We start from the raw sequence: 57,671 nt of genomic DNA, 5'->3' as shown, positions 1-57,671 counted from the left end.
CAGGAATAAGGATCGTCAGATCGATGAGCTGAAACGTTCGTTGCAGGAACTGAGCAATAAGGTGAAAGGCTAGCGAATAAACAAGCCGGCGCTGAGGCCGGCTTGTTATTACGCGGCGTTCACTTTTCCACGCGCAAGACTGCGAAACCGTCCCAGCCTTTCTCGCCAACCGTCTGAAATGCGGTGCCGCTTAATGCCGGCATATTTTGCACCGCCTCCAGCGCCTGGCGGATGCCTTCGGCATGAACATCGCGCCGAGCCGCGACGATAGCTCCCCCGCGCACCACATTATCCATGATGATTACGCTGCCCGTGCGGCTCAGCTTGATCGCCCACTGCAGGTACAGCAGGCTATTTTGTTTATCGGCGTCGATAAACGTCAGATCGAACGGCGGCTGTGACTGCAGCGTCGGCAGCGTCTGCGCCGCGGCGCCCACCACAATCGACACCCGATCCAGCAAGCCGGCGCGCTGAAGATTTTCCTGCGCCACCGCCGCATTGGCCGGCTCTTTTTCCAGCGTCACCACGCGCCCGTCCTCCGGCAGCGCGCGGGCAAGATATTGCGTGCTAAAACCACCCAGCGTACCAATTTCCAATACCCGGCGCGCCCCGCTGATTTGCGCCATCAGCGTCAGAAACTGTCCCTGCAGCGGTGAGACATCAAACGCCGGCAGACCACGCTCGGCATTCAACGCCAAGGTTTGCGTCAAATTATCATCCTGACACGCCAAACAGCGTTCCAGATATTCATCTACCTCCTGCCACGCATGCTGCATATCCGCCCCCTCAACGTTGCACCGCCTTGAGTATAGTTCAGCGATTTTTTGCCATAAAAAATCCGGTGCACCATTTCACACGGTGCACCGGATTAATCAGCAAAAAAGCGACGGTTTTACTCGACGGTTACCGACTTCGCCAGGTTGCGCGGCTGGTCCACGTCGGTGCCTTTAATCAGCGCCACGTGGTAAGACAGCAGTTGCAGCGGCACGGTGTAGAAGATCGGCGCGACGATCTCTTCCACGTGCGGCAGCGGGATAATGGTCATCCCTTCGCTGCTGACAAAACCGGCGTCCTGATCGGCAAACACGTACAGCTGGCCGCCACGCGCGCGCACCTCTTCGATGTTGGATTTCAGTTTTTCCAACAGCTCGTTGTTCGGCGCCACCACGATCACCGGCATATCGGCGTCAATCAGCGCCAGCGGGCCGTGCTTCAGCTCGCCGGCCGCGTAGGCCTCGGCGTGAATATAGGAGATCTCCTTCAGCTTCAGCGCCCCTTCCATGGCGATCGGATACTGATCGCCGCGGCCGAGGAACAGCGCATGATGCTTATCGGAGAAGCCTTCCGCCAGCGCCTCGATGTTTTTATCCAGCGACAGCATCTGTTCAATGCGCGCAGGCAGCGCCTGCAGGCCGTGCACGATATCGTGTTCGACGCTTTCCGCCATGCCTTTCAGGCGGCCCAGACGCGCCACCAGCATCAACAGCACGGTTAACTGGGTGGTGAAGGCTTTGGTGGACGCTACGCCGATTTCGGTGCCGGCCTTGGTCATCAGCGCCATATCGGATTCACGCACCAGCGACGAGCCGGCCACGTTGCACACCGCCAGCGACGCCAGGTAGCCCAGCTGTTTGGACAGACGCAGCGCCGCCAGGGTATCTGCGGTTTCGCCGGACTGCGACAGGGTGATGATCAGGCTGCCCGGACGCACCGCCGATTTGCGGTAACGGAATTCGGAGGCGATCTCAACGTCGCACGGTACGCCGGCCAGCGCCTCAAACCAGTAACGCGCCACCATCCCGGAGTGATAGGAGGTGCCGCAGGCGATGATCTGCACGTGCTGCACCTGCGCCAGCAGGGCATCGGCCTGCGGACCCAGCTCGCTCAGGTTGATCTGGCCGTTGCTGAAGCGCCCTTCCAGGGTATTTTTCAGCGCCAGCGGCTGTTCGAAGATCTCTTTTTGCATGTAGTGGCGGTAAGCGCCTTTATCACCGGCGTCGTACTGCACCTGCGACTCGATCTCCTCACGCTCGACCGGGTTGCCCTGCTGGTCAAAAATGGCCACGGTACGGCGGGTGACTTCCACCACGTCGCCCTCTTCCAGGAAGATAAAGCGGCGGGTCACCGGCAGCAGCGCCAGCTGGTCGGAGGCAATAAAGTTTTCGCCGACGCCGCGGCCAATCACCAGCGGGCTGCCGGAACGGGCAGCCACCAGCACGCTCGGGTCGCGGCTGTCCATCACTACGGTGCCGTAAGCGCCGCGCAGCTGTGGGATCACGCGCTTGACCACTTCCAGCAGCGTACCGCCCTGCTGCTGTTCCCAATGCACCAGGTGCGCGATCACTTCGGTATCGGTTTCGGACGCAAAGCGGTAGCCGCGTTCAATCAGCAGCTCGCGCAGCGGCTCGTGGTTTTCAATGATGCCGTTATGCACCACGGAAATGTAATCAGAAACGTGCGGGTGAGCGTTAGCTTCGGTCGGCTCACCGTGGGTCGCCCAACGGGTGTGCGCGATGCCGGTGCCGCCGTGCAAAGGTTGCTGCTCTACCGCTTCCGCCAGCGCGTTGACCTTGCCGACGCGACGTACGCGGTTTAGGTTGCCCTCGGCGTCAACGACCGCCAGACCGGCCGAGTCATAGCCACGGTATTCAAGACGGCGTAAGCCTTCCAACAGGATCTCTGCAATATCACGTTGCGCTACTGCGCCTACAATTCCACACATGGATTTTATTCCTAATTAAGCGTCTTTCAGGACGCTTCGATGCCTGACCTGATTTTTTTGCCGGTGATTACCGTGCGCCCCGAGCCTTGTAGAGGGTGGGGATGATCCTCTGAAGAGGACTTATATGTTTTGCATTGCCTTCTGCCATGAAAAGACAGTGCAAAACAGGATGGCCGCATAACGGCCATCCTGATCATTACTTCTTGGCTTTGGTCGGACGCTGCCAGCCCTGGATGTGCACCTGCTTCACCCGGCTCAGCACCAGCTCGTCTTCAGCGATATTGCGCGTAACCGTAGTGCCGGCGGCAATCGTCGCACCCTTGGCCACCGTGACCGGCGCCACCAGCTGCGTATCGGAGCCGACAAACACGCCGTCGCCGATAACGGTCTTATGCTTGTTGGCGCCGTCGTAGTTGCAGGTAATGGTGCCGGCGCCGATATTCACGTCGTCGCCAATCTCGGCGTCGCCCAGATAGCTAAGGTGTCCCGCCTTGGAACCCACGCCCAGACGCGCCTTTTTCATTTCGACAAAGTTGCCGACGTGCGCGCCCTGCGCCAACTCCGCGCCGGGGCGCAGACGGGCAAACGGACCAACGGTGCAATCCGCCGCCAATACCGCGTCTTCTACTACGCTGTAAGGGCTGATTTCGCAGTCATCGCCGATCACGCAGTTTTTCAACACGCAGCCGGCGCCAATTTTCACCCGGTTGCCCAGCTGTACGTTCCCTTCAACGATCACGTTGGCGTCAATCAGCACGTCGCGGCCGTGCGTCAGCGCGCCGCGCAGGTCGAAACGCGCCGGATCCAGCAGCATAACGCCGGCCAGCAGCAGTTTTTCCGCCTGTTCGGCCTGATAGATGCGTTCAAGCGTCGCCAGCTGCAGGCGGTTGTTCACGCCTTCAACTTCGCTCAGGCGCTCAGGGTGCACCGCTTCAATTTTCTTACCGTCGGCATGGGCCAGCGCAATGATATCCGTGATGTAGTATTCACCCTGCGCGTTATCGTTGTTCAGCATGCCCAGCCAGCGTTTCAGATCGCGGCCGTTGGCCACCAGAATGCCGGTATTGATTTCGTTAATCTGACGCTGCTGTTCGCTGGCGTCCTTATGTTCGACGATGCCGACCACCTCGCCGTTTTCACGCACGATGCGGCCATAGCCGGTCGGGTCGTCCAGTTTTACGGTCAGCAGGCCGATGCCGCCCTGCGGCTTGGCCGCCAGCAGGCGCGTCAGCGTATCGACGGAGATCAGCGGCACGTCGCCGTACAACATCAGTACGTCTTCATCATCGGCAAAGTGCGGCGCCGCCTGCTGCATCGCATGGCCGGTGCCCAGTTGTTCAGCCTGCAGCACCCAGTTCAACGCTGCGTTATCGAGCGTATTCTTCAGCAGTTCGCCGCCATGGCCATAAACCAGGTGGACGTTCTGCGCCCCCAGCTTCATCGCGGCATCGATAACGTGCTGCACCATCGGTTTGCCCGCCAGCGGATGCAAAACCTTGGGCAGGTCGGAATACATACGCGTTCCCTTGCCCGCGGCGAGGATCACTACACTCATTGCGCTGTTCGACATAAGCAACCTGACAACTCCAATTTTAATAGACGAAAGTAAAACCGTTTCACGCCGAAATTACTACATATTTCTCAACGCAAAACCGAGCTAAGCCGCGTGGCTCTAGGCGCGCCGTCATCTGGCGCAATCCGATTCCACCGCCGGTAAACTGTCGGCGTTCGGAGACACATTCCCCCTGTCGTCATCACGAATACACCGCAACGATTGGCAAGGTCAAACGCTTATTTTAATGCAAAAAAAAAGCGACCGCATTGGGTCGCTTTCTTATTTCGGTATTGCTTACATCGCTTTTCTGGTGAGTTCGATAACGCGCAGTTTCGCGATCGCCTTCGCCAGCTCAGCGGATGCCTGAGCATAGTCGACATCACCATGAGAGCTACGGATATGCTCTTCAGCCTTGCGCTTGGCTTCCAGCGCTCTGGCTTCATCGAGGTCCGTTCCACGGATGGCAGTGTCCGCCAGCACGGTCACCACGCTTGGCTGTACCTCAAGGATACCGCCAGACAGGTAGATGAACTCTTCTTCACCGTGCTGTTTAACAATACGCACCATGCCAGGCTTGATGGCAGTCAGCAGCGGCGCATGCCCTGGGAAAATACCCAGTTCGCCTTCGCTGCCTGTCACCTGGATCTTCTGCACCAGGCCGGAAAACATCTGTTTTTCCGCGCTGACAACATCCAGATGGTAAGTCATAGCCATATCACCCTCCTCTCAAGGCGTTACAGTTTCTTGGCTTTTTCCACTGCTTCTTCAATGGTGCCAACCATGTAGAACGCCTGCTCCGGCAGGTGGTCGTAGTCGCCGTCCATAATGCCTTTGAAACCACGGATGGTGTCTTTCAGCGATACGAACTTGCCCGGCGCGCCGGTGAAGACTTCGGCCACGAAGAACGGCTGAGACAGGAAGCGCTGGATTTTACGCGCACGGGATACGACCAGTTTGTCTTCTTCAGACAGTTCGTCCATACCCAGAATCGCGATGATGTCCTTCAGTTCCTGGTAGCGCTGCAGAATAGACTGCACGCCACGCGCAACGTCGTAGTGTTCCTGACCCACAACCAGCGGATCCAGCTGACGGCTGGTGGAATCCAGCGGGTCAACGGCCGGGTAGATACCCAGGGAAGCGATGTTACGGCTCAGTACCACGGTTGCGTCCAAGTGCGCAAAGGTGGTGGCTGGAGACGGGTCAGTCAAGTCATCCGCAGGGACGTAAACGGCCTGTACGGAGGTGATTGAACCGGTCTTGGTCGAGGTGATACGTTCTTGCAGAACGCCCATCTCTTCCGCCAGCGTTGGCTGATAACCTACCGCAGATGGCATACGGCCGAGCAGTGCGGACACTTCGGTACCGGCCAGGGTGTAACGGTAGATGTTATCCACGAACAGCAGAACGTCGCGGCCTTCATCACGGAATTTTTCCGCCATGGTCAGGCCGGTCAGTGCAACGCGCAGACGGTTACCCGGCGGCTCGTTCATCTGGCCGTAAACCAGGGATACTTTGTCCAGTACGTTGGAGTCGGTCATTTCGTGGTAGAAGTCGTTACCCTCACGAGTACGCTCACCCACGCCCGCAAACACAGAGTAACCGGAGTGCTCGATCGCGATGTTACGGATCAGCTCCATCATGTTTACGGTTTTACCTACGCCCGCACCACCGAACAGACCAACTTTACCACCCTTGGCGAACGGGCAGATCAGGTCCATTACCTTGATACCGGTTTCCAGCAGCTCTTGGGAGCTGGACAGCTCTTCGTAGCTTGGCGCCGCGCGGTGAATCGCCCAACGCTCTTCTTCGCCGATGTCGCCTTTCATGTCGATTGGCTGACCCAATACGTTCATGATACGACCCAGCGTTGCTTTACCAACTGGCACTTCGATTGGGTGCTCGAGGTCGTTAACTTTCAGACCGCGACGCAGACCGTCGGAAGTACCCATGGCGATACAGCGTACAACGCCGCCGCCCAGCTGCTGCTGAACTTCCAGCACCAGTTTTTCGTTACCGTTCTCTACCTCAAGGGCATCGTACACTTTTGGTACGGCATCCTGAGGGAACTCGACGTCCACTACGGCGCCGATTACCTGGATAATCTTTCCAGTAGCCATCTTGAATCCTCTACGTAATTCGTTTACCCGTCGTATTTCAAACTGCAGATGCGTTGACGGCTTTCTTTTCCCCCAGTTGCCTACTCAAGTAAGCGCCTGGGGACTCGCTCAGTTGCGCCTTTCTGCAATCTGAACTACTTGGGGTAATAACCTGGTTAAACCGCGGAGGCTCCCGAAACGATTTCGGTGAGTTCCTGAGTGATGCTGGCCTGACGTGCCTTGTTGTATACCAACTGCAGCTCTTTGATCAGGCTACCGCCGTTATCGGTTGCGGCTTTCATCGCTACCATTCGCGCGGCCTGCTCGCTGGCCAGGTTTTCCACGACGCCCTGATAAACTTGCGATTCCACATAGCGGCGCAGCAAGGTATCAAGCAGCACTTTTGGATCGGGTTCATACAGGTAATCCCAAGCTGTCTTCTTCAGCTCACCCTCATCAGAAGGCGGCAGAGGCAGCAGCTGAAGAACCTGCGGCTCCTGGGACATCGTATTGACAAATTTGTTGCTGACAATGTACAGCTTGTCCAAACGACCTTCGTCGTAAGCCTGCAGCATCACTTTCACCGGCCCGATCAGATCCGACAGGGAAGGGTTATCCCCCATGCCGGTCACCTGGGCAACCACGTTGCCGCCCACGGAGCCAAAGAAAGAGACGGCTTTAGAGCCAATCAGCGCCAAATCAGTTTCAACGCCTTTTTCGGACCAGCCTTTCATCTCCGCCAGCAGCTTTTTGAACAGGTTAATGTTCAAGCCGCCGCAGAGACCACGGTCAGTCGACACCACCAGATACCCGACGCGTTTAACATCACGCTCATCCAGGTACGGGTGTTTATATTCCAGATTCCCTAACGCAAGGTGACCAATCACTTTGCGCATGGTCTCTGCATAAGGACGGCTGGCCGCCATGCGATCCTGCGATTTACGCATTTTGGAGGCGGCGACCATCTCCATCGCTTTAGTGATCTTCTGCGTGTTTTGCACGCTGCCGATCTTACTACGTATCTCTTTTGCGCCGGCCATCTCTGCTTCTCCTCATTGCCAGCGGCCTGCCGTCTTTCAACTGCAGGCCGCTGCGCGTTACCAGGACTGGGTTTTCTTGAAGGTCTCGAGGACGTTTTTCAGCTTGCCCTCGATCTCATCGTTGAAATTACCAGTTTGGTTGATGTGGTTCAGCAGTTCGGCGTGTTCGCGATCCGCGTAAGCAACCAGCGCAGCTTCGAAGCTCACTACCTTGGCGACTTCAACATCTTCCAGGTAGCCGCGTTCTGCCGCGTACAGCACCAGAGACTGTTGTGCGACGGACATCGGCGCGTACTGTTTCTGCTTCAGCAGTTCAGTCACTTTCTGGCCGTGGTTCAGCTGCTTGCGGGTTGCATCATCCAGATCGGAAGCGAACTGGGAGAATGCCGCCAGTTCACGATACTGCGCCAGCGCGGTACGGATGCCGCCGGACAGTTTCTTCATGATCTTGGTCTGCGCAGCGCCACCAACACGGGATACGGAGATACCCGGGTTAACTGCCGGACGAATACCGGAGTTGAACAGGTTGGATTCCAGGAAGATCTGACCATCGGTAATCGAGATTACGTTGGTCGGAACGAACGCGGAAACGTCACCCGCCTGAGTTTCGATGATCGGCAGCGCGGTCAGAGAACCGGTCTGGCCTTTCACTTCACCCTTGGTGAAAGCTTCAACATAGTCAGCGTTAACGCGCGCTGCACGCTCCAGCAGACGGGAGTGCAGGTAGAATACGTCACCAGGGTAAGCTTCACGGCCCGGCGGACGACGCAGCAGCAGGGAGATCTGACGGTAAGCAACGGCCTGTTTGGACAGGTCATCGTACACGATCAGCGCATCTTCGCCGCGGTCGCGGAAGTATTCGCCCATTGCGCAACCGGCGTATGGCGCCAGGTATTGCAGTGCTGCGGATTCAGAAGCGGTAGCCACCACAACGATGGTGTTAGCCAGCGCGCCGTGCTCTTCCAGTTTGCGCACCACGTTAGCAATGGTAGACGCTTTCTGGCCGATAGCCACGTAGACGCACTTGATGCCGGAATCGCGCTGGTTGATGATGGCATCGATCGCCAGTGCGGTTTTACCGGTCTGACGGTCGCCGATCACCAGCTCACGCTGACCACGGCCGATTGGAATCATGGCATCAACGGATTTATAACCGGTCTGTACCGGCTGGTCGACCGACTGGCGGTCGATAACGCCCGGTGCGATAGTCTCAACCGGGGAGAAACCGTCGTGCTCAACCGGGCCCTTGCCGTCGATAGGCGCGCCCAGGGTGTTAACCACGCGGCCCAGCAGGCCGCGGCCGACTGGAACTTCCAGGATACGGCCGGTGCATTTTACCTTCATGCCTTCAGCCAGATCCGCGTACGGACCCATGACTACGGCACCAACAGAGTCGCGCTCCAGGTTCAATGCGATTGCGTAACGGTTGCCAGGCAGCGCGATCATTTCGCCCTGCATTACATCGGCCAGGCCGTGTACGCGGATGATTCCGTCGCTGACGGAAACGATAGTACCTTCATTGTGAGCTTCGCTCACTACATTGAACTGAGCAATGCGCTGCTTGATCAGTTCGCTGATTTCGGTGGAATTCAGTTGCATGCTCCAGTCCCCTTAAGACTGCAAGACGTCTGCCAGGCGTTCAAGACGGCCGCGTACGCTGCCATCGATCACCATGTCGCCTGCGCGGATAACCACGCCGGCCAGTACAGACTTGTCAATTTTGCAATTCAGCTTAACTTTGCGTGACAGACGTTTTTCCATCGCAGCGGCAATTTTGGCCTGCTGTTCGTCGTTCAGTGCGCTTGAAGAGAGCACGTCGACTTCGACGGTGGATTCCAGCGCAGCGCGCAGTTCAATGAACTGCTGCAAAACGTCAGGAAGCGCCAGTAAACGTCCATTTTCGGCCATAACGCGAATAAGGTTTTGGCCATTTTCGTCGAGTTGATCGCCACAAACCGCGGTGAACGTATTCGACAGCGTTTCCGGTGCGACAGCGCCGGACAGCAGTTCGGAAATCTGTTCGTTGCGAGTGACTTCAGCGGCAAACGCCAGCATCTGCTGCCAGCGTTCTACGCTTTGGTGCTCAACGGCAAAGTCAAAAGCTGCTTTGGCGTAGGGGCGAGCTACAGTAACAAATTCAGACATCAGCCCCTCCCTCCTTACAGTTCAGCGACCAGTTTATCAACGATGTCGCTGTTAGCAGCTTCATCCACGGAACGTTCGATGATCTTCTCGGCGCCGGCGATAGCCAGCATCGCGACTTGCTTACGCAACTCTTCACGAGCGCGTTTACGTTCGGCTTCGATCTCAGCCTGAGCCTGCGCCACGATTTTGTTACGTTCCTGCTCGGCTTCGGCTTTCGCTTCATCCATGATCTGAGCTTTGCGTTTGTTCGCTTGCTCAATGATCACCTGAGCTTCTGCTTTAGCAGTTTTCAGCTGGTCGCTCGCATTGGCTTGCGCCAAGTCCAAATCTTTCTTGGCACGCTCTGCAGAAGCGAGACCGTCAGCAATTTCTTTCTGACGCTTCTCGATGGCAGCCATAATTGGCGGCCATACATACTTCATGCAGAACCAGACAAACAGGACGAACGCGATGGCCTGGCCGAGGATTGTTGCGTTAAGATTCACAGCACAATGCCTCTTTTAAAGTTAATGAGTGTGGGTAAGTCGGCAGAGAGTTTCTCTGCTTACGCGACGGCGAACATCACGTACAGACCCAGACCAACAGCGATCATCGGGATGGCGTCAACCAGACCCATAACGATAAAGAACTGTGTACGCAGCAGAGGAATCAGGTCAGGCTGACGCGCTGCGCCTTCCAAGAATTTACCACCCAGGATGCCGATACCGATCGCAGCACCGATTGCCGCTAAGCCCATCATCACAGCGGCAGCCATGTACAGCAGATCCATACTCAGGTTTTCCATGACAGTCTCCAGTTTGTTTCAGTTATAAATGTAAGTGTTTTAAGAAAAATCAGTGCTCTTCAGACGCCATCGACAGATAGACGATCGTCAGAACCATGAAAATAAAGGCTTGAAGCGTAATGATCAGGATGTGGAAGATAGCCCAAGGCAAGCTCAGGACCCACTGTGACCACCACGGCAACAGGCCGGCAATCAGGATGAAGATCAACTCACCCGCATACATGTTGCCGAACAGTCGCAGGCCCAGTGATACAGGCTTGGACAGCAGGCTGACACCTTCAAGAATCAGGTTAATCGGAATGAATACAGGGTGGTTGAACGGCTGCATGGTCAACTCTTTAACGAACCCACCAACGCCTTTCATTTTGATGCTGTAGAACAGAATCAGGATAAACACGCCCAGCGCCATAGACAGCGTCACGTTGACATCGGCGGTAGGCACTACGCGCAGCGCAGGCAGGCCGAGAACGTGTTCGCCGATATACGGCAGGAAATCAATAGGCAGCAAATCCATCAGGTTCATCAGGAAGACCCAGACGAATACGGTCAACGCCAGCGGAGCAATCACCTTGCTCTTGCCGTGATACATATCGCGCACGCTGCTGTCGACGAACCCAACCACCAGTTCCACTGCGGTTTGCAGTTTACCCGGCACGCCGCTGGTGGCGTTTTTGGCCACTTTACGGAAGATCACCAGGAAGAGCGCCCCGAGGACGACGGAGAAAAACATCGAGTCGATGTTGATCGACCAGAACCCCGTCCCGACCTGAAGCTGCGTCAGGTGGTGACCGATATACTCCTGTGGAGTCAAGACTTCTCCTGCAGACATGATGCCTCTTACCCTTTTAGTTAAGTTCGGTAACTGTTAATCACGGCTGGTGCCACTATCTGCACCACTAACACCGCTAAATAGGTCAGGCCAAGCGGTATAAACTCCGCTTTGAACACCCCAAGCGCCACGATCAGCAAAAAGATGGTGATCACGACCTTAAGCCCCTCGCCAATGGCGAACGACCAGGCAACCCGACCGGGCGCCGGCGTCTGCGCCTGGTGACGCAAGGCAAACAGCATAAACATGACGCTCGGCAGCCAGGCGGCAAGTCCGCCCGCCAACGCCGAAGCGCCCCACGCCAGCCCCTTGAAACTGCAGGCGGCGCTGATCAGAACAAAAGTCATAAACTGCAGAAACAGCAGTTTGCGTGCGACTTTCCCACTGTAAAGGGACACAGACATGACGTTTGTTCTCTCCGTACCCCTGAGGGGGTATGCTGAGTGACGTATGACACTGTCTTCGCTGCGCAGAGTCAACAGCAAAAAACGAGCAAATTATACGGGTCACTTCAACGAATTCAATCGATAAGTAGCGAAAAGGTGAACAATTATTTAAATTCACCAAATTCGGACTATTTTCGCAAGAAAATAGGCGGAATAATACCTCGATTTTATTGTCCGATTATTCCACTGTTGCACACTAAAACGTGCAATCGATCACAACAACACGGCTAACGTTCGATTTATAACCCACGTGCGCATAAAACGTCTTTAGCGATTAGAGCGATAAAAATCTTTTATAAATCAAAATGGTATAATTTAACCGTTCGAAAACAATCCTTATACCCGCGAAAAACCTTTCGTTGACATCCACAGAAAGAATATTGTTATTACGCGTTAACAACGATAGCAAAAGGCGATCTTATTCACATAATTGCTAACGTGACAATTGCTACACGTAATTAGGCTATTTTCGCTAATTAACTGCTGCTTTTGTGTTAATAAAAAGTAAATTAACTAAAAAAAGCGGCCAGTTAATTAGTCTGCTTATTTTTACATCCGTAGCAAGCCTCAATCTGACGCTTGCTTGATCAAAAACAAACTCAGTTTGCCTTAAGTACCACCAGATGACGCTCGCCTTCCAGTTCCGGCACCTGTAAACGTACGACCTCTTCAAGCTCAATGCCGTCAGGCAGGGCGGCCAGCTCCTCATCAGGACGGACGCCCTTCAACGCATAAAAGCGCCCCTGCCCTTGCGCCGGCAGATGACGGCACCAGCTCAGCATATCCTGCAGCGAGGCGAATGCGCGGCTGATCACGCCGTCGAACGGCGGCTCGGCCGGAAACTCTTCCACCCGGCTCTGTACCGGCTCGATATTGGTCAGCCCCAGCTCGTGCTGCACCTGCCGCAGAAAGCGTACCCGCTTGCCCAGGCTGTCCAGCAGTGTGAAATGCGCGTCCGGACGCACGATGGCCAGCGGAATGCCCGGCAGGCCAGGTCCGGTGCCGACGTCGATAAAGCGTGAGCCGACCAGATGCGGATTAACCACGATGCTGTCGAGGATATGGCGCACCAGCATTTGCTGCGGATCGCGCACGGAGGTCAGGTTGTACGCCTTGTTCCACTTATCCAGCATGCCGACATAACCCAGCAGCTGCTGTTTTTGACGATCGGGAAGCGAAATACCAGCTGCTGCCAGCAGCGAGTCTAACTTTTTATCCACAATGGAATCCTCTGACCAACGCGAGATCCGCCGGAAATGGCGAAGCGGCTATGATAATGCAGGCTGAAAGTGATGTCAGCGGCCGATTGCCTATCCATTGGGCAATCGGCCGCTAAAAATGCAGATTTATGCGCTGCGGCGCAGCAGACCTTGCTTCTTCAACCACACCAACAGAATGGAAATCGCCGCCGGGGTAATCCCCGAAATGCGCGATGCCTGTCCGATAGAGGTAGGTTTATGGTCGTTGAGCTTGGCGATAACTTCGTTCGACAGCCCGGAAACCTGCTGGTAGTCCAGGTCGAGCGGCAGCAAGGTGTTCTCGTTGCGCTGCTGGCGTTCGATCTCTTCCTGCTGACGGGCGATATACCCTTCGTACTTCACCTGAATCTCCACCTGCTCGGCGGCCTGGGTATCGGCCAGCGGCGGCTGGAAAGCATCGATGGAGGTCAGCAGCGCGTAATCCATTTCCGGACGGCGCAGCAGCTCTTCGCCGTTGGCTTCGCGCGACAGCGGCGTTTTCAGCAGGGTGTTCACCTGCTCGACGTTTTCTGAATGCGGGTGTAGCCATACGTCGCGCAGACGCTGACGTTCACGTTCGATCTGTTCCAGCTTGTCGTTATAGCGCGCCCAGCGGACATCATCCACCAGGCCCAACTCGCGGCCTTTTTCCGTCAGGCGCAGATCGGCGTTGTCTTCACGCAGCATCAGGCGGTATTCCGCCCGGGAGGTGAACATGCGGTACGGTTCTTTGGTGCCCAGCGTGCACAGGTCGTCCACCAGCACGCCGAGGTAGGCCTGATCGCGACGCGGCGCCCAGCCTTCGTCTTCGCTGGCGTAGCGGCCGGCGTTCAGACCGGCCAGCAGACCCTGCGCACCGGCTTCTTCGTAACCGGTGGTGCCGTTAATCTGGCCGGCGAAGAACAGGCCCTGAATAAATTTGCTTTCCAGCGTCGGTTTCAAATCACGCGGGTCGAAGAAATCATACTCGATGGCGTAACCCGGACGAATAATACGGGCATTCTGCATCCCTTCCATTGAGCGGACGATCTGCATCTGCACGTCGAACGGCAGACTGGTGGAGATGCCGTTCGGATAGATTTCGTTGCTGGTCAGCCCTTCCGGCTCGAGGAAGATCTGGTGTGCGTTGCGATCGGCAAAGCGCATCACCTTGTCTTCGATCGACGGGCAGTAACGCGGTCCGATCCCTTCAATAATCCCGGCATACATCGGGCTGCGATCGAGGTTATTGCGGATCACGTCATGGGTTTTTTCATTGGTATGAGTGATATAGCACGGCACCTGGCGCGGATGCTGATCGGCATTGCCCATAAACGAGAATACCGGAGTCGGCGTATCGCCATGCTGTTCGGCCAGAACGCTGAAATCGATGGTACGTGCGTCAATGCGCGGCGGAGTACCGGTTTTCAGACGGTCAACCCGCAGCGGCAGTTCACGCAGACGCTGTGACAGTGAAATGGCTGGCGGATCGCCGGCACGTCCACCGCTGTAGTTTTCCAGGCCGATATGAATTTTGCCGTCGAGGAACGTCCCCACGGTGAGCACCACCGCTTTGGCACGGAATTTCAGTCCCATCTGCGTAACGGCGCCGACCACCCGATCGTTCTCAACCATAAGATCCTCAACCGGCTGTTGGAAGATCATCAGATTGGGCTGGTTCTCCAGCGCGGTGCGTACGGCTTGACGATAGAGCACGCGGTCAGCCTGGGCGCGGGTGGCGCGTACCGCAGGGCCTTTGCTGGCGTTTAGTATCCTAAACTGAATGCCGGCATGGTCGATCGCCGTTGCCATCAGGCCGCCCAGCGCATCAATTTCCTTAACCAGATGCCCTTTACCAATACCGCCGATCGCCGGGTTGCAAGACATTTGCCCCAGCGTATCAATATTGTGCGTCAGTAATAAGGTTTGACGCCCCATTCTTGCCGCGGCCATCGCCGCTTCGGTGCCGGCATGGCCGCCGCCGATGATAATGACGTCAAATTGCTCTGGATAAAACATGGAACTGCACCTCGCCGTATTGCGAACGATCGTTGTTTGCCCTGGGGTGGGGGATTCTACTCAAGTTTAGACGATCGACCAAGCGGTACGGATCGTCGGGTAATTAAAAGAAGATCTTTTTTATTTAAAGATCTCTTTATTAGATCTCTTATTAGGATCGCGATCCTCGGTGGATAACTGAGGATTCACGATAGAGATCAGAAAATTAGGAAGGATCGTTTACTGTGAATGATCGGTGATCCTGACGCTGATAAGCTGGGATCTAAATAGTGACTTATGCACAGGACAAAAAGCATACGGCAGTTGTTATTTGGATAACTACCGCTTTTACCCTGCTTTTAAGCTTAGTTATACACAATAGTTCGCACGATCTTTGAACGAATCAGAGTAAATTAATCCAACTTTTCAGCCATTCTTCCGCCGGATCTTCCGGAATATCGTGTTGCGTCACGTCGATCTCCAGCCGATCGCCGATCCTTTTCGCACCGCGAGCCTGTAACAGATCGTCGATCTGCACGATCGCGCCGCAGAAGGTATCGTACTCCGAACTGCCCAGACCGACGGCGCCGAACTGCACCTGAGATAAATCAGGCTGACGTTCACTGATCTCGTCCCACAGCGGCTGCAGATTATCCGGCAGTTCGCCGGCGCCGTGGGTGGAGGTGACCACCAGCCAGCGTCCGGACGGCGTCAGTTCATCCAGTTCAGGCCCGTGCAGCATCTCGGTGGAAAAACCGGCGTCTTCCAGTTTTTCGGCCAGATGTTCCGCCACATATTCAGCACTGCCAAGCGTACTGCCGCTGATCAGAGTAATGTCTGCCATGAATGAATGATCTCAACCTGCTGCAAAGAGGCAGCATTGTACGCTGTGAATCGCCGGGGATCTACCTGTGGATAATATGGGTATAGTAAAAATCCGTTATGGGACGATGGTGCGCATAATGGGGTTCTGCAGCGAGATCAGCGTTTCCGTCGACTGAATTTCATCAATCGTCTGGATCTTGTTGATAAGTACCTGTTGCAGCGCATCGATCGAGCGGCACATCACCTTGATAAACACGCTGTAATGGCCGGTGGTGTAGTAGGCTTCGACCACTTCTTCCAGACTTTCCAGCTTGCTCAGCGCCGAAGGGTAGTCTTTGGCGCTCTTTAATATAATGCCGATAAAGCAGCAGACGTCGTAACCCAGCTGCTTGGGGTTCACATCGACCCGGGCGCCGGTAATGATGCCCGCCTGCTTCATCTTCTCGACGCGCACGTGGATGGTTCCCGGACTGACGGCAAAGGTTTTCGCCAGTTCGGCATAAGGCGTACGCGCGTTGGCCATCAGCGCGTTGAGAATGCCGCGATCGAGATTATCGATCTGATAAATTTCCGCCATTTTATCCCCCATAAATTATGGTTTATTGAATTATCACCGCTTAAAAATGAACGATTAAAAGTCAAAGCGCAATATTGTTTGATGGATATTGAATTGTGGCGCCGTTGTGTTGCTTAATCATCAGCAACAGAGACAGGGTATTAAGAGATACGGCAATGAAAAAACAGTTTATCCAAAAACAACAACAAATCAGCTTCGTGAAATCGTTCTTCTCCCGCCAGCTGGAACAGCAGCTGGGCCTGATTGAAGTTCAGGCGCCGATCCTCAGCCGCCTGGGCGACGGCACGCAGGATAACCTGTCCGGCAGCGAGAAAGCGGTGCAGGTCAAAGTGAAAACTCTGCCGGATGCGACCTTTGAAGTGGTGCATTCGCTGGCCAAGTGGAAACGCAAAACCCTGGGCGCCCATGACTTCAGCGCCGGCGAGGGCCTGTATACCCATATGAAGGCGCTGCGTCCGGATGAAGATCGCCTGAGCGCCATTCACTCGGTGTACGTCGACCAGTGGGACTGGGAGCGGGTGATGGGCGATGGCGAACGCAATCTGGAACACCTGAAAAGCACCGTGCGCAGCCTGTATAGCGCGATTAAGGAAACCGAAGCGGCGGTAAGCCGTGAATATGGTCTGGCACCGTTCCTGCCGGAGCAGATTCACTTTGTGCACAGCGAAGCGCTGCTGCAGCGTTTCCCGGAGCTGGACGCCAAAGGCCGTGAGCGGGCGATTGCCAAAGAGCTGGGCGCGGTATTCCTGATCGGCATCGGCGGCAAGCTGTCGCACGGCCGCTCGCACGATGTGCGCGCGCCGGATTATGATGACTGGAGCACCGTCTGCCCGGATGGACTGTCCGGCCTCAACGGCGATATTCTGGTGTGGAACCCGGTGCTGGAAGACGCCTTCGAGATCTCTTCAATGGGGATCCGCGTTGACGCCGACGCACTGCAGCGTCAGCTGGCCCTGACGGAAGATGAAGATCGCCTGCAGCTGGAGTGGCACCAGTCGCTGCTGAAGGGGGAAATGCCGCAGACCATCGGCGGCGGTATCGGCCAGTCGCGTCTGGTGATGCTGTTGCTGCAGCTGCAGCATATCGGTCAGGTGCAGTGCGGCGTGTGGTCGCCGGAAGTGCGCGCCAGCGTGGAAGGCCTGCTGTAACGCGTGCCTAGCGCCGCCAGCGGCGCATTAAGCGGCTTTTTAACCCGGTATCAAAGCGCCAGATATGATCGAAGATGCGCATAATGCCGGGTTTGCCGTAGGCGGACATCGCCACCGCATGAAAACGCTGCTGGTGGCTTTGCTGCTGCTGTTTCACCTTTTTGATCACCTCGTCCGGCAGCCGCTGGGCGATAAAGTCGGAAATAATCACCGCGTCGGCATCAAACCAGCCGCTCTCCGCCATTTTTCCCACCGTTGCGCTCAGGCAGGCCGCCAGATCGGTGCCGCCGCGAAAATGCTGACCGAGAAAGCGCACCGCCTGTTCGATACCGCTGGCGGCGGTCAGTTCGTAATGAACAATCTGGTTGGCGAACAGCATGATGTAGCAGCGGCGGTTATCCGCCAGCGCAATGCGCAGCAGCGCCAGACAAAACGCCTTGGCGCACTGTTCGTTGAAGCCGCCCATTGAGCCGGAGGTATCGACGCAGACGATAAACGGACCGCGCGGCTGCTGATCCTGCTGTTGATAAGTCACCTGACGGATCATCAGCTTCTCCTGCCAGGCGTCTCCCTGCAGGCGGTAGCTCAGCAGCTGTTTTTCCAGCAGGCGGCGGTAAAACTCCAGTTCCAGCTCCTCAATGCCGAGCGTCGCCAGCTCCGGCGGCAGCAGGCGTAAGATATCATCGCTCTGATGCACGCCGTTCACCTCTTCCGGCAGCGTGGCGGGCACCCGCACCATAACGTGGTACGGCTCCGGCTGCGCATCCTGCTGCTGAATGGCTTTCGCCTCGTAGCTGCGTCCCAGCTGCTGGGCCAGCTTTTTCAGCTCGGGCTGGGTTTGCAGAAAGTTGCCGTATTCCACCAGCCGCTGATAGTCGCCGCGCTGCAGCTGCCCTTTGCTCATATCCCACAGCCTGCCGGCGGCGGTATCGTTTTCCGCCAGCACCGGCTCCAGCGCGCCGCTCAGCGTCAGCCGTTCCTGCAGCTCCGCCATCAGCTGTTCGCGTTCCTGTTCCAGCAGCTGGTGGTGCAGCATGGTGGCCTGCAGCGTCAGGCTGATGCGCCACCGCTGCAGAAACAGGGTCTGGAAGCTGTCGTCCGGCGGATGGTTGGGCAGATCGGCCGCGTCCACCAGCTTGCGCGCCTGTTCATAGAAGGGGGAAACCAGCTGGCGCAACAGCTCCAGGGTGTCGTTGAGGTTTTGATAAAACTGCGCGTTGCTTTCTAGCTGGCACTGCTGGTAACGATAGAACTCCTGCGCCAGCGCCGGCGGCACCATCGCCTCCTGGATCCGCTGTTTTAACTGCAGTTTCCAGCGCGGCAGGTCGCGATCCAGCGCGCGGCGCAGCGCCGGAAATTTCCTGAAGAACGCAGACAGATGCGGAGCGGCCAGCATGGCGACGATCATATCCTCGATCAGTTCGCCTTCGGTAATGGCCAGCAGCAGGTTGAGCGTTTCCAGGTTCAGCATGGTTACTGGCCCAGCATTTGCTGTTGTTGCTGTTTTATTTGCTCCGCCACCTGCAGCAGGCTGGCTTCTATCCTGGCCAGGCCGGCGGCCGGGGTGAACAGGCAGGGCTGATGCTGACTAAACAGCCGGCGCTGCTCCGCCAGCCGCTGCATCAGGGTATCCAGCTCCTCCAGCAGCTCCGGCGGCGTGGCGCTGGTCTGTTTGCCCGGCAGCGCCAGCAGCGACGGTTGACGGCTGACGTCCAGCACCGTCAGGTGCAGCTGCTCATCCACGTCCAAATCAATCTGCTGGGCGAAACCGATGCCGTTGAGCTTGGCGCGTACGTCGCCGCCTTTTTGCAGCCAGTTTTCCAGCGCGCTGCTGTCGATGCTTAAATGGTTTACCTGAATATCGTGCAGCTGCAGCGGTTTTTGCAGCAGCAGCGTCAGCGTGCCGCTGCCGAGCGTCTCGCCCAGCGCATACTGTGGCTTGCGGCTGAACATGCCGCCTTTTTTCACCAGGCTGATGGCCCGGCGATCGCTTTGCTGCTGCTGATGCTGCATCCAGCGGGTATGTAACTGCTGCAGCTGGATCAGCAGCGGCTGCTGCTGATAGGCCTGCTCGCTCAGCAGCTGGTCAATCTGCTGCTGCATCAGCTTCATGGAGGCCAGATCGTGCCACAGGCAGTCTTTCAGCAGCATCAGGTCGAGCGGGGCAATGGACTCGCGGCCGCTGAAAAAGGCGCAGGCCTGCAGTAAACGCAGCGCTTTTTTCCAGCGCCGGTCGGAAACATAGGGCGCCTGCTCCAGCGCATCCAGCCGCTGGCGCAGCAGGAAGATCAGCTCAAAGCAGTTTTCCGGCAGCTGAACCTTATCGATCTGCGCCTGCCACTGATGGAACTCTTCATCGCTGACGCTCAGCGCTTCCGGCACCGGGTTCTGGTTTTCACTCTGCCGGTTGGTCAGCAGCGAGCGGAAGTTCTGTTTATCCTGCACCTTGTCCAGCCACAGGCGGATCAGCATGCGGTCATACAGCGCCTCCAGGCTGTTGTCGGCCTCCGGCAGTTCGTTTGAGGCGGTGACCAGCAGGCGCAGCGGTATCGGCGCTTCGCTGTTGCCGTTGCGGAAGCGGCGTTCGTTAATCGCGGTCAGCAGGGTGTTGAGAATGGCGGGGCCGGCCTTCCAGATTTCATCGAGGAACACGATCTCCGCTTCCGGCAGGTAGCCGTCGGTCAGGCGCTGGTAGCGGCCTTCGTCTTTGAGCGCCTGAATGGAGAGCGGGCCGAAGACCTCTTCCGGGGTGGAGAAGCGGGTCATCAGGTATTCGAAGGAGCGGGCATGGCGGAAGGCGAATTTGAGGCGGCGGGCGATCAGACTTTTTGCAATGCCCGGCGGACCGAGCAGAAACACGCTCTCGCCGCTTAACGCCGCCAGCAGGCAGAGCCGGATGGCTTCCTGACGTTCATAAAGGCCGCTCTCAAGCGCGCTGCTGAGCCGGGAAATTCGTTCTGCCAGTAGTGATGAAGACGCCATAAGATTTTTCGCGTTGTCCGAGATAAATTAGCCAATCTTGTCCGAATGGGCGATGATAAACCACCATCATTTTTAATGGTATAGCTGGTTGATTAGCCAAAACTTTCTATTATCAAATGTATTGTTTGCTCACACTTTGTCGTTTTTCTTAGACATTTTATAGAGTAGGCAACCTAAGGTATTCGTGCATACTGTGCGGTTTTTAGTGGACGTAACGGATCTTGGAGCCCGTACTGGCGGATACAGCGCCGACGGTAGTTCTAATCAAGAAAGCGAATTATGAGCACAGAACGTAAGCAGTCCCTGGCGGCGGTAACCCTGGCGGCTATCGGCGTGGTGTATGGCGATATCGGCACCAGCCCGCTTTATACCCTGAGAGAGTGTTTTTCAGGTCATTATGGTTTTGATGTCCGGCCCGACGTGGTGTTTGGCTTCCTGTCGCTGATTTTCTGGATGCTGGTCATTATTGTCTCGCTGAAATACCTCACCTATGTGATGCGGGCGGACAACGCCGGCGAAGGCGGTATTTTAACGCTGATGTCACTGGCCGGCCGTAATACCTCGGCGCGCGCGACCGCGGTGCTGGTGATACTCGGCCTGATAGGCGGCAGCTTCTTTTACGGCGAGGTGGTGATCACCCCGGCGATCTCGGTGATGTCAGCCATCGAAGGTCTGGAAATCGCCGCGCCGGCGCTGGATCCCTACATTATACCGCTGGCGATCCTGGTGCTGACGCTGCTGTTTGTCATCCAGAAGCACGGCACCGGCAGCGTGGGTAAACTGTTTGCTCCGGTGATGCTGATCTGGTTCCTGACGCTGGCGCTGCTTGGCGCGCGCAGCATTATCGACAATCCGGAAGTGCTGCAGGCGCTGAATCCGAAATGGGCTCTGCACTTCTTTATCGAATATAAGAAAGTGTCGTTCTTTGCCCTGGGAGCGGTGGTGCTGTCGATCACCGGCGTTGAGGCGCTGTACGCCGATATGGGCCACTTCGGTAAATTCCCGATTCGTCTGGCCTGGTTCACCGTGGTGCTGCCGTCGCTGGTGCTGAACTACTTCGGCCAGGGCGCGCTGCTGTTAAAGAACCCGGCTGCGATCAAGAACCCGTTCTTTCTGCTGGCGCCGGACTGGGCGCTGATTCCTCTGCTGATTCTGGCCACGCTGGCGACGGTGATCGCCTCGCAGGCGGTGATCTCCGGCGTTTTCTCCCTGACCCGCCAGGCGGTGCGTCTGGGCTATCTGCCGCCGATGCGCATTATCCATACCTCGGAAATGGAGTCCGGCCAGATCTATATTCCGGTGATTAACTGGCTGCTGTATATCTCGGTGGTGTTGGTGATCGTCAGCTTTGAACACTCGAGCAATCTGGCGGCGGCCTACGGCATTGCGGTAACCGGCACCATGGTGCTGACCAGCATTCTGGTAACCTCGGTGGCGATTAAAAACTGGCACCTGAACCGCTTCCTGGCGGTGGGAATATTGACCATTTTGCTGCTGATCGATGTGCCGATGTTCTCCGCCAACGCGCTGAAGCTGTTTTCCGGCGGCTGGCTGCCGCTGACCATCGGCCTGATGATGTTTATTGTCATGACCACCTGGAAGAGCGAACGTTTTCGCCTGCTGCGCCGCATGCATGAGCACGGCAACTCCCTTGAGGCGCTGATCGCCTCGTTGGAGAAGTCGCCGCCGGTGCGGGTGCCGGGCACCGCGGTGTTTATGTCGCGCGCCACCAACGTCATTCCGTTTGCGCTGCTGCACAATCTCAAACATAACAAAGTGCTGCACGAGCGCGTAGTGCTGTTGACGCTGCGCACCGAAGACGCGCCGTACGTCCATAACGTCAGACGGGTCACCATCGAGCAGCTGTCGCCGACCTTCTGGCGCGTGGTGGCCAGCTACGGCTGGCGTGAAACGCCGAACGTTGAAGAGGTGTTCCACCGCTGTGGCCTGGAAGGCCTGCCGTGCCGCATGATGGAGACCTCGTTCTTTATGTCGCATGAGTCGCTGCTGTTGAGCAAACGGCCGTGGTATCTGTTCCTGCGCGGTAAACTGTTTATTGCGCTCAGCCGCAATGCGCTGCGGGCGCCGGATCAGTTTGAAATTCCGCCGAACCGGGTTATCGAGCTGGGAACGCAGGTTGAAATATAAGGTTTCGTTATCTCTTCTCTCGGGGGCGTCGCATGCGGCGCCCCTTTCTTTTTACCGGCATTGGCGCGTCAATATCGAAACGTTTCGATAGCGATCACATTTCCACACCGTGGCAGTTGCCTTCCTTTGTTGATTTTTTACACTCCACGACAAGCGAAACGTTTCGCTGGTAAAGAATAAGTGGAGCGAAAGAAATGAAAAAAGGCGTGCTGCTTAATGCCGACATATCCGCGGTGGTTTCTCGCCTCGGCCATACCGACCAGCTCACCCTGTGCGACGCCGGTCTGCCGATCCCCGCCGGCGTAGAACGCATCGATGTGGCGCTGATGGCCGGAGTGCCGACGTTTTTACAGCTGTTTGCCGCGGTAACGCAGGAGATGCAGGTAGAAAGCGCCATTTTGGCCGAGGAACTCGTCACACAAAACCCCTCGCTCCATCACGCGCTGTTGGCGCAGCTGACGCAACTGGGTCAGCTGCAGGGCAATACCGTCAGCGTACGCTATATCAGCCACAGCGATTTCAAAGCGCAAACCGGGCACAGCCGGGCGGTGATCCGCAGCGGGGAGTGTTCGCCCTATGCGAACGTCATCCTGTGCGCCGGCGTAACTTTCTGAGGCATTTATGCAACCTTTATTGCAACTGACCGGGATAGATAAGGCGTTTCCCGGCGTGAAGGCGCTGTCCGGGGCGGCGCTCAGCGTTTACCCCGGCAGGGTGATGGCGCTGGTGGGGGAAAACGGCGCCGGCAAGTCCACCATGATGAAAGTGCTGACCGGCATCTACAGCAAGGATGCTGGCAGCGTGCGTTTCCTCGGTAAAGAGGTGGCGTTTCACGGGCCAAAAGCATCCCAGGATGCCGGTATCGGCATTATTCACCAGGAGCTGAACCTGATCCCGCAGCTGACCATTGCGGAGAACATCTTTCTCGGCCGCGAGTTTGTTAACCGCTTCGGCCGTATCGACTGGAAACGCATGTACGCCGAGGCGGACAAGCTGCTAAAGCGCCTTAACCTGCGCTACAGCAGCCACCGTCTGGTGGGTGAGCTGTCGATTGGCGATCAGCAGATGGTGGAAATCGCCAAGGTGCTGAGCTTTGAGTCGCAGGTGATCATTATGGATGAGCCTACCGACGCGTTGACCGACACCGAGACCGCCTCCTTATTTAAGGTGATCAACGAACTGAAGGCGGCGGGCTGCGGCATTGTGTATATCTCGCACCGGATGAAAGAGATTTTCGAGGTCTGCGATGACGTCACCATCTTCCGCGACGGCCAGTTTATTGCCGAGCGGCCGGTGCGTGAGCTGCAGGAAGAGCGGCTGATTGAAATGATGGTCGGTCGTAAGCTGGAAGACCAATACCCGCGGCTGAACCTGCCGCGCGGCAACAAACGGCTGGAAGTCAGCCGGCTGTCCGGCCCCGGCGTACAGGACGTCAGTTTTACCCTGTATCGCGGTGAAATTCTTGGCGTTGCCGGGCTGATGGGCGCCGGTCGTACCGAATTAATGAAAATTCTGTACGGCGCCGCGCCGCGCAAAGGCGGCAGCGTGCGGCTGGACGGTCGCGAAGTGCTGTGCCGCTCGCCGCAGGCCGGGCTGGCGAACGGCATCGTCTATATTTCCGAAGACCGCAAGCGCGACGGCCTGGTGCTCGGTATGTCGGTCAAAGAAAACATGTCGCTGACCGCGCTGCGCTATTTCAGCCGCCTGGGCGGCAGCCTGAAGCAGGCTGAAGAACGGCAGGCGGTGGGGGATTTTATTCGCCTGTTTAACATCAAAACCCCGTCCATGGAGCAGCCGATCGGCCTGCTTTCCGGCGGTAATCAGCAGAAGGTGGCGATTGCCCGCGGGCTGATGACGCGGCCTAAGGTGCTGATTCTTGATGAGCCGACGCGCGGCGTCGACGTCGGGGCGAAAAAAGAGATTTACCAACTTATCAACCAGTTCAAACAGGAAGGGCTCAGCATCATTCTGGTGTCTTCGGAGATGCCGGAAGTCCTGGGAATGAGCGACCGCGTACTGGTGATGCACGAAGGCCACATCAGCGGTGAGTTCCCGATTGAGCAGGCCACTCAGGAAGCGTTGATGGCCGCGGCCGTCGGCAAGCAATACGGCGCAAAGCAGGAGTAATTAACTATGAGTTCTCAGACTATCGCAACCAGGCGCTGGTTCAGTAAAGAATGGCTGTTGGAGCAGAAGTCGCTGATTGCGCTGCTGGTGCTGATCGCCGTGGTATCGACCATGAGCCCGAACTTTTTCACGCTCAATAACCTGTTCAATATTCTGCAGCAGACCTCGGTCAACGCCATTATGGCGGTAGGCATGACGCTGGTGATCCTGACCTCCGGCATCGATCTGTCGGTGGGATCGCTGCTGGCGCTCACCGGCGCGGTGGCGGCATCGATCGTCGGGCTGGAAGTCAACGCGCTGGTGGCGGTGGCCGCCGCGCTGGCGCTGGGTGCGGCGGTTGGCGCCTGTACCGGGGTTATCGTCGCCAAAGGCAAGGTGCAGGCGTTTATCGCCACCCTGGTGATGATGCTGCTGCTGCGCGGCGTCACCATGGTGTACACCAACGGTAGCCCGGTCAATACCGGCTTTACCTATGTGGCCGACGCGTTTGGCTGGTTCGGCATCGGCCGTCCGCTTGGCGTGCCGACGCCGATCTGGATTATGGCGATCGTGTTTATTGCCGTCTGGTACCTGCTGCAGCATACCCGTCTGGGCCGTTATATCTACGCGCTGGGGGGCAATGAAGCGGCGACGCGGCTGTCCGGCATCAGCGTAGACCGCGTGAAAATCATCGTATATTCGCTGTGCGGCCTGCTGGCGGCGCTGGCCGGGGTGATTGAAGTCGCGCGCCTGTCCTCGGCGCAGCCTACCGCCGGCACCGGTTATGAACTGGACGCCATCGCCGCGGTGGTGCTGGGCGGCACCAGCCTGGCGGGCGGCAAGGGACGCATCGTCGGCACCCTGATCGGCGCGTTGATCCTCGGCTTCCTGAACAACGGGCTGAATCTGCTGGGTGTTTCTTCCTACTATCAAATGATCGTCAAGGCGGTGGTGATACTGCTGGCGGTACTGGTAGACAATAAAAGTAACAAGTAACCTCCCCCTACAGGAATAACGACCATGAAAATGAAAAAATTAACGATGCTGGTTTCCGCGGTGGCGCTGAGCGCCACCCTGAGTGCCAATGCGTTGGCGAAAGACACCATCGCGCTGGTGGTCTCCACGCTGAATAACCCGTTCTTTGTGTCGATGAAGGATGGCGCGCAGCAGGAAGCGAACAAGCTGGGCTATAAGCTGGTGGTGCTGGATTCGCAGAATAACCCGGCGAAAGAGCTGGCTAACGTGCAGGATCTGATGGTGCAGAACCCTAAAATGCTGCTGATCAACCCGACGGATTCCGATGCGGTCGGCAATGCGATTAAAATGGCCAACCAGGCGAAAATCCCGGTCATCACGCTGGATCGCGTGGCGACCAAAGGCGAGGTGGTGAGCCATATCGCCTCCGATAACCGCGTTGGCGGTAAAATGGCCGGCGACTTTATTGCCGATAAGGTCGGCGCGGACGCCAAAGTGATTCAGCTGGAAGGCATTGCCGGCACCTCCGCTGCCCGTGAGCGCGGCGAAGGGTTTAAACAGTCGCAGGAACAGCATAAGTTCAAACTGCTGGGCAGCCAGCCGGCAGATTTCGATCGCACCAAAGGGCTGAACGTGATGCAGAACCTGCTGACGGCGCACCCGGACGTGCAGGCGGTATTTGCCCAGAACGATGAAATGGCGCTGGGCGCACTGCGCGCGCTGCAAACCGCCGGGAAAAGCGACGTGATCGTCGTTGGTTTTGACGGCACCGCCGACGGCGTTAAGGCGGTGGAAAGCGGTAAACTGGCGGCGACGGTGGCGCAGCGTCCCGATCAAATCGGCGTTATCGGCGTGGAAACCGCGGATAAAGTGCTGAAAGGCGAAAAAGTGGCGGCAACCATCCCGGTTGATTTGAAACTGGTCACCAAATAAGTCATACCTGCGCCATCGGAGCAGACCTGCCGATGGCGCTCTGTTAAAGGAATCAATGCGATGGAAACAGGAAAGCTGGTGGTTCTGGGCAGTATCAATGCCGACCATATCCTTAATATTGAGCAATTTCCCCGTCCGGGCGAAACGGTGATCGGGAAACAGTATAAGGTGGCGTTCGGCGGCAAAGGGGCCAACCAGGCGGTGGCCGCCGGCCGCAGCGGCGCCGATATTGCCTTTATTGCCTGTGTGGGCGCCGACGACGTCGGCGAACGGGTGCGCCGGCAGTTGGCGACCGATCGTGTTGATACGCAGTCGATAGAAGCGATTGAAAACTGCACCACCGGCGTGGCGTTAATTTTCGTTAATGGCGAAGGTGAAAATGTGATCGGCATTGATGCCGGCGCCAATGCGGCATTAACGCCGGCATATCTGGCGCGCTATCAGCAGCGGGTGAGCGATGCCGACGCCCTGCTGATGCAGCTTGAATCACCGCTTGAGACGGTGATCGCCGCCGCGCGTCTGGCAAAACAGCACCAGACGCGGGTAATCCTCAACCCGGCGCCGGCGCGTGAACTGCCGGATGAACTGCTGGCGATGCTGGATATGATTACCCCGAACGAAACCGAAGCGGAGCGCTTGACCGGTATTGCGGTGGACAGTGAGCAGGATGCCGCGCGTGCGGCGCAGGCGCTGCACCAGAAAGGCATCGAGACGGTACTGATCACTCTCGGCAGCCGCGGCGTGTGGTTGAGTGAGCGCGGTGAGGGCAAACTGGTGCCGGCCTTTAAGGTTGAAGCCGTCGACACCATCGCCGCCGGCGATACCTTTAACGGCGCGCTGCTGACGGCGCTGCTGGAAGGCAAAGCGATGCAGGACGCCGTACGCTTCGGCCATGCCGCCGCGGCGATTGCCGTGACGCGCCCGGGGGCCCAGCCTTCCGTGCCGTGGCGTGAAGAGATCGACGCCTTTTTGCAGCGGCAGGAGTAAATTTTTGGCCACCATGAAAGATGTCGCCCGTTTGGCGGGCGTATCAACCTCTACCGTATCGCACGTGGTTAATAACAATCGTTTTGTCAGCGATGCGGTGCGAGACAAAGTGATGGCGGCGGTTGAGCAGTTGAACTACGCGCCGTCGGCGCTGGCGCGCAGCCTGAAGCTCAAACAAACGCATACCATCGGCATGCTGGTCACCGCCAGCAATAACCCGTTTTATGCCGAAGTGGTGCGCGGCGTGGAGCGTAGCTGTTACGAGCGCGGCTATAGCCTGATTTTATGCAACACAGAAGAAGATGCGGCGCGGATGAACCGCAGTATGGAAACGCTGTTGCAAAAGCGTGTCGACGGGCTGCTGGTGATGTGCACCGAAAATCACCGGCCGTCGCCGGCGAACCTGAGCCGTTACCCGTCACTCCCCATTGTGATGATGGACTGGGCGCCTTTTGAAGGGGCGAATGACATTATTCAGGACAACTCCCTGCTCGGCGGCGAAATGGCCACGCAATATCTGATATCCCGCGGCTACCGGCAGATTGCCTGCATTGCCGGGCCACAGGATAAAACCACTGCGCGCAACCGCCTGGAGGGCTACCGCCGGGCGATGCAGCAGGCGGGATTGCCGATCCTGCCTGGTTATGAAGTGCATTGCGACTTTGAGTTTGAAGGCGGCGTACGCGCCATGCAGCAACTGCTTGCCTTGCCGGTCGCGCCGCATGCGGTTTTCGCCGGCAATGACGCGGTGGCGGTCGGCGTATACCAGGCGTTGTTCCAGGCCGGGCTGCGCGTGCCGCAGGATATGGCGGTGATGGGATACGACGATATTGAACTGGCGAAGTATCTGGCGCCGCCGTTAAGCACCATTCATCAGCCGAAAGACTCGCTGGGAGAGCTGGCGATCGATGCGTTGATCAATCGCCTGCAGAACCCACAGCGTGCCGCACAGGTGATGGTACTTACTCCTGAGCTGGTGGAGCGCGCCTCGGTGGGGCAGCTCAGCTGACTTTGGCGCGCTTCTCCTTACCGGTAATCAAATTGCGGCCGTCTTTTTTGCGCAGCAGCATAAACACCAGCGCGGAGGCGACGCTGACGATCCCCATGGTAATAAAGGTGTAGTGGAAGTGGTCGATAATGGTGCCCAGCGACAGCGAGTCGTAAAAGCGCAGTACTGCCGCGCTGACGGCCACGCCGAAACTGATGGAGAGCTGCTGGGTTACCGCCAGCACGCTGTTGCCCGAACTGGCGTTGGCGTCGCTAAGATCGCCCAGGCTGATGGTATTCATCGCCGTAAACTGGGTCGACATCGCCATGCCCAGTAAAAATAGCGGAATAATCAGCAGCCACAGCGGCATGCCCGGGCTTTGCAGGGCAAACTGCGCAATCAACACGCCGATAATCACCGTAATGCCGACCAGCGTGCTGCGGTAACCGAACCAGCGCAGCACCTGTGACACGGTCGACTTGGCCAGCAGGGAGCCAATGGCGGTTGGTGCCATCATGCAGCCGGCGACGATCGCCGAGTAGCCGAAACCCACCTGCAGCATCAGCGGCATCAAAAAGGGAATACAGCCGGTGCCAAGGCGCGAGGCGACGTTGCCGGCAATGCCGACGGAGAACGTGCGCGTCTTGAATAAGTCCAGACCGATCAAAGGCTGCGTACGGCGACGGGCATGGACGATATAGCCTGCCAGCATCACAAACCCGCTTAAAAATACGCCCAGCGAGATATAACTGGCCAGCACGCGTTCGCCGAACAGCTCCAGGCCGGTGGATATCATCACCAGGCTCAAACCGAACAGCATAAAGCCGAGAAAATCAAACGGCCGTTTCGGCGTGGTGAAGTCCGGCATATATTTGCGTGCGTACAGAATGCCGAGCAGGCCGATAGGGATATTGATAAGGAAAATCCAGTGCCAGGTGGCGTAGGTCACCAGCCAGCCGCCGAGCATCGGGCCGAGAATCGGCCCCACCAGGCCGGGCATGGTGACGAAGTTCAGGACCGGCAGCAGCTGGCTGCGCGGGTAGGCGCGCAGTAACGCCAGCCGCGCCACCGGCATCATCATCGCACCGCCGACGCCCTGAATCACGCGGGATATCACCAGGAAACTAAGGCTGGGGGAGAGCGCGCATAGCAATGAACCCAACGTAAACAGCGAAACGGCAAAGATAAATATCCGGCGCGTGCCGAAGCGGTCGGCCAGCCAGCCGCTCACCGGAATCAGCATCGCGACGGTCAGGGTATAGCTGATGACGGCCGACTGCATGGCCAGCGGCGAACGTTCCAGGCTCTGGGCGATCGCCGGTAAAGCGGTGTTGAGAATGGTGGCGTCCAGCGCCTGCATAAAGAACGCCATAGCGGCTATCCAGGGCAACCCTGCCATACTGCGCGCGTTTTTCGTCATTGTTTTCCTGCTTAATCCCGGGTGATTTCCTTCTTCTATATAGAAGAGGGATTTTTTTCGCCTAACAGAATCTGGCATGCCTTAAAGGCGCCCTGGGCGTCTTTGGCCAGTATGGCGTCGACAATATCCTGGTGCTGCTGCAGTTTGATCACTTCGTTGTTGGTTATCGCCCTGAAATAGCTCTGATATACGGAGCTGAACAGGTTAGAGAATGAGATCAGGAATGGATTGCCGCTGGAGGCGTAAATCAGCTGGTGGTATTGCGTGTCCACCTGTATCCAGCGTTCGCGGTCAAAATCATCGTGCAGGGCGCGCATTTCCGCCATCAGCGCCGTCAGCTGCGCCCGTTGTTCTTCATCGGCCTGTATGGCGGCCAGTGAACAGGCCTGTGGCTCCAGCGAAGTACGCAGTATAAGAAAGTGCTGCATCACCTGATCGAAGTTTTCCCGCGTCATCCACCAGGTCAGCAGCTCCTGGTCGAGGAAGTTCCAGTGGTTTTGCGGCATCACCCGCGTGCCGATGCGCGGTCGCGGCAGCAGCATGCCTTTGGCCGCCAGTATTTTTACCGCTTCCCGTACGGCGGTGCGGCTGACGCCGAATGTTTCTCCCAGTTCCATTTCTCCGGGCAGAATGCTGCCCGCTTTAAACTCGCCGGCCAGAATCTGTTGGCCGAGTTTTTCTGCCAGTAAATAAGAAAGATTGCGTTGTGCGGCCTGTTGTTGAGCATCTAGTTGCATGGCTGCGGGTCCTTGGCTTACGTCGTTACTGTTATTTTACTCTACTGAGCGCGGGGTTTTATGGCTGTTTGTCGGAAAAAGTGATGTAAAAATGCGCTTTTTAGCCCCTTTTGCTGAAAAATAACGCAGTTGAAAAGTTTTTTTAAATTAGGGGTTGCGGCGTTCTGAGAACTCCCTATAATGCGCCTCCACTGACCGGGAACAACGACTGACAAGCCGCCGGGTCAGCGAGAAGAAAGCGAAATAAACGCTTGACTCTCCGGGCGAAAAGCGTAGTATACGCAGCCCGCGCCGATGAGAATTATCTCCGGCGGTGCTCTTTAACAATTTATCAGACAATCTGTGTGGGCACTCACAAGACGATATCCAGCATCTTCGGATGCAAAAAAATATCAAGTCTTGAAGAGTGACTAACTGAAGTAAAATTCATGCAGTAAATCTTTGAGAAACAGCTATTAACTTAGCGAATCAAGCTTTTAATTGAAGAGTTTGATCATGGCTCAGATTGAACGCTGGCGGCAGGCCTAACACATGCAAGTCGAGCGGCAGCGGGAGGAAGCTTGCTTCCTCGCCGGCGAGCGGCGGACGGGTGAGTAATGTCTGGGGATCTGCCCGATGGAGGGGGATAACCACTGGAAACGGTGGCTAATACCGCATAACGTCGCAAGACCAAAGTGGGGGACCTTCGGGCCTCACACCATCGGATGAACCCAGATGGGATTAGCTAGTAGGTGGGGTAATGGCTCACCTAGGCGACGATCCCTAGCTGGTCTGAGAGGATGACCAGCCACACTGGAACTGAGACACGGTCCAGACTCCTACGGGAGGCAGCAGTGGGGAATATTGCACAATGGGCGCAAGCCTGATGCAGCCATGCCGCGTGTGTGAAGAAGGCCTTCGGGTTGTAAAGCACTTTCAGCGAGGAGGAAGGTGGTGAACTTAATACGTTCATCAATTGACGTTACTCGCAGAAGAAGCACCGGCTAACTCCGTGCCAGCAGCCGCGGTAATACGGAGGGTGCAAGCGTTAATCGGAATTACTGGGCGTAAAGCGCACGCAGGCGGTTTGTTAAGTCAGATGTGAAATCCCCGAGCTTAACTTGGGAACTGCATTTGAAACTGGCAAGCTAGAGTCTCGTAGAGGGGGGTAGAATTCCAGGTGTAGCGGTGAAATGCGTAGAGATCTGGAGGAATACCGGTGGCGAAGGCGGCCCCCTGGACGAAGACTGACGCTCAGGTGCGAAAGCGTGGGGAGCAAACAGGATTAGATACCCTGGTAGTCCACGCCGTAAACGATGTCGATTTGGAGGTTGTGCCCTTGAGGCGTGGCTTCCGGAGCTAACGCGTTAAATCGACCGCCTGGGGAGTACGGCCGCAAGGTTAAAACTCAAATGAATTGACGGGGGCCCGCACAAGCGGTGGAGCATGTGGTTTAATTCGATGCAACGCGAAGAACCTTACCTACTCTTGACATCCAGAGAACTTAGCAGAGATGCTTTGGTGCCTTCGGGAACTCTGAGACAGGTGCTGCATGGCTGTCGTCAGCTCGTGTTGTGAAATGTTGGGTTAAGTCCCGCAACGAGCGCAACCCTTATCCTTTGTTGCCAGCGGTTCGGCCGGGAACTCAAAGGAGACTGCCAGTGATAAACTGGAGGAAGGTGGGGATGACGTCAAGTCATCATGGCCCTTACGAGTAGGGCTACACACGTGCTACAATGGCGTATACAAAGAGAAGCGAACCTGCGAGGGCAAGCGGACCTCATAAAGTACGTCGTAGTCCGGATTGGAGTCTGCAACTCGACTCCATGAAGTCGGAATCGCTAGTAATCGTAGATCAGAATGCTACGGTGAATACGTTCCCGGGCCTTGTACACACCGCCCGTCACACCATGGGAGTGGGTTGCAAAAGAAGTAGGTAGCTTAACCTTCGGGAGGGCGCTTACCACTTTGTGATTCATGACTGGGGTGAAGTCGTAACAAGGTAACCGTAGGGGAACCTGCGGTTGGATCACCTCCTTACCTAAAGATATCCTGACTGTGCAGTGTCCACACAGATTGTCTGATGAAAAGAACGAGCAAAGCGTCTGCGAAGCCGACATATTCAGTGTCCCCTTCGTCTAGAGGCCTAGGACACCGCCCTTTCACGGCGGTAACAGGGGTTCGAATCCCCTAGGGGACGCCACTTGCTGATATCGGGTGAAAGACGGTATCAAACGATATCTCAAAACTGACTTACGAGTCATGTTTGAGATATTTGCTCTTTAACAATCTGGAACAAGCTGAAAATTGAAACGATTGAACGCTTCTTGACGTAAGAAGTGGTTCAACGAGTCTCTCAAATGTTTGCAACGCGAAGTGAAACATCTTCGGGTTGTGAGGTTAAGTGACTAAGCGTACACGGTGGATGCCTAGGCAGTCAGAGGCGATGAAGGGCGTGCTAATCTGCGAAAAGCGTCGGTAAGGTGATATGAACCGTTATAACCGACGATACCCGAATGGGGAAACCCAGTGTGTTTCGACACACTATCGTTAAGTGAATACATAGCTTAACGAGGCGAACCGGGGGAACTGAAACATCTAAGTACCCCGAGGAAAAGAAATCAACCGAGATTCCCCCAGTAGCGGCGAGCGAACGGGGAACAGCCCAGAACCTGAATCGGCTTGTGTGTCAGTGGAAGCGTCTGGAAAGTCGCACAGTAAAGGGTGATAGTCCCGTACACGAAGATGCACAGGTCGTGAGTTCGATGAGTAGGGCGGGACACGTGTTATCCTGTCTGAATATGGGGGGACCATCCTCCAAGGCTAAATACTCCTGACTGACCGATAGTGAACCAGTACCGTGAGGGAAAGGCGAAAAGAACCCCGGCGAGGGGAGTGAAATAGAACCTGAAACCGTGTACGTACAAGCAGTGGGAGCACCTTCGGGTGTGACTGCGTACCTTTTGTATAATGGGTCAGCGACTTATATTTTGTAGCAAGGTTAACCGAATAGGGGAGCCGTAGGGAAACCGAGTCTTAACTGGGCGTCTAGTTGCAAGGTATAGACCCGAAACCCGGTGATCTAGCCATGGGCAGGTTGAAGGTTGGGTAACACTAACTGGAGGACCGAACCGACTAATGTTGAAAAATTAGCGGATGACTTGTGGCTGGGGGTGAAAGGCCAATCAAACCGGGAGATAGCTGGTTCTCCCCGAAAGCTATTTAGGTAGCGCCTCGTGAACTCATCTTCGGGGGTAGAGCACTGTTTCGGCTAGGGGGCCATCCCGGCTTACCAAACCGATGCAAACTCCGAATACCGAAGAATGTTATCACGGGAGACACACGGCGGGTGCTAACGTCCGTCGTGAAGAGGGAAACAACCCAGACCGCCAGCTAAGGTCCCAAAGTCATGGTTAAGTGGGAAACGATGTGGGAAGGCACAGACAGCCAGGATGTTGGCTTAGAAGCAGCCATCATTTAAAGAAAGCGTAATAGCTCACTGGTCGAGTCGGCCTGCGCGGAAGATGTAACGGGGCTAAACCATGCACCGAAGCTGCGGCAGCGACGCTTATGCGTTGTTGGGTAGGGGAGCGTTCTGTAAGCCGTTGAAGGTGGCCTGCGAGGGTTGCTGGAGGTATCAGAAGTGCGAATGCTGACATAAGTAACGATAAAGCGGGTGAAAAACCCGCTCGCCGGAAGACCAAGGGTTCCTGTCCAACGTTAATCGGGGCAGGGTGAGTCGACCCCTAAGGCGAGGCTGAAAAGCGTAGTCGATGGGAAACAGGTTAATATTCCTGTACTTGGTGTTACTGCGAAGGGGGGACGGAGAAGGCTAGGCTAGCCGAGCGACGGTTGTCTCGGTTTAAGCGTGTAGGGGGGTGTTCCTGGTAAATCCGGAACGCTGTTAACCCTGAGGCGTGATGACGATGCACTACGGTGCAGAAGTAGTTGATGCCAAGCTTCCAGGAAAAGCCTCTAAGCTCCAGGTAACATCAAATCGTACCCCAAACCGACACAGGTGGTCAGGTAGAGAATACCAAGGCGCTTGAGAGAACTCGGGTGAAGGAACTAGGCAAAATGGTGCCGTAACTTCGGGAGAAGGCACGCTGGCGCGTAGGTGAAGTCCCTTGCGGATGGAGCTGAAGCCAGTCGCAGATACCAGCTGGCTGCAACTGTTTAATAAAAACACAGCACTGTGCAAACACGAAAGTGGACGTATACGGTGTGACGCCTGCCCGGTGCCGGAAGGTTAATTGATGGGGTTATCCGTAAGGAGAAGCTCTTGATCGAAGCCCCGGTAAACGGCGGCCGTAACTATAACGGTCCTAAGGTAGCGAAATTCCTTGTCGGGTAAGTTCCGACCTGCACGAATGGCGTAATGATGGCCAGGCTGTCTCCACCCGAGACTCAGTGAAATTGAACTCGCTGTGAAGATGCAGTGTACCCGCGGCAAGACGGAAAGACCCCGTGAACCTTTACTATAGCTTGACACTGAACATTGAGCCTTGATGTGTAGGATAGGTGGGAGGCTTTGAAGTGTGGACGCCAGTCTGCATGGAGCCATCCTTGAAATACCACCCTTTAATGTTTGATGTTCTAACTCTGCCCCATAATCTGGGGTGAGGACAGTGTCTGGTGGGTAGTTTGACTGGGGCGGTCTCCTCCCAAAGAGTAACGGAGGAGCACGAAGGTTAGCTAATCACGGTCGGACATCGTGAGGTTAGTGCAAAGGCATAAGCTAGCTTGACTGCGAGAGTGACGGCTCGAGCAGGTGCGAAAGCAGGTCTTAGTGATCCGGTGGTTCTGAATGGAAGGGCCATCGCTCAACGGATAAAAGGTACTCCGGGGATAACAGGCTGATACCGCCCAAGAGTTCATATCGACGGCGGTGTTTGGCACCTCGATGTCGGCTCATCACATCCTGGGGCTGAAGTAGGTCCCAAGGGTATGGCTGTTCGCCATTTAAAGTGGTACGCGAGCTGGGTTTAGAACGTCGTGAGACAGTTCGGTCCCTATCTGCCGTGGGCGTTGGAAGATTGAGAGGGGTTGCTCCTAGTACGAGAGGACCGGAGTGAACGCACCACTGGTGTTCGGGTTGTCATGCCAATGGCACTGCCCGGTAGCTAAGTGCGGAAAAGATAAGCGCTGAAAGCATCTAAGCGCGAAACTTGCCTCAAGATGAGTCTTCCCTGGGACTTCGAGTCCCCTGAAGGAACGTTTAAGACTAAGACGTTGATAGGCTGGGTGTGTAAGTGCAGCGATGCATTGAGCTAACCAGTACTAATGAACCGTGAGGCTTAACCTTACAACACCGAAGGTGTTTTAGAGAGACATGACAAAATCGTCGGGAACGATTTTGAACAACGCGGAGCGTTGGCCCCGAAGGGGTGAGTATCAGGATGATACGAATAATTTTCAGCCTGTTCTGTGATTGAAGTCCGAAGGATTTCGCGCTGAAGCAAGGCGGCAAGCGATGGCGGAGCAGGAGCATACATGAGTATGTGACTGTGACGACAGAGAGCGGCCAACGCGGCAGCAGCGTGAAAGACACAGGACGGGTAAAAAAGAATTTGCCTGGCGGTAATAGCGCGGTGGTCCCACCTGACCCCATGCCGAACTCAGAAGTGAAACGCCGTAGCGCCGATGGTAGTGTGGGGTCTCCCCATGCGAGAGTAGGACACTGCCAGGCATCAAATAAAGTAGAAAGCCTCATGCGAAAGCATGAGGCTTTTTGCGTTTGGTCAGAAAAAATAAAAAAGCAGGCAATCATTGCCTGCTGGTTTATTTATTCAGCCAATGCACAATAAACTCGGCAATGCTTGGTGGATCGTTGATATCAAGCCGCTCGCCGGCAAAATCAAGCGCGCGATCGCTGGCAACCGCAATCACATGCTTATCCAGCATCTCCTCCAGCGGCCGGCCAATTTCGGCCCGGTAGAGAATGATTTTGCTGACTGGCTCATGTTTAAAGCCTTCGACCAGAATAAGGTCGACGTTATTGTGGTCGAACCGGCTAGCCAGATAGTGAAGATTTAGCGGTTGCTGTTCCGGCGTTTCCGTCATCAGTGCCCAACGCCGATCGCTGGCGACCAGGGTCTGGTCGGCACCGGCCTTACGCAGTTCGTAGCTGTCTTTCCCCGGTTTATCGATATCCATATCATGGTGGGTGTGTTTGATCAGCCCGACCCGAATATGTCTTTCTCGCAGCAGTGGGATCAGCTGCTTGAGCAGCGTGGTCTTGCCGGTACCGCTGTAAGCGGCAATGGCAAGCAGAGGCGTGGCGAGTTTAGTCATTGGCGATCCCCTTCTCCTGTAGCCAATGCCGGCAATCATCGGGAGTATTCAGATTCAGGAAGGCATGGGCCTGCCCGTTGAATACTACCTGCCTGGCGGCAACCTGTTTAAGGAACAGCATCAGCTTACGTTCTCCCCGCGCCAAATACTCAGCCAACTGTGGCGCCAGGCTTTTGTGCAGCAGCGCCAGCGTTGGATGAGCGCGCTCGCCATCGCTGGCATAGGCCGCCAGGGCCTGCTGCTTGCCTTGCCACAGCATCTCCACCAACGTGAGCGGCAAATCAGGAACGTCGCATGGGACAAAGGCTACCCAGTCGCCGTGTGCCGCTCGTAAGCCGGCCAGCATGCCCGCCAGCGGCCCGGCAAAATCTGCTGTCAGATCGCCGACAACCGGCAGCCCGCTCTGCTGATAAACTGCCTGATTGCGATTGGCGCTGATGATTACGGCGTTAACCTGCGGCGCCAGGCGCTCTAGCACATGGCGATAGAGTGGGATCCCGCCAAGCGAGATCAATCCCTTATCTTCTCCCCCCATGCGCGTAGCTCTGCCGCCAGCCAGGATCACCCCGGTAATATCTGTATGCATAAACCTTTCCCTTTTGAAACCTGCGCCCTGATTGTAGCGCTAAAGCCGCCCGGACATCAGGATTTACCTTTATTGACACGCTGTTCCTTTCCCTGTGCAGGCAAGCCTGCTACTTTGTGGGTTTATCGACTTCATTGGACGAATGAGTATGAAAACGCATCGCGTGGACGAATTGATTGAGCTACTGCATCCGGCCTGGCAGGAAGAGCCCGACCTCAATCTGATGCAGTTTCTGCAAAAGCTGGCGCAGGAAGCGGGTTTCCAGGGTGATTTGGCCGGGCTGAGCGATGATATTTTAATCTATCATCTGAAAATGCGCGGCAGCGCCGCAACGGAACAGATCCCCGGTCTGAAAAAAGACTACGAAGAAGATTTCAAAACGGCATTATTACGTGCGCGCGGCGTGATTAAGGACTAGTGCTGCTGCGGTACAGGGGCAACGATGCTACTATTTTCATTCCCGGCCCCCGTGCTGTCATCAGGCTAAAATGAATGTTGTTATGAACGATTCTGCGTTTAATTTTGCTACCCTTTCTCCCGATCTTATTATGGCCGCATTAGAAGGGGTCGGCCTGCGCGTTGATTCCGGCCTGACGGCGCTCAACAGCTATGAGAACCGCGTTTATCAGTTTGCCGATGAAGAACGTCACCGCTATGTGGTGAAGTTTTATCGTCCCGAACGCTGGAACGCCGCGCAGATTGAGGAAGAACATCAATTTTCTCTCGACCTGAGCAATGCCGAGGTGCCTGCGGTTGCGCCGCTACGGCTGCAAGGGAAAACGCTGCAGAGCTTCGGCGGCTTTTATTTTGCCGTTTTCCCCAGCGTCGGCGGGCGGCAGTATGAGATAGATAATCTCGACCAGCTGGAATGGGTCGGCCGCTTTTTGGGGCGCATTCACCAAACCGGCCGGGAAAAGCTGTTTACCGCGCGCCCGACCATCGGCGTTGACGAGTATCTCACCGCGCCCAGAGAAGTGCTGGCAGGTTGTGACTTAGTGCCGTCGGCGCAGCGGGAAGCTTTTCTTGGCGCGACGGATAGGCTGATCGACGCCATTAAGCAGAGTTGGCACCTGGACTGGCAGCCGCTGCGTTTACACGGTGATTGCCATCCGGGCAATATCCTGTGGCGCGACGGTCCGCTGTTCGTCGATCTTGATGATGCGCGTAATGGCCCCGCAGTGCAGGATCTTTGGATGCTGCTGCACGGTGAGCGCAGCGAGCAGCTGCTGCAGTTGGATGTGTTGTTGGAAGCCTATAGCGAATTTGCCGAGTTTGACCGGCGTGAGCTGGCGTTGATTGAGCCGTTACGGGCGATGCGTATGGTGTATTACCTGGCATGGGTAGCGCGTCGCTGGCAGGATCCGGCGTTTCCAAGAAGTTTTCCGTGGATGGCGGAGTCTGATTTCTGGTTGTCTCAGACCGCGACATTTACTGAACAGGTCAAGCTGCTACAGGAGCCTCCTTTGCAGCTGATGCCGATGTATTGAAGATTTAACACAATGGAGAGTTTAGTCTTATGAAAAAGATTTGGTTGGCGCTCGTTGGTATGGTTATGGCGTTTAGCGCCTCCGCCGCGCAGTTCAGCGATGGTACCCAGTATGTCACTCTGGACAAGCCGGTCACCGGCGAGCCGCAGGTGCTGGAGTTCTTCTCGTTCTACTGCCCGCACTGCTACCAGTTTGAAGAGGTTTACCACGTTTCCGACTCGGTGAAAAAAGCGTTGCCGGCGGGCACCAAAATGACCAAGTACCACGTTGAGTTCCTGGGCCCGCTGGGCAAGCAGCTGACTCAGGCATGGGCTGTGGCGATGGCGCTGGGCGTAGAAGACAAGATCACCCAACCGATGTTTGAAGCGGTACAGAAAACCCAAACCATGCAAACGCCGGATGATATTCGCAACGTGTTTGTGAAGGCGGGCGTGAAGGCGGAAGACTATGATGCGGCGCTGAACAGCTTCGTGGTGAAGTCTTTGGTCGTTCAGCAGGAGAAAGCCGCGGAAGATCTGCAGCTGCGCGGCGTGCCGGCGGTGTTTGTTAACGGTAAATACATGGTCAAGAATGACGGCCTGGATACCAGCTCAATGGATGCTTACGTGAAGCAGTTTGCTGACGTAGTTAAATTCCTGAGCGAAAAGAAATAACGTTCACTGAAGCTGAATATTGCAACGCCGGTCATTGACCGGCGTTTTTTGTTTGGCGCTTGAGCTTATCCAGTAACCGATCCTTTTCCTGCCAGAGCGTATTCAGCCACAGCTGGAACTGCCGTTTATATTGCTTATCGTTGAAGTAGTCGCCATGCAGACTTTCATCGATAGGCAAGGTTTCAATACGCACCACTATCCGCTTCAGACGCCCGCATAACATATCCAGGAATGGGTGTTCGCTGTTATCCGGGTAGTGCAGCGTAACGTTGAGTATTTTATCGAACTGGCTGCCTAACGCGCTGAGGGTAAAGGCAATGCCGGCAGCCTTTGGCGCCAGTAAATTGCGGTAGGGCGAATTGGTTTTAATTTTTTTCGCTTCGGTGAAGCGTGACCCTTCCACAAAATTGACGATGGTGGTCGGCCGCTGGCGAAACTTTTCGCAGGAACGGCGGGTGGTCTCAATATCCTGGCCGCGCTTTTCCGGGTGCTTAAGCAAATAGGCGCGTGAGTAGCGTTTCATAAACGGCATATCCAGCGCCCAGCAGGCCAGGCCGACAAAAGGCACCCAAGCGAGCTGCTGCTTAAGGAAGTATTTATTCATCGGGGCATGATTGCGAAATAGCACGCAAAGCACGACGATATCTGACCAGCTTTCATGATTACTGATCAGCAGATACCAGTTTTTACGGCTTAGCCCTTCCAGCCCTTCAATATCCCAGCTTAGCTGCGGGTTAATGCGCAGCAGCAAAGCCAGCCCCTGACACCAGCACCACATCATAAAATCAGCAAATGCGGAAATGCCCCGCCAGATTGCCGGGACGGGCACCAATAGCTTAACAATACCGGCCAGCGTGATGGGGATTGAACACAATACCGTCAACAGGATGGTCAATAAGGCAGAAATAATAAAAATAACAGGGGCTAACAATCTTGGCATGGTTATCGGTTGACGGTTAGTTGGAAACAGCGTTGCAGGCATACGCTTCCGCGCGTGAAGGACGCATTTTAACAGAAAGCGGGGGAGGAAAGCGCCCACAACGCGCAACTGTTTTCTTTACCCTCGTCTGCTGCCTTACGGACTCTCGCGGTTACTGCGTTTTTTATGGTCGTAATTTGCTGCATTTTCGTGCAACTTTCCCAGTTTGTGCTAGGGTAATTGAGGCGCCGAATTTGATTAACGGCGTGCCGAACAACGCGTGTAACTTATATCCACAAATCTCAAAAAATGGAAATTATGGCGGTCAAGCGATGCTTACCATAAAACGCCATGATTTTATTGGTTTTTTTATTTGTTATTATAACAATTAACCCATTGTTATAATTCATTCTCTTTTCTATGCACAAACTTATCCACAGGTACGATCCTGCGGATCGCTTTGCAAAAGGCGATCATTTTTCATCGTAATGCGCGCTAAGGATCGTCTCCGGCGGCCAGCTATGGCATCCTTACCCTAAGTCCATCATCAAAAAGAAACGCTATGGCCCAGATTGCTGAAAACCCTTTGATCCTGGTAGATGGTTCCTCTTACCTCTATCGTGCCTATCATGCCTTCCCGCCGCTGACCAACTCTGCCGGTGAACCGACCGGCGCCATGTACGGCGTGCTGAATATGTTGCGCAGTCTGCTGCAGCAGTACGCGCCAACCCATGTGGCGGTAGTGTTCGATGCCAAAGGCAAAACTTTCCGCGATGAGTTATTCGCTGAGTACAAGTCTCATCGTCCGCCGATGCCTGACGATCTGCGCGCGCAGATCGAACCTTTGCACCGCATGGTCAAGGCCATGGGGCTGCCGTTGCTGGTGACGCCGGGCGTTGAGGCGGATGATGTTATCGGCACGCTGGCGCTGCAGGCGGAAAAAGCCGGCCATGCCGTGCTGATCAGCACCGGCGATAAAGATATGGCGCAGCTGGTGACGCCAAACGTTACGCTGATCAACACCATGAACAACACCATTCTGGGGCCGCAGGAAGTGTGTGATAAATATGGCATCCCACCGGAATTGATCATCGATTTTCTGGCGCTGATGGGCGACTCCTCCGATAACATCCCCGGCGTGCCGGGCGTGGGCGAGAAAACGGCGCAGGCGCTGCTGCAGGGGCTGGGCGGCCTGGATACGCTGTATGCCAACCTGGACAGCATTGCGACCCTGAGCTTCCGCGGTGCCAAAACCATGGCCGCCAAGCTGGAGCAGAACAAAGAGGTGGCCTACCTCTCCTATCAGCTGGCGACTATCAAAACCGACGTTGAGCTGGAAGTCAGCTGCAGCGAACTGAACGTCCTGCCGCCGGACGTTGATCAATTGCATCAGCTGTTTAAACAGTATGAATTCAAGCGCTGGCTGGCGGACGTTGAGTCCGGCACCTGGCTGCAGGGCAAGAAAGGCAGCGGCGCCAAGGCCACCAGCGCGGCAAAACCGTCCGCCGCTGCAGAGACGCCTAAAGCCGAGGCGGAAGCCAAGCTGTCGCAGGATGGCTATGTCACCATTCTGGATGAAAAAACCTTTGCCGAATGGCTGGAGCGGCTGAAAAAAGCCGAGCTGTTTGCCTTTGATACCGAAACCGACGGCCTGGATACGCAGAGTGCGAACCTGATCGGCCTGTCGTTTGCCATCGAACCCGGCGTCGCCGCTTATTTGCCGGTGGCGCATGACTATCTGGATGCGCCGGCGCAGCTGGATCGCGACTATGTGCTGGCAACGCTAAAGCCGCTGCTGGAAGATGAAAAAGCGCTGAAGGTCGGGCAGAACCTGAAGTTCGACAAGAGCCTGCTGGCGCGTTATGACATCGATCTGCGCGGCATTGCCTACGACACCATGCTGGAATCCTACGTGCTGGACAGCGTCGGCGGCCGTCATGATATGGACAGCCTGGCCGATCGCTATCTTGGCCATAAAACCATTACCTTTGAAGAAATTGCCGGCAAAGGTAAAAATCAGCTGACCTTCAACCAGATCGCCTTGGAACAGGCGGCGCCGTACGCGGCGGAAGACGCGGACGTCACTTTGCAGCTGCATTTGGCCATGTGGCCGAAACTGAAAGAGAGCGACGGCCAGCGCAAGGTGTTCAGTGAGATTGAAATGCCGTTACTGCCGGTACTTTCCCGCATTGAACGCACCGGCGTGCTGATCGACCAGCATATTCTGGCGACCCATTCGCAGGAGCTGACCAAGCGGCTGGCCGAGCTGGAAACGCAGGCGCATGAGCTGGCGGAAGAGCCGTTTAACCTGGCGTCGACCAAACAGCTGCAGGCGATTTTGTATGAGAAGCAAAAACTGCCGGTGTTGAAAAAGACCCCAGGAGGCGCGCCGTCCACCAATGAAGAAGTGCTGGCCGAGCTGGCGCTGGACTATCCGCTGCCAAAAGTGATCCTGGAATACCGCGGCCTGGCCAAGCTGAAGTCCACCTATACCGATAAGCTGCCGCAGATGATTAACCCGGTCAGCGGCCGGGTGCACACCTCGTACCATCAGGCGGTCACCGCTACCGGCCGCCTGTCATCGAGCGATCCGAACCTGCAGAACATCCCGGTGCGTAATGAAGAAGGGCGGCGCATTCGTCAGGCGTTTATTGCGCCGAAGGGATACCGTATTTTGGCCGCCGACTACTCGCAGATTGAGCTGCGCATTATGGCGCATCTGTCGCAGGATGAGGGGCTGCTGAAAGCCTTTGCCGCCGGGGAAGATATTCACCGGGCGACGGCGTCCGAGGTCTTTGGCGTGCCGTTGGATAAAGTTACCGGTGAACAGCGCCGCAGCGCCAAGGCGATCAACTTCGGCCTGATTTACGGCATGAGCGCCTTTGGTCTGGCGCGCCAGTTGGGGATCCCGCGCAATGAGGCGCAGCGCTATATGGATCTCTATTTTGAGCGTTACCCCGGCGTACTGGATTATATGGAGCGCACGCGTCAGCAGGCTTCCGAACAGGGGTTCGTCAGCACGTTGGACGGCCGTCGTCTCTATCTGCCGGACGTGCGCTCCAGCAACGGTATGCGCCGTAAGGCGGCGGAGCGGGCGGCGATCAACGCGCCGATGCAGGGTACCGCGGCCGATATCATCAAACGTGCGATGATCGCCGTGGATAGCTGGCTGCTGGAGCAGAAAGAACCGCAGGTGCGCGTGATCATGCAGGTGCACGATGAACTGGTGTTTGAAGTGCACGAGTCAGTGCTGGAAGAAGCCAGCCAGCGCATTCGCGACCTGATGGAAGGCAGTATGACGCTGGCGGTGCCGTTAAAAGTGGACGTCGGCAGCGGAAATAACTGGGAAGAAGCGCATTAATGACGCAACTGGCCGAACGTTGCGCTAAACGGCGAAAAACCCAGCTATTTTCGTAATTTAGCTACATTATACGGCGATTGTTTCCGCAACATCGCCGTTATTCCCCCTTTCAGGCTGTAACTAAACTACAGAAAATTCTTTTTCCTGGTGAAAAAATGATGTAAAGTTACAGGCGTAGGGTACAGAGGTAAGATGTTCTATCTTTCAGACCTTTTACTTCACGTAATCGGATTTGGCTGAATATTAGCCGCCCCAGTCAGCAGTGACTGGGGCGTTTTTTATTGTAAAAACAATAAGATTACCCGTTCTCTATCACGACCTTTCCCGGCGTTTTGCAACCCTTACTCGCCGCCAATCGTCATTTTCCCGTCATCTTGTCATAACTTTTTCTGATATCTTTCGTTCAGATCTGTAATTAGATAACAAAATCTTCTGGCGCGATCAAAAAAGGGCCCGCTGGCGGACCCTGATTATCATCTGCTCTGGGCGTTACTCGCCGCCGATGTCATCCTCTTCCGGCAGTACTTCCGGTGGGATCTCGTTAAACCAGGTGTTCAGCTTCTGGCTCAGTTTATCAACGCCAAATTTTTTCAGCGAAGAGAATGGCTCGACCTGGATATCGCCCATAAACGCCAGCACCGCTTCACGCACCATATTGACCTGCGCCTTGCGCGCGCCAGAAGCCAACTTGTCGGCCTTGGTCAGCAGCACCAGAACCGGAGTGCCGACATCCACCGCCCACTGAATCATTTGCTGATCGAGATCTTTGAGCGGATGACGGATATCCATCAGCACAACCAGCCCTTTCAGGCTGTTGCGCATCTGCAGGTATTCACCCAGCGCGCGCTGCCATTTGCGCTTCATCTCTTCCGGTACTTCAGCATAGCCGTAACCCGGCAGGTCGACCAGGCGGATGCCGTCTTCCACTTCAAACAGGTTGATAAGCTGGGTGCGTCCCGGGGTTTTACTGGTGCGCGCCAGGCTTTTCTGGTTCGTCAGCGTATTCAGTGCGCTGGACTTGCCGGCGTTAGAGCGGCCGGCGAATGCCACTTCAATTCCGGCATCCGGCGGCAGATGGCGGATGTCGGGCGCACTGGTGACGAAATGGGTCATGTGGTAGTTGTAATTTTTGCTGGTCAAAATTTTTCGTCTCCGAGTGAAGAAGGGCTTTCTGGTGGGCGATTATAACTGCATCAGCGTGAAAAAGGGGCGCTTTCTCCGATTTTCCCCCTCAGAGCGGCGATTATCCACCGACAAAGCGGCATTGGCGTGTAAGACATTTGCCATTCCAACAGGGGGATATGTCGCTTTATTTTCCGGCCGTAAATTAATATTTATTTTAAAAACAATTAGTTGTTTTGTGTTTGGTGCAAATAATCCGTGTAAGCCGTTGTGAGTACCTTGAGCGCAGGCGTAATCCGCGTAAAGTAGCGACCAACGCAGGATGTGAAGGAATCAGGAACGTTCAGGATGAACGAAAAACCTCAGGGAGCGCACAGGAAGTGCGATGAGTGACAGGATGACTTCAAACGGCGTTGATTTGTTCGCTTAGGATTAGCGAACGCCACAAGGATGGTGGAGTATTGGCAGTCGGATGCTCGCGGGATGCGCGCTCAGGATGAGCGGATACGAAAGGATTGCGTACAGGGATGATTTTTCTTTCCAGGATGAAAGGCTAAATAGCAGGGAATGCGCTGATAGCAGAAGGAAAAACCGGGATGTTGAGTGTGCGCATGGAGTGCGTAGCAGGAATATCCTTCGTATGAAGGTATGAAATAGGCGACAGGTTTAACCTGTCGCCTTTTTTATTTGTCTGCTTTCTGCTAGATTCCGCCGCAATTCTATACTGAATCTACATACACCGAAGAGCATATGCCATGAACCAGTCATCAAAAGCGCCCCGCGGCAAAGCGGCGACGTCAAAAGCAAAAAAGAAAAGTCGTGTTGAGCTTGATATGGAAGCTCGCGAGCGTAAGCGCCAGAAAAAGCGCCGTGGCCATGCTTCCGGTTCGCGCACCCAGGTTGAAAACGCCAAGCAAAAGAAATCCGCAACCGGGGATGCGAAAGATCCGCGTATCGGCAGCAAAACGCCGGTGCCATTGCTGGTGGAAGCGCAGGCTAAGGTGAAACCGCAGAACAAAACCAAGGTTGAAGCCAAACCGCGCCTGTCGCCGGAAGAAGAGCTGGCGAAGCTGGAAAATGATGAGCGTCTGGACGCCCTGTTGGACCGCATTGACGACGGCGACAAACTGACGGGTGAAGAGCAGGCCTACGTCGATCAGACGCTGGACCGCATTGATGCGCTGATGGCGCAGCTGGGCATCGAGTTGGGCGACGACGATGACGACATCGACGAAGAAGAAAAACCGGAAGATATCCTGAAACTGCTGAAAAGCGGCGGTCCGAAAAACGCGCTTTAACCGGTTATGTGGCCAATTCTGCTAATAGCCCTACTGTTAACATGTTATCTGCTGTGGTTATTCGGTAAACTATGGCGGCTGTCGAGGCGCAAAGCGCGCCTCCGCAGCGCTTCCGTGGCCAGACAGCAACGACAATTGCCCATTTCCCGGCCCGGCAGCAAACGTAAACCCAGGGGGTTCTGAGTCATGGCGTCCGCCGTTCGCGACTCTTTGGGGCGATCGGAAGGAGTGAGCAATGTCAGAACAGGCTATCGTCTGGGATTTGGCCCTGATCCAAAAATATAACTATTCAGGCCCGCGTTATACCTCGTACCCAACCGCTTTGGAGTTCAGCCAAAGCTACGACGAGGCGGCATTCCAACGTGCCGCCCGGCGCTACCCTGAGCGGCCGCTGTCGTTGTATGTCCATATCCCGTTTTGCCACAAACTGTGCTATTTCTGCGGCTGTAACAAGCTGGTGACGCGTCAGACGCACAAAGCGGATGAGTATCTGGCGGTATTGGCGCAGGAAATTGCCGCCCGGGCGCCGCTGTTTGCCGGGCGTCAGGTCAGCCAGATGCACTGGGGCGGCGGTACGCCGACCTACCTGAGCAAAACGCAAATCAGCCGGCTGGTGGCCATGCTGCGCCAGCATTTTGATTTCCTGCCGCAGGCTGAAATGTCGATCGAAGTGGATCCGCGTGAGATTGAGCTGGATGTGCTCGATCATCTGCGCGCCGAAGGCTTTAACCGCCTGAGCATGGGGGTGCAGGACTTCAACAAGGAGGTGCAGCGGCTGGTCAATCGTGAACAGGATGAGGCGTTCATCTTTGCCTTGATTGAGCGCGCCAAAGCGCTGGGCTTTAACTCCACCAATATCGATCTGATTTACGGCCTGCCGAAGCAGACGCCGGAGAGCTTTGCCTTCACCCTTGAGCGGGTTGTCGAACTGAACCCCGATCGGCTCAGCGTGTTCAACTATGCCCATCTGCCGAGCCTGTTCGCCGCCCAGCGTAAAATCAAGGACGCCGATCTGCCTGACGCGCGGCAAAAGCTGGATATTTTGCAGCAGACCATCGCCTCGCTGACCGACTCCGGTTACCAGTTTATCGGCATGGACCATTTCGCTCGCCCGGATGATGAACTGGCGGTGGCGCAGCGCGAAGGAAATCTGCACCGTAATTTTCAGGGCTACACCACCCAGGGCGACAGCGACCTGCTGGGGCTGGGCGTGTCGGCCATCAGCATGCTGGGGGACAGCTACGCGCAAAACCAGAAGGAGCTGAAGGCGTACTATCACAGCGTTGAGCAGCAGGGCAATGCGCTGTGGCGCGGGCTGACGATGAGCGAAGATGACTGCCTGCGTCGCGACGCGATCAAAACCCTGATCTGCAACTTCCAGCTGAATTTCCGCCCGATAGAGCAGCAGTACGGTATTAGCTTTGCGGAATATTTCGCTGAGGATCTGCAGCTGCTGGCGCCGTTTGAGCGCGACGGGCTGGTGGTGCGTGATGAGCAGGGCATACGCGTTACGCCGCAGGGACGCCTGCTGATACGCAATATCTGTATGTGTTTTGATATCTATTTGCGCAAACAGGCGCGTGCGCAGCAGTTTTCCCGCGTGATCTGACGGTGTCCCGCCACGGCCGCACTGCCGGCGGCCGTGGCCTTAACTGAAGAAGTTAATCAGGGCGGCGCACAGCACGGCGGCAACGGCGGCCTGCGGCGTATGGCCGGCAGCAGCGCTGACGTCCGCACCTTGCGCAATAAACGCGATAAGAGAATCCAGCATGGCGACCTCCGGGTTTTTTCGACCCGATCATACTGCGAGTTAGTTTACTGTAAAGTCTGAAGTTGCTGTTTTTTTGTGCGCCCAACGAGGTTTTCAGCATTGGGCGCGCCGTTTACTCCATGCCCAGCTCTTTCAGCTTGCGCGTCAGGGTATTTCTGCCCCAGCCCAGCAGGCGCGCGGCCTCCTGTTTATGCCCTTGCGTATGGCGCAGCGCCGTGGTCAGCAGGGTGCGTTCCATTTCCGGCTGCGCCTCCGAGAGCAGGTTTTGATGACCGGAACGCAGCGCGCTTTCGGCCCACTGCGCCAGCAGCGTCGCCCAGTTGCCGGCGCCGGCCGGCGCGCCGCTCTCCGGCGGCGAGGCTTCAAACAATTCGGTGGGCAGATCCTGAATCAACACTTCCTGACCGGCGGCCATCACCGTCAGCCAGCGGCAGGTATTTTCCAACTGGCGCACGTTGCCGGGCCACGGCAGGCGCGTCAGCGCGGTTTCGGTTTCCGGGTGCAGGTTTTTGGCTTCGACCCCCAGTTCCTTGGCGGCCACCTGCAGGAAGTAGCGCGCCAGCCGCGGGATGTCTTCCCGACGCTCGCGCAGCGGCGGCAGGTGAACGCGAATCACGTTCAGACGGTGGAACAGATCCTCGCGGAATTTGCCTTCCTGCACCCGCTGCTCCAGGTTCTGGTGGGTGGCGGCGATAATGCGCACGTCCACTTTCACCGGCGCGTAGCCGCCGACCCGATAGAATTGGCCATCCGCCAACACGCGCAGTAAACGGGTCTGCACGTCCAGAGGCATATCGCCAATTTCATCCAGGAACAGCGTGCCGCCGTCGGCCTGTTCAAAACGGCCCTGACGGATTTGGTTGGCGCCGGTAAACGCGCCTTTTTCATGGCCGAACAGCTCGGATTCGATCAGATCCTTGGGGATAGCCGCCATATTCAGGGCGATAAACGGCGATTTGGCGCGCGGGCTGTGGCGATGCAGCGCATGCGCCACCAGCTCTTTACCGGTGCCGGACTCACCGTTGATCAACACGCTGATGGATGAGCGCGACAGGCGGCCGATGATGCGAAAGACGTCCTGCATCGCCGGCGCTTCGCCGATAATGTCGGCGGTCGGGCTGCTGGCGGGCTGGCTGCGCGCCGGCTGTTGCTGCTCCTGATAGTGGCTGATGGCGCGTTCGACCAGCGCGACGGCCTCATCAATGTCGAACGGCTTCGGCAGGTAGTCGAACGCCCCTTGCTGATAGGCGCTGACCGCAGCGTCCAGATCCGAGTGGGCGGTCATAATGATCACCGGCAGCATCGGGTGACGCTGCTTAATCTGTTTGAGCAGCGCCAGACCGTCCATGCCCGGCATGCGGATATCGGACAGTAAAACGTCGGGAGTTTGCGTAGACAGCGCCTCCAGGACGGCGTTGCCGCTGTCAAACGTTGCGCAACGCATGCCGACGCCGGTCAGCGCGCGCTCAAGCACCCAGCGGATGGAGCTGTCATCATCGACGATCCAGACAATCCCTCGTTGCATAGCAAACCTCACTGACGAATAGGCAGGTAAACCGAAAATTCGGTATGTCCCGGCCAACTGTTAAATTCAATTTTGCCGCAGTGCTGATCGATCAGACTGCGGGCAATGGATAATCCCAGGCCGGTGCCGCCTTCGCGGCCGCTAACCATCGGGTAGAACAGCGTATCCTGCAGCTGCGCCGGCACGCCGGGGCCGTCGTCTTCAATATCAATGCGCGCCGCCAGGCGGTAACGCGTGCCGTGCAGAGTGATTTGAAACGCGGTGCGGGTGCGCAGCCGGATAGTGCCGCCGGTATCGCCCAGCGCCTGCAGCGCGTTGCGGGTAATATTCAACAGCACCTGTTCAATTTGTTCCGGATCGTGCGCCAGCTCCGGCAGGCTGGGGTCGTAATCGCGCACCAGCGTGACGTTTTCCGGTTTTTCCAGCGACACCAGCTGGCATACCCGCTCCGCCACCTGGTGGATGCTTTGCGTAATGTGCTGACCGGGCCGCTGCGGCCCCAGCAGGCGATCGACCAGGTTGCGCAGGCGGTCGGCCTGCTCAATGATCACCTTGGTGTATTCGGTCAGGGCCGGGTCGGGCAGGGCTTTGGCCAGCAGCTGTGCTGCGCCGCGCAGCCCGCCGAGCGGATTTTTGATTTCGTGCGCCAGTCCGCGCACCAGATCGCGCGCGGCGACCTGCTGGGCATGCTGCAGCTGTTCCTGACTCAGGCGACGCTGATTATCCATCGGCGCCAGCTCCAGCAGGATATAGCCTTCCGGCAGCGCCTGTGCGGTCAGCGACAGAATATGCGCGCGGCCATCAACCACCAGCGTGACTTCGTTATCGGTAAACCCCTGGCCGGTATTCAGGCTTTCGCGCATCAGATCGACGTTCAGCGAAAAATAGCCGAGCAGGTCGGGCAGCGGCGTGCCAAACAGTTTACGGGAGCTTTGCGCCAACAGCTGTTGCGCAGCGGGGTTGGCGTAATGTACCGCCAGCCGATCGTCCAGCAGCAGTACGCTGTTGATCAGGGAATTGAGGATCTGCCCCGCATCGGGCAGTGGTTCAGTTGTCATATATGCCCTTCATCTTCCAGGGTGCGGCGCATGGGTTGAATTTGCTAACCCGGTCAGCCGGCAGACTAAGCGCGAACGCTTTGCACTGTTTTGGTGCATCCATCCTACTCCATCCGTGATAATTGCGGAATGGCGCGGATTTGCAGAAAAAGAGTGTGGAGAAAAAAACCCATCCGAAGATGGGCTGAAAAGTTTCCACGGCAACAAAAAAACGACAACTAAAATTAGGTGGCGCCGCGCGGGGCGGCGCTGGTCAAGCTTAAACGCTGTAGTACAGTTCGAATTCAACCGGGTGCGGCGTCATGCGCACGCGGTCCAGCTCTTCTTTACGCAGAGCGATGTAGGCGTCGATCGCGTCGTCGGTGAAGACGCCGCCGCGGGTCAGGAACTCGCGGTCTTCGTCCAGCGCCGCCAGCGCTTCGTCCAGAGAACCGGCCACTTTTGGAATCTCAGCCTCTTCTTCCGGCGGCAGGTCGTACAGGTTTTTATCCATGGCGTCGCCCGGGTGGATCTTGTTGATGATGCCGTCCAGGCCGGCCATCAGCAGTGCGGCGAAGCACAGGTATGGGTTGGCCGCCGGATCCGGGAAGCGGGCTTCGATACGGCGCGCTTTCGGGCTGGCAACCACCGGAATACGGATGGATGCGGAGCGGTTACGCGCTGAGTAGGCCAGCATAACCGGCGCTTCATAACCCGGAACCAGACGCTTGTAAGAGTTGGTGGTCGGGTTGGCCAGGGCGTTGATGGCTTTCGCGTGTTTGATTACGCCGCCGATGTAGAACAGCGCGGTTTCAGACAGGCCGCCGTATTTGTCGCCGGCGAACAGGTTGGTGCCGTTCTTGGACAGCGACATGTGGCAGTGCATGCCGGAACCGTTATCGCCGAACATCGGTTTTGGCATAAAGGTCGCGGTTTTGCCGAATGCGTGCGCCACGTTGTGGACCACGTATTTGTAGATCTGGATTTCATCGGCCTTCTTGGTCATGGTGTTGAAGCGGGTCGCCACTTCGTTCTGACCTGCGGTTGCCACTTCGTGGTGGTGAGCTTCAACCACCAGACCCATTTCTTCCATGGTCAGACACATGGTTGAACGCAGGTCCTGCGAAGAATCGACCGGCGGCACCGGGAAGTAACCCCCTTTGACGCCCGGGCGGTGGCCTTTGTTGCCGCCTTCGTATTTGGTGCCGGAGTTCCAGGCGGCTTCGATATCGTCGATCGCCACGTGGGAACCGCTGATGCTGCTGCCGAAGCGGATGTCGTCGAACAGGAAGAACTCAGGCTCCGGCCCGAACAGCACGGTGTCGGCAATGCCGGAAGAGCGCAGGAAGTCTTCCGCACGTTTGGAGATAGAGCGCGGGTCGCGGTCATAGCCTTGCATGGTGCCCGGCTCAAGAATGTCGCAGCGAATAATCAGCGTAGGCTCTTCGTAGAAAGGATCCAATACCGCGCTGCTGGCGTCCGGCATCAGCACCATGTCAGATTCGTTAATGCCTTTCCAACCGCCGATCGACGAACCGTCAAACATTTTGCCTTCTTCGAAGAAGTCGGCATTTACCTGGTGGGCAGGAATGGTGACGTGTTGTTCTTTACCCTTGGTGTCAGTGAAACGCAGGTCTACGAATTTCACTTCATGCTCATTCAGCATCGTCAAAACGTGTTCAGCGGACATACTTAACTCTCCCGGATTTATCATTGTCGTCGTCGTGGAACGAATCTTTACTACTGGCTTTTTTTCACCTTGTGTAGACTAAAGCGAAAAGCGTGCCAAGTTTCAAAATGGCGGCCTTATGCCATTCTGGGCGGCTTTTCCCCATTCCGAGTATGCACCAACAGGAATGCATTGCACTATAATCGTGCAAATAACCCCGCGAAGGGCACCATGGTGGTGCAAAGTGCGTCTAAAGGTGACGTTTTGCACCGTGAAAGGGATCACAAACTAACCTGATTAGCATTGTTTATCAGAGATGGCTGTGATCTTGTTTAGTCCCTCGCTTAATACGTGTACAATAGCGCGCTATTTCTAATGCCTGAGGCAAAGCTGTGATCGAAAATTTGCGTAACATCGCCATTATTGCCCACGTTGACCATGGTAAAACCACTCTGGTCGACAAGCTGCTGCAACAATCCGGTACCTTCGGAGAGCGTGCGGAAGCCGCCGAGCGCGTAATGGACTCCAACGATTTGGAGAAAGAGCGTGGGATTACCATCCTCGCAAAAAACACCGCCATTAATTGGAATGACTACCGCATCAACATCGTGGATACCCCGGGACACGCCGACTTCGGCGGCGAGGTAGAGCGTGTGATGTCAATGGTCGACTCGGTGCTGCTGGTTGTGGATGCAATGGATGGCCCAATGCCGCAAACCCGTTTCGTGACCAAGAAAGCGTTTGCAAATGGTCTGAAGCCGATCGTGGTCATTAACAAGGTTGACCGTCCGGGCGCACGTCCTGACTGGGTTGTCGATCAGGTATTCGACCTGTTCGTTAACCTGGACGCTACCGACGAGCAGCTGGATTTCCCTATCATCTATGCATCCGCGCTGAACGGCATCGCCGGCACCGATCATACCGATATGGCCGACGATATGACGCCGCTGTATCAGGCGATCGTTGACCACGTGTCCGCGCCGGAAGTGGATCTGGATGGCCCTCTGCAGATGCAGATCTCCCAGCTGGACTACAACAACTACCTGGGCGTGATCGGCATCGGCCGTATCAAGCGCGGTAAAGTGAAGCCGAACCAGCAGGTCACCGTTATCGACAGCGAAGGCAAGACGCGCAACGGTAAAGTGGGCAAAGTGCTGGGTCACCTGGGTCTGGAGCGTATCGACAGCGACCTGGCGGAAGCGGGCGACATCATCGCCATCACCGGCCTGGGCGAGCTGAACATCTCCGACACCATCTGCGATCCGGCTAACGTGGAAGCGCTGCCTGCGCTGTCCGTCGATGAGCCGACCGTCAGCATGTTCTTCAACGTCAACACCTCGCCATTCTGCGGTAAAGAAGGCAAGTTCGTGACTTCTCGTCAGATCCTTGAGCGTCTGAACAAGGAACTGGTGCACAACGTGGCGCTGCGCGTAGAAGAAACCGACGATGCCGACGCGTTCCGCGTGTCCGGCCGTGGTGAACTGCACCTGTCGGTGCTGATCGAAAACATGCGTCGTGAAGGCTTCGAGCTGGCGGTTTCCCGTCCGAAAGTTATCTTCCGTGAAATCGATGGCCGTAAACAAGAGCCGTTCGAGAACGTTACGCTGGATATCGAAGAGCAGCATCAGGGTTCTGTGATGCAGGCGATGGGTGAGCGTAAGGGCGATATGAAAAACATGGATCCGGACGGTAAAGGCCGCGTGCGCCTTGACTACGTGATCCCAAGCCGCGGCCTGATCGGTTTCCGTAACGAGTTCATGACCATGACCTCCGGTACCGGCCTGCTGTACTCCACCTTCAGCCACTACGACGATCTGCGTCCGGGCGAAGTCGGCCAGCGTCAGAACGGCGTGCTGATCTCCAACGGCCAGGGTAAAGCGGTAGCGTTCGCCCTGTATGGTCTGCAAGATCGCGGCAAGCTGTTCCTGGGCCACGGTGCGGAAGTGTATGAAGGCCAGATCATCGGTATTCACTCACGCTCCAACGACCTGACCGTGAACTGCCTGACCGGTAAGAAACTGACCAACATGCGTGCTTCCGGTACTGACGAAGCGACGACGCTGGTTCCGCCTATCAAGATGACTCTGGAGCAGGCTCTGGAATTTATCGATGATGACGAACTGGTTGAAGTGACGCCAACGTCCGTGCGTATTCGTAAACGTCACCTGACGGAAAACGATCGCAAACGTGCAAGCCGCGGTTCTAAAGAAGCATAACTGCTGATTTAGAACGCACTGCTTGGGGCGCCTGTCGGGCGCCCTGAGTTTTTTCTTCTGCTTTCTCCCTTTTCTGCGGCGCGCTATGCGCTTTTCTCCGCCTTATCTGTTCAGCTTCTGCTTTTCCCGCTACAGTGAAACCTCACCGGTCGTCAGGAGAGGGCTATGCTGTATATCTTTGATTTAGGTAACGTGATCGTCGATATCGATTTCAAACGTGTGCTGGGCGTATGGAGCAATCTGAGCGGCACGCCGCTGGCGGTGCTGGCGGAACGCTTTAGCATGGGTGAGGTATTTCAGCGCCATGAGCGGGGGGAAGTGAGCGACGAGGAGTTCGCCGCCCGTCTGTGCGATGAAATGGGCATCGCGCTGAGCTTTGAGCAGTTTGCCGCCGGCTGGCAGGCGGTATTTGTCGCGCTGCGTCCGGAGGTGATCGCCATCATGCAGCGCCTGCGCAACGAGGGCCACCGGGTGGTGGTGCTGTCGAACACCAACCGGCTGCACTGCAATTACTGGCCGCAGCACTACCCGGAGGTGGCGGCGGCGGCGGACCATCTCTACCTGTCGCAGGATCTCGGCCTGCGTAAACCGGAGCCGGCCATTTACCAGCGGGTGCTGGAAGCGGAAAACACCCCGGCGGAACAGGCGGTATTCTTTGACGATCATCCCGATAATATTGCGGCCGCACGGGCTTTGGGCATGACGGCGGTATGGGTGACCGATCGCGATACGGTGCCGGCCTATTTTGCCGCTTGAGCCAGGCGGGTTAAGCTTAAGACATACGAACTGACAAGGAGTGAGTATGTCGTTTTTCCGTAGCAAGAAGCTGCCGTCATCCGTAAAGCCGGGCGTCACCTACGGCCGGCTGCTGCTCAAGCGCATCGACAGCGACGGCCTGACCATGTTGGCGGGCCATCTGGCGTATGTCTCCCTGTTGTCGCTGGTGCCGCTGGTGACCGTGGTGTTTGCGCTGTTTGCCGCCTTCCCGATGTTTTCCGATATCAGCGTACAGCTGAAGAGCTTTATCTTTTCCAATTTTATGCCGGCGGCCGGCAACGTGATCCAACGTTATCTGGAGCAGTTTGTCGCCAACTCCAACAAAATGACCGCCGTCGGCACCTGCGGCCTGATTGTCACCGCGCTGCTGCTGATCTCCTCCGTAGACAGCGTGCTTAACACCATCTGGCGCAGTAAAAACAAGCGGCCGATCGTCTATTCGTTTGCGGTGTACTGGATGGTGCTGACGCTGGGGCCGCTGCTGGTGGGTGCCAGCATGGCGATCAGCTCTTATCTGCTGTCGCTGAACTGGCTGGCGCAGACCGGCGTTAACAGCCTGGTGGATCGGCTGTTGCGTATTTTCCCGCTGCTGCTGTCGTGGGTCTCTTTCTGGCTGCTGTACAGCATCGTGCCGACGGTGCGGGTGCCGCCGAAGGACGCACTGGTCGGCGCGCTGGTGGCCGGGCTGCTGTTCGAACTGGGCAAGAAGGGCTTTGCGCTGTACGTCACCATGTTCCCGTCTTATCAGTTGATATACGGCGTGCTGGCGGTGATCCCGATTTTATTTCTGTGGGTCTACTGGAGCTGGTGTATCGTATTGCTCGGCGCGGAGATCGCCGCCACGTTCGCGGAGTACCGCGCGTACAAACAGCAAAAAATTGAGCAGCAACAGCAGGATAAACCGTCATGATTGCATTGATTCAGCGAGTATTAAACGCCAGCGTCACGGTAAACGGCGAGACGGTAGGCAAAATTGGCCCAGGTTTGTTAGTGTTATTGGGTGTAGAGCAAGATGATAACGAACAGAAAGCCGAGCGTTTGTGCGAGCGCGTGCTGGGCTACCGCATTTTTGGTGATGATAATGGCAAGATGAACCTTAACGTTCAGCAGGCCGGCGGCAGCGTGCTGGTGGTTTCACAGTTTACGCTGGCCGCGGACACGCAAAAAGGTATGCGGCCCGGCTTCTCGCGCGGCGCGGAGCCTGCGCAGGCCGATCGGCTATATCAGTATTTTGTTGGCCAATGCCGCGAACGCGGCGTGGAAACACAGACCGGCGAGTTCGCGGCGGATATGCAAGTCGCACTGGTGAACGACGGTCCGGTGACGTTCTGGCTACAGGTTTAAAAATTTGGAGAGAAGGCGTCTATGTATCACCTACGAGTACCCGTTACAGAACAAGAACTGAAGGATTATTACCAGTTTCGCTGGGAAATGCTGCGCAAGCCATTACACCAGCCGGTGGGTTCGGAAAAGGATGCCTATGACGCCATGGCGCACCACCAAATGGTGGTGGATGAGAATGGCAAAATCGTCGCCGTCGGCCGGCTGTACATCAACGCGGATAACGAAGCGGCGATTCGTTTTTTAGCGGTCGACCCTGGCGTACAGGATAAAGGGCTGGGCACGCTGGTGGCGATGACGCTGGAGTCGGTAGCGCGCCAGGAAGGCGTGAAGCGCGTGGTATGCAGCGCGCGTGAAGATGCGGTGGCGTTCTTCGCCAAGCTGGGGTTTGAAAGCCAGGGGGAGATCAGCGCGCCGCAGACCTCGCCGATCCGCCACTTCCTGATGATTAAGCCGGTGGCGACGCTGGACGATATCCTGCACCGCCCGGACTGGTGCGGGCAGCTGCAGCAGGCCTGGTACGATCATATTCCGCTCAGTGAAAAGATGGGGGTGCGCATCAGCCAGTACACCGGCCAGCGCTTTGTCACCACCATGCCGGAGGTCGGCAATCAGAACCCGCACCATACGCTGTTTGCCGGCAGCCTGTTCTCGCTGGCGACGCTGACCGCCTGGGGACTGATCTGGCTGCTGCTGCGCGAGCGCCATTTGGGCGGCACCATCATTCTGGCGGATGCGCATATCCGCTACAGCAAGCCAATCACCGGCCGTCCGCGGGCGGTGGCCGATCTCAGCTCGCTGAGCGGCGATCTTGACCGACTGGCGCGCGGCCGCCGCGCCCGCGTGCAGGCGGAAGTGGTGCTGTTTGGCGATGATGATAAAGGGGCGGTGTTTGAGGGCACCTACATGGTGCTGCCGGCCGAGCCGGAAGTGCCATTGGATCAGGGCGGCTGTGAAGCCATTCCCGAATAGGCAACG

49 protein-coding genes, 1 tRNA gene and 3 rRNA genes (1 of these 53 running past the window's edge) are annotated in these 57,671 nt (G+C 56.4%); 25 read left to right on the top strand and 28 right to left on the bottom strand.

Going from position 1 to position 57,671, the window contains the following annotated elements; all coding sequences use genetic code 11:
- Positions 1 to 73 carry the 3' portion of a hypothetical protein gene (locus I6G83_RS06905; protein WP_054306065.1) on the top strand. 242 nt of this gene lie to the left of the window's left edge, so 73 of the gene's 315 nt are visible here — the last part of the coding sequence; its start codon lies off the left edge, out of view; it ends in the stop codon at positions 71 to 73.
- Positions 74 to 119: 46 nt separating this feature from the next.
- Here the strand turns inward: I6G83_RS06905 and I6G83_RS06900 are convergent, their stop codons facing one another.
- The 16 genes from I6G83_RS06900 to asnC all read right to left on the bottom strand — a co-directional run bounded on the left by I6G83_RS06900 (position 120) and on the right by asnC (position 16,234).
- Positions 120 to 776 (bottom strand): O-methyltransferase, encoded by a 657-nt coding sequence (locus I6G83_RS06900; RefSeq protein WP_054306064.1) that lies wholly within the window; start codon positions 774 to 776, stop codon positions 120 to 122.
- 116 nt (positions 777 to 892) lie between these two features.
- A complete protein-coding gene (gene glmS / locus I6G83_RS06895) occupies positions 893 to 2,722 on the bottom strand; it encodes a glutamine--fructose-6-phosphate transaminase (isomerizing) (protein WP_054306063.1) in 1,830 nt (609 codons plus the stop codon).
- Between the two features lie 196 nt (positions 2,723 to 2,918).
- Positions 2,919 to 4,292: a bifunctional UDP-N-acetylglucosamine diphosphorylase/glucosamine-1-phosphate N-acetyltransferase GlmU gene (gene glmU, locus I6G83_RS06890; protein ID WP_054306062.1), complete on the bottom strand. Its 1,374-nt coding sequence runs from the start codon at positions 4,290 to 4,292 to the stop codon at positions 2,919 to 2,921.
- A gap of 279 nt (positions 4,293 to 4,571) precedes the next feature.
- The gene (locus I6G83_RS06885; protein WP_004933814.1) at positions 4,572 to 4,991 is read right to left on the bottom strand and encodes a F0F1 ATP synthase subunit epsilon; all 420 of its coding nucleotides are present in this window, start codon (positions 4,989 to 4,991) and stop codon (positions 4,572 to 4,574) included.
- A gap of 20 nt (positions 4,992 to 5,011) precedes the next feature.
- Positions 5,012 to 6,394 carry a F0F1 ATP synthase subunit beta gene (atpD, locus tag I6G83_RS06880; RefSeq protein ID WP_015962436.1) on the bottom strand — a complete coding sequence of 461 codons (1,383 nt, stop codon included), beginning with the start codon at positions 6,392 to 6,394 and terminating at the stop codon, positions 5,012 to 5,014.
- A gap of 155 nt (positions 6,395 to 6,549) precedes the next feature.
- Positions 6,550 to 7,413: a F0F1 ATP synthase subunit gamma gene (atpG, locus tag I6G83_RS06875; protein ID WP_015962435.1), complete on the bottom strand. Its 864-nt coding sequence runs from the start codon at positions 7,411 to 7,413 to the stop codon at positions 6,550 to 6,552.
- Positions 7,414 to 7,470: 57 nt separating this feature from the next.
- Complete coding sequence (atpA, locus tag I6G83_RS06870; RefSeq protein WP_015962434.1) at positions 7,471 to 9,012, bottom strand: F0F1 ATP synthase subunit alpha; 1,542 nt, start codon at positions 9,010 to 9,012, stop codon at positions 7,471 to 7,473.
- Positions 9,013 to 9,024: 12 nt separating this feature from the next.
- On the bottom strand, positions 9,025 to 9,558 hold the full coding sequence (atpH, locus tag I6G83_RS06865) for a F0F1 ATP synthase subunit delta (RefSeq protein WP_054306061.1): 534 nt from the start codon (positions 9,556 to 9,558) through the stop codon (positions 9,025 to 9,027).
- Positions 9,559 to 9,572: 14 nt separating this feature from the next.
- Positions 9,573 to 10,043, bottom strand: a complete 471-nt coding sequence (gene atpF / locus I6G83_RS06860; RefSeq protein WP_015962432.1) for a F0F1 ATP synthase subunit B — start codon at positions 10,041 to 10,043, stop codon at positions 9,573 to 9,575.
- A gap of 59 nt (positions 10,044 to 10,102) precedes the next feature.
- Positions 10,103 to 10,342 (bottom strand): F0F1 ATP synthase subunit C, encoded by a 240-nt coding sequence (gene atpE, locus I6G83_RS06855; RefSeq protein ID WP_004093904.1) that lies wholly within the window; start codon positions 10,340 to 10,342, stop codon positions 10,103 to 10,105.
- A gap of 49 nt (positions 10,343 to 10,391) precedes the next feature.
- Complete coding sequence (gene atpB / locus I6G83_RS06850; RefSeq protein WP_015962431.1) at positions 10,392 to 11,171, bottom strand: F0F1 ATP synthase subunit A; 780 nt, start codon at positions 11,169 to 11,171, stop codon at positions 10,392 to 10,394.
- 20 nt (positions 11,172 to 11,191) lie between these two features.
- Positions 11,192 to 11,575, bottom strand: a complete 384-nt coding sequence (gene atpI, locus I6G83_RS06845) for a F0F1 ATP synthase subunit I (protein ID WP_054306060.1) — start codon at positions 11,573 to 11,575, stop codon at positions 11,192 to 11,194.
- Between the two features lie 641 nt (positions 11,576 to 12,216).
- Positions 12,217 to 12,837 carry a 16S rRNA (guanine(527)-N(7))-methyltransferase RsmG gene (gene rsmG, locus I6G83_RS06840; protein WP_015962429.1) on the bottom strand — a complete coding sequence of 207 codons (621 nt, stop codon included), beginning with the start codon at positions 12,835 to 12,837 and terminating at the stop codon, positions 12,217 to 12,219.
- 126 nt (positions 12,838 to 12,963) lie between these two features.
- Positions 12,964 to 14,853 carry a tRNA uridine-5-carboxymethylaminomethyl(34) synthesis enzyme MnmG gene (gene mnmG, locus I6G83_RS06835; RefSeq protein WP_015962428.1) on the bottom strand — a complete coding sequence of 630 codons (1,890 nt, stop codon included), beginning with the start codon at positions 14,851 to 14,853 and terminating at the stop codon, positions 12,964 to 12,966.
- 382 nt (positions 14,854 to 15,235) lie between these two features.
- Positions 15,236 to 15,676 (bottom strand): FMN-binding protein MioC, encoded by a 441-nt coding sequence (gene mioC, locus I6G83_RS06830; RefSeq protein ID WP_054306059.1) that lies wholly within the window; start codon positions 15,674 to 15,676, stop codon positions 15,236 to 15,238.
- Between the two features lie 96 nt (positions 15,677 to 15,772).
- Entirely contained in the window at positions 15,773 to 16,234 is a 462-nt protein-coding gene (asnC, locus tag I6G83_RS06825; RefSeq protein WP_015962426.1) for a transcriptional regulator AsnC, read from the bottom strand.
- 155 nt (positions 16,235 to 16,389) lie between these two features.
- Between asnC and asnA the strand changes: the two genes are divergently transcribed.
- On the top strand, positions 16,390 to 17,382 hold the full coding sequence (asnA, locus tag I6G83_RS06820; protein ID WP_054306058.1) for an aspartate--ammonia ligase: 993 nt from the start codon (positions 16,390 to 16,392) through the stop codon (positions 17,380 to 17,382).
- Positions 17,383 to 17,389: 7 nt separating this feature from the next.
- On the opposite strand, the gene viaA is transcribed toward asnA, so the two are convergent.
- Both viaA and ravA read right to left on the bottom strand, forming a co-directional pair.
- Positions 17,390 to 18,853, bottom strand: coding sequence for an ATPase RavA stimulator ViaA (gene viaA / locus I6G83_RS06815; protein ID WP_015962424.1), 1,464 nt, complete (start codon positions 18,851 to 18,853; stop codon positions 17,390 to 17,392).
- Positions 18,854 to 18,855: 2 nt separating this feature from the next.
- Entirely contained in the window at positions 18,856 to 20,364 is a 1,509-nt protein-coding gene (ravA, locus tag I6G83_RS06810) for an ATPase RavA (RefSeq protein ID WP_015962423.1), read from the bottom strand.
- A gap of 279 nt (positions 20,365 to 20,643) precedes the next feature.
- On the opposite strand from ravA, the gene kup reads away from it, so the two are divergent.
- The 7 genes from kup to rbsR all read left to right on the top strand — a co-directional run bounded on the left by kup (position 20,644) and on the right by rbsR (position 28,522).
- Positions 20,644 to 22,512, top strand: coding sequence for a low affinity potassium transporter Kup (kup, locus tag I6G83_RS06805; protein WP_054306057.1), 1,869 nt, complete (start codon positions 20,644 to 20,646; stop codon positions 22,510 to 22,512).
- Between the two features lie 194 nt (positions 22,513 to 22,706).
- Positions 22,707 to 23,126, top strand: coding sequence for a D-ribose pyranase (gene rbsD, locus I6G83_RS06800; RefSeq protein ID WP_015962421.1), 420 nt, complete (start codon positions 22,707 to 22,709; stop codon positions 23,124 to 23,126).
- A 7-nt stretch (positions 23,127 to 23,133) separates the two neighbouring features.
- Positions 23,134 to 24,639, top strand: coding sequence for a ribose ABC transporter ATP-binding protein RbsA (gene rbsA / locus I6G83_RS06795; protein ID WP_054306056.1), 1,506 nt, complete (start codon positions 23,134 to 23,136; stop codon positions 24,637 to 24,639).
- 6 nt (positions 24,640 to 24,645) lie between these two features.
- A complete protein-coding gene (rbsC, locus tag I6G83_RS06790; RefSeq protein ID WP_054306055.1) occupies positions 24,646 to 25,614 on the top strand; it encodes a ribose ABC transporter permease in 969 nt (322 codons plus the stop codon).
- A gap of 24 nt (positions 25,615 to 25,638) precedes the next feature.
- Positions 25,639 to 26,526: a ribose ABC transporter substrate-binding protein RbsB gene (rbsB, locus tag I6G83_RS06785; RefSeq protein ID WP_054306054.1), complete on the top strand. Its 888-nt coding sequence runs from the start codon at positions 25,639 to 25,641 to the stop codon at positions 26,524 to 26,526.
- A gap of 60 nt (positions 26,527 to 26,586) precedes the next feature.
- Entirely contained in the window at positions 26,587 to 27,513 is a 927-nt protein-coding gene (gene rbsK, locus I6G83_RS06780; protein WP_054306053.1) for a ribokinase, read from the top strand.
- 4 nt (positions 27,514 to 27,517) lie between these two features.
- Positions 27,518 to 28,522, top strand: a complete 1,005-nt coding sequence (gene rbsR, locus I6G83_RS06775) for a ribose operon transcriptional repressor RbsR (protein ID WP_054306052.1) — start codon at positions 27,518 to 27,520, stop codon at positions 28,520 to 28,522.
- Here the strand turns inward: rbsR and mdtD are convergent.
- Positions 28,515 to 29,921 carry a multidrug transporter subunit MdtD gene (gene mdtD, locus I6G83_RS06770; protein ID WP_054306051.1) on the bottom strand — a complete coding sequence of 469 codons (1,407 nt, stop codon included), beginning with the start codon at positions 29,919 to 29,921 and terminating at the stop codon, positions 28,515 to 28,517. The genes rbsR and mdtD overlap by 8 nt on opposite strands.
- 35 nt (positions 29,922 to 29,956) lie before the next feature.
- Positions 29,957 to 30,658 (bottom strand): FadR/GntR family transcriptional regulator, encoded by a 702-nt coding sequence (locus I6G83_RS06765; protein WP_054306050.1) that lies wholly within the window; start codon positions 30,656 to 30,658, stop codon positions 29,957 to 29,959.
- A gap of 477 nt (positions 30,659 to 31,135) precedes the next feature.
- Here I6G83_RS06765 and I6G83_RS06760 point away from each other — a divergent pair.
- From I6G83_RS06760 to rrf, 4 genes are all read left to right on the top strand, one after another.
- Positions 31,136 to 32,677 (top strand): 16S ribosomal RNA (locus tag I6G83_RS06760).
- A gap of 87 nt (positions 32,678 to 32,764) precedes the next feature.
- Positions 32,765 to 32,840 (top strand) — tRNA-Glu (locus I6G83_RS06755).
- 195 nt (positions 32,841 to 33,035) lie between these two features.
- A 23S ribosomal RNA gene (locus I6G83_RS06750) occupies positions 33,036 to 35,942 on the top strand.
- 268 nt (positions 35,943 to 36,210) lie between these two features.
- A 5S ribosomal RNA gene (rrf, locus tag I6G83_RS06745) occupies positions 36,211 to 36,326 on the top strand.
- The 16S, 23S and 5S rRNA genes sit together here with 1 tRNA gene alongside, the layout of an rRNA operon.
- A 92-nt stretch (positions 36,327 to 36,418) precedes the next feature.
- Here the strand turns inward: rrf and mobB are convergent.
- Together mobB and mobA are read right to left on the bottom strand one after the other, a co-directional pair.
- Positions 36,419 to 36,931 (bottom strand): molybdopterin-guanine dinucleotide biosynthesis protein MobB, encoded by a 513-nt coding sequence (gene mobB / locus I6G83_RS06740; protein ID WP_054306941.1) that lies wholly within the window; start codon positions 36,929 to 36,931, stop codon positions 36,419 to 36,421.
- Complete coding sequence (gene mobA, locus I6G83_RS06735; RefSeq protein WP_054306940.1) at positions 36,924 to 37,517, bottom strand: molybdenum cofactor guanylyltransferase MobA; 594 nt, start codon at positions 37,515 to 37,517, stop codon at positions 36,924 to 36,926. The genes mobB and mobA overlap by 8 nt, the downstream gene beginning before the upstream one ends.
- Before the next feature lie 148 nt (positions 37,518 to 37,665).
- Between mobA and I6G83_RS06730 the strand changes: the two genes are divergently transcribed.
- The 3 genes from I6G83_RS06730 to dsbA all read left to right on the top strand — a co-directional run bounded on the left by I6G83_RS06730 (position 37,666) and on the right by dsbA (position 39,657).
- Positions 37,666 to 37,935, top strand: coding sequence for a YihD family protein (locus I6G83_RS06730; protein WP_054306939.1), 270 nt, complete (start codon positions 37,666 to 37,668; stop codon positions 37,933 to 37,935).
- Positions 37,936 to 38,017: 82 nt separating this feature from the next.
- Entirely contained in the window at positions 38,018 to 39,004 is a 987-nt protein-coding gene (locus I6G83_RS06725) for a serine/threonine protein kinase (protein WP_054306938.1), read from the top strand.
- A 29-nt stretch (positions 39,005 to 39,033) separates the two neighbouring features.
- Positions 39,034 to 39,657 (top strand): thiol:disulfide interchange protein DsbA, encoded by a 624-nt coding sequence (gene dsbA, locus I6G83_RS06720; RefSeq protein ID WP_054306937.1) that lies wholly within the window; start codon positions 39,034 to 39,036, stop codon positions 39,655 to 39,657.
- A gap of 31 nt (positions 39,658 to 39,688) precedes the next feature.
- On the opposite strand, the gene I6G83_RS06715 is transcribed toward dsbA, so the two are convergent.
- Positions 39,689 to 40,597 (bottom strand): acyltransferase, encoded by a 909-nt coding sequence (locus I6G83_RS06715; protein ID WP_054306936.1) that lies wholly within the window; start codon positions 40,595 to 40,597, stop codon positions 39,689 to 39,691.
- A gap of 541 nt (positions 40,598 to 41,138) precedes the next feature.
- On the opposite strand from I6G83_RS06715, the gene polA reads away from it, so the two are divergent.
- Both polA and I6G83_RS23765 read left to right on the top strand, forming a co-directional pair.
- Positions 41,139 to 43,937 (top strand): DNA polymerase I, encoded by a 2,799-nt coding sequence (polA, locus tag I6G83_RS06710; protein WP_054306935.1) that lies wholly within the window; start codon positions 41,139 to 41,141, stop codon positions 43,935 to 43,937.
- A gap of 192 nt (positions 43,938 to 44,129) precedes the next feature.
- The gene (locus I6G83_RS23765; RefSeq protein WP_071892919.1) at positions 44,130 to 44,177 is read left to right on the top strand and encodes a spot 42 RNA, inhibition of DNA synthesis; all 48 of its coding nucleotides are present in this window, start codon (positions 44,130 to 44,132) and stop codon (positions 44,175 to 44,177) included.
- A 249-nt stretch (positions 44,178 to 44,426) separates the two neighbouring features.
- Here I6G83_RS23765 and yihA read toward each other — a convergent pair whose 3' ends face one another.
- Entirely contained in the window at positions 44,427 to 45,077 is a 651-nt protein-coding gene (yihA, locus tag I6G83_RS06705) for a ribosome biogenesis GTP-binding protein YihA/YsxC (RefSeq protein ID WP_015962406.1), read from the bottom strand.
- 737 nt (positions 45,078 to 45,814) lie between these two features.
- Between yihA and yihI the strand changes: the two genes are divergently transcribed.
- Positions 45,815 to 46,357, top strand: coding sequence for a Der GTPase-activating protein YihI (yihI, locus tag I6G83_RS06700; protein WP_054306934.1), 543 nt, complete (start codon positions 45,815 to 45,817; stop codon positions 46,355 to 46,357).
- 235 nt (positions 46,358 to 46,592) lie between these two features.
- Complete coding sequence (hemN, locus tag I6G83_RS06695; RefSeq protein ID WP_054306933.1) at positions 46,593 to 47,966, top strand: oxygen-independent coproporphyrinogen III oxidase; 1,374 nt, start codon at positions 46,593 to 46,595, stop codon at positions 47,964 to 47,966.
- Positions 47,967 to 48,005: 39 nt separating this feature from the next.
- On the opposite strand, the gene I6G83_RS06690 is transcribed toward hemN, so the two are convergent.
- From I6G83_RS06690 to glnA, 4 genes are all read right to left on the bottom strand, one after another.
- Positions 48,006 to 48,128: a YshB family small membrane protein gene (locus I6G83_RS06690; RefSeq protein WP_138112014.1), complete on the bottom strand. Its 123-nt coding sequence runs from the start codon at positions 48,126 to 48,128 to the stop codon at positions 48,006 to 48,008.
- Positions 48,129 to 48,240: 112 nt separating this feature from the next.
- On the bottom strand, positions 48,241 to 49,653 hold the full coding sequence (gene glnG, locus I6G83_RS06685) for a nitrogen regulation protein NR(I) (protein ID WP_015962401.1): 1,413 nt from the start codon (positions 49,651 to 49,653) through the stop codon (positions 48,241 to 48,243).
- 8 nt (positions 49,654 to 49,661) lie between these two features.
- A complete protein-coding gene (glnL, locus tag I6G83_RS06680) occupies positions 49,662 to 50,711 on the bottom strand; it encodes a nitrogen regulation protein NR(II) (protein WP_015962400.1) in 1,050 nt (349 codons plus the stop codon).
- A 259-nt stretch (positions 50,712 to 50,970) separates the two neighbouring features.
- Positions 50,971 to 52,380: a glutamate--ammonia ligase gene (gene glnA / locus I6G83_RS06675; RefSeq protein ID WP_015962399.1), complete on the bottom strand. Its 1,410-nt coding sequence runs from the start codon at positions 52,378 to 52,380 to the stop codon at positions 50,971 to 50,973.
- Positions 52,381 to 52,751: 371 nt separating this feature from the next.
- On the opposite strand from glnA, the gene typA reads away from it, so the two are divergent.
- The 5 genes from typA to fabY all read left to right on the top strand — a co-directional run bounded on the left by typA (position 52,752) and on the right by fabY (position 57,665).
- Positions 52,752 to 54,575, top strand: coding sequence for a ribosome-dependent GTPase TypA (gene typA, locus I6G83_RS06670; protein WP_015962398.1), 1,824 nt, complete (start codon positions 52,752 to 52,754; stop codon positions 54,573 to 54,575).
- A 165-nt stretch (positions 54,576 to 54,740) separates the two neighbouring features.
- On the top strand, positions 54,741 to 55,331 hold the full coding sequence (yihX, locus tag I6G83_RS06665; RefSeq protein WP_015962397.1) for a glucose-1-phosphatase: 591 nt from the start codon (positions 54,741 to 54,743) through the stop codon (positions 55,329 to 55,331).
- Positions 55,332 to 55,377: 46 nt separating this feature from the next.
- On the top strand, positions 55,378 to 56,262 hold the full coding sequence (locus I6G83_RS06660) for a virulence factor BrkB family protein (protein ID WP_015962396.1): 885 nt from the start codon (positions 55,378 to 55,380) through the stop codon (positions 56,260 to 56,262).
- Positions 56,259 to 56,696: a D-aminoacyl-tRNA deacylase gene (dtd, locus tag I6G83_RS06655; protein ID WP_015962395.1), complete on the top strand. Its 438-nt coding sequence runs from the start codon at positions 56,259 to 56,261 to the stop codon at positions 56,694 to 56,696. The genes I6G83_RS06660 and dtd overlap by 4 nt, the downstream gene beginning before the upstream one ends.
- Before the next feature lie 21 nt (positions 56,697 to 56,717).
- Positions 56,718 to 57,665, top strand: coding sequence for a fatty acid biosynthesis protein FabY (gene fabY / locus I6G83_RS06650; RefSeq protein ID WP_015962394.1), 948 nt, complete (start codon positions 56,718 to 56,720; stop codon positions 57,663 to 57,665).
- Positions 57,666 to 57,671: the final 6 nt, after the last annotated feature.

It is taken from the genome of Serratia rubidaea (assembly GCF_016026735.1).
Lineage (GTDB): Bacteria > Pseudomonadota > Gammaproteobacteria > Enterobacterales > Enterobacteriaceae > Serratia_B > Serratia_B rubidaea.
This window is presented reverse-complemented; position numbering and strand designations above follow the sequence as displayed.

What these genes read in the sequence shown, in the direction of transcription:
- I6G83_RS06900 (WP_054306064.1), bottom strand. Translation starts at nt 776, where the DNA reads ATGCAGCATGCGTGGCAGGAGGTAGATGAATATCTGGAACGCTGTTTG.
- glmS (WP_054306063.1), bottom strand. Translation starts at nt 2,722, where the DNA reads ATGTGTGGAATTGTAGGCGCAGTAGCGCAACGTGATATTGCAGAGATC.
- glmU (WP_054306062.1), bottom strand. Translation starts at nt 4,292, where the DNA reads ATGTCGAACAGCGCAATGAGTGTAGTGATCCTCGCCGCGGGCAAGGGA.
- I6G83_RS06885 (WP_004933814.1), bottom strand. Translation starts at nt 4,991, where the DNA reads ATGGCTATGACTTACCATCTGGATGTTGTCAGCGCGGAAAAACAGATG.
- atpD (WP_015962436.1), bottom strand. Translation starts at nt 6,394, where the DNA reads ATGGCTACTGGAAAGATTATCCAGGTAATCGGCGCCGTAGTGGACGTC.
- atpG (WP_015962435.1), bottom strand. Translation starts at nt 7,413, where the DNA reads ATGGCCGGCGCAAAAGAGATACGTAGTAAGATCGGCAGCGTGCAAAAC.
- atpA (WP_015962434.1), bottom strand. Translation starts at nt 9,012, where the DNA reads ATGCAACTGAATTCCACCGAAATCAGCGAACTGATCAAGCAGCGCATT.
- atpH (WP_054306061.1), bottom strand. Translation starts at nt 9,558, where the DNA reads ATGTCTGAATTTGTTACTGTAGCTCGCCCCTACGCCAAAGCAGCTTTT.
- atpE (WP_004093904.1), bottom strand. Translation starts at nt 10,342, where the DNA reads ATGGAAAACCTGAGTATGGATCTGCTGTACATGGCTGCCGCTGTGATG.
- atpB (WP_015962431.1), bottom strand. Translation starts at nt 11,171, where the DNA reads ATGTCTGCAGGAGAAGTCTTGACTCCACAGGAGTATATCGGTCACCAC.
- atpI (WP_054306060.1), bottom strand. Translation starts at nt 11,575, where the DNA reads ATGTCTGTGTCCCTTTACAGTGGGAAAGTCGCACGCAAACTGCTGTTT.
- mnmG (WP_015962428.1), bottom strand. Translation starts at nt 14,853, where the DNA reads ATGTTTTATCCAGAGCAATTTGACGTCATTATCATCGGCGGCGGCCAT.
- mioC (WP_054306059.1), bottom strand. Translation starts at nt 15,676, where the DNA reads ATGGCAGACATTACTCTGATCAGCGGCAGTACGCTTGGCAGTGCTGAA.
- asnC (WP_015962426.1), bottom strand. Translation starts at nt 16,234, where the DNA reads ATGGCGGAAATTTATCAGATCGATAATCTCGATCGCGGCATTCTCAAC.
- asnA (WP_054306058.1), top strand. Translation starts at nt 16,390, where the DNA reads ATGAAAAAACAGTTTATCCAAAAACAACAACAAATCAGCTTCGTGAAA.
- viaA (WP_015962424.1), bottom strand. Translation starts at nt 18,853, where the DNA reads ATGCTGAACCTGGAAACGCTCAACCTGCTGCTGGCCATTACCGAAGGC.
- ravA (WP_015962423.1), bottom strand. Translation starts at nt 20,364, where the DNA reads ATGGCGTCTTCATCACTACTGGCAGAACGAATTTCCCGGCTCAGCAGC.
- kup (WP_054306057.1), top strand. Translation starts at nt 20,644, where the DNA reads ATGAGCACAGAACGTAAGCAGTCCCTGGCGGCGGTAACCCTGGCGGCT.
- rbsD (WP_015962421.1), top strand. Translation starts at nt 22,707, where the DNA reads ATGAAAAAAGGCGTGCTGCTTAATGCCGACATATCCGCGGTGGTTTCT.
- rbsA (WP_054306056.1), top strand. Translation starts at nt 23,134, where the DNA reads ATGCAACCTTTATTGCAACTGACCGGGATAGATAAGGCGTTTCCCGGC.
- rbsC (WP_054306055.1), top strand. Translation starts at nt 24,646, where the DNA reads ATGAGTTCTCAGACTATCGCAACCAGGCGCTGGTTCAGTAAAGAATGG.
- rbsB (WP_054306054.1), top strand. Translation starts at nt 25,639, where the DNA reads ATGAAAATGAAAAAATTAACGATGCTGGTTTCCGCGGTGGCGCTGAGC.
- rbsK (WP_054306053.1), top strand. Translation starts at nt 26,587, where the DNA reads ATGGAAACAGGAAAGCTGGTGGTTCTGGGCAGTATCAATGCCGACCAT.
- mdtD (WP_054306051.1), bottom strand. Translation starts at nt 29,921, where the DNA reads ATGACGAAAAACGCGCGCAGTATGGCAGGGTTGCCCTGGATAGCCGCT.
- I6G83_RS06765 (WP_054306050.1), bottom strand. Translation starts at nt 30,658, where the DNA reads ATGCAACTAGATGCTCAACAACAGGCCGCACAACGCAATCTTTCTTAT.
- mobB (WP_054306941.1), bottom strand. Translation starts at nt 36,931, where the DNA reads ATGACTAAACTCGCCACGCCTCTGCTTGCCATTGCCGCTTACAGCGGT.
- mobA (WP_054306940.1), bottom strand. Translation starts at nt 37,517, where the DNA reads ATGCATACAGATATTACCGGGGTGATCCTGGCTGGCGGCAGAGCTACG.
- I6G83_RS06730 (WP_054306939.1), top strand. Translation starts at nt 37,666, where the DNA reads ATGAAAACGCATCGCGTGGACGAATTGATTGAGCTACTGCATCCGGCC.
- I6G83_RS06725 (WP_054306938.1), top strand. Translation starts at nt 38,018, where the DNA reads ATGAACGATTCTGCGTTTAATTTTGCTACCCTTTCTCCCGATCTTATT.
- dsbA (WP_054306937.1), top strand. Translation starts at nt 39,034, where the DNA reads ATGAAAAAGATTTGGTTGGCGCTCGTTGGTATGGTTATGGCGTTTAGC.
- I6G83_RS06715 (WP_054306936.1), bottom strand. Translation starts at nt 40,597, where the DNA reads ATGCCAAGATTGTTAGCCCCTGTTATTTTTATTATTTCTGCCTTATTG.
- polA (WP_054306935.1), top strand. Translation starts at nt 41,139, where the DNA reads ATGGCCCAGATTGCTGAAAACCCTTTGATCCTGGTAGATGGTTCCTCT.
- yihI (WP_054306934.1), top strand. Translation starts at nt 45,815, where the DNA reads ATGAACCAGTCATCAAAAGCGCCCCGCGGCAAAGCGGCGACGTCAAAA.
- hemN (WP_054306933.1), top strand. Translation starts at nt 46,593, where the DNA reads ATGTCAGAACAGGCTATCGTCTGGGATTTGGCCCTGATCCAAAAATAT.
- I6G83_RS06690 (WP_138112014.1), bottom strand. Translation starts at nt 48,128, where the DNA reads ATGCTGGATTCTCTTATCGCGTTTATTGCGCAAGGTGCGGACGTCAGC.
- glnG (WP_015962401.1), bottom strand. Translation starts at nt 49,653, where the DNA reads ATGCAACGAGGGATTGTCTGGATCGTCGATGATGACAGCTCCATCCGC.
- glnL (WP_015962400.1), bottom strand. Translation starts at nt 50,711, where the DNA reads ATGACAACTGAACCACTGCCCGATGCGGGGCAGATCCTCAATTCCCTG.
- glnA (WP_015962399.1), bottom strand. Translation starts at nt 52,380, where the DNA reads ATGTCCGCTGAACACGTTTTGACGATGCTGAATGAGCATGAAGTGAAA.
- yihX (WP_015962397.1), top strand. Translation starts at nt 54,741, where the DNA reads ATGCTGTATATCTTTGATTTAGGTAACGTGATCGTCGATATCGATTTC.
- I6G83_RS06660 (WP_015962396.1), top strand. Translation starts at nt 55,378, where the DNA reads ATGTCGTTTTTCCGTAGCAAGAAGCTGCCGTCATCCGTAAAGCCGGGC.
- dtd (WP_015962395.1), top strand. Translation starts at nt 56,259, where the DNA reads ATGATTGCATTGATTCAGCGAGTATTAAACGCCAGCGTCACGGTAAAC.
- fabY (WP_015962394.1), top strand. Translation starts at nt 56,718, where the DNA reads ATGTATCACCTACGAGTACCCGTTACAGAACAAGAACTGAAGGATTAT.